General features: G+C 66.7%; 55 protein-coding genes and 2 tRNA genes (2 of these 57 cut by a window edge). 23 read left to right on the top strand and 34 right to left on the bottom strand.

The features are described 5' to 3' along the window. A protein-coding gene (locus AB0I14_RS24590; RefSeq protein ID WP_358027139.1) for a hypothetical protein crosses the window boundary here: on the top strand, window positions 1–955 show its 3' portion. Its footprint begins 131 nt before the window's first position; 955 of the gene's 1086 nt are visible here — the last part of the coding sequence; the start codon falls outside the window, past its left edge; its stop codon occupies window positions 953–955. Between the two features lie 9 nt (window positions 956–964). On the opposite strand, the gene pth is transcribed toward AB0I14_RS24590, so the two are convergent. The 8 genes from pth to AB0I14_RS24550 all read right to left on the bottom strand — a co-directional run bounded on the left by pth (window position 965) and on the right by AB0I14_RS24550 (window position 7029). After that, window positions 965–1540 (bottom strand): aminoacyl-tRNA hydrolase, encoded by a 576-nt coding sequence (pth, locus tag AB0I14_RS24585; protein ID WP_358027137.1) that lies wholly within the window; start codon window positions 1538–1540, stop codon window positions 965–967. Between the two features lie 12 nt (window positions 1541–1552). Then, the gene (locus AB0I14_RS24580; protein ID WP_358027134.1) at window positions 1553–2209 is read right to left on the bottom strand and encodes a 50S ribosomal protein L25/general stress protein Ctc; all 657 of its coding nucleotides are present in this window, start codon (window positions 2207–2209) and stop codon (window positions 1553–1555) included. A gap of 169 nt (window positions 2210–2378) precedes the next feature. Continuing rightward, window positions 2379–3251, bottom strand: coding sequence for an oxidoreductase (locus AB0I14_RS24575; protein WP_358027132.1), 873 nt, complete (start codon window positions 3249–3251; stop codon window positions 2379–2381). A gap of 27 nt (window positions 3252–3278) precedes the next feature. Next, window positions 3279–3923, bottom strand: coding sequence for an LpqN/LpqT family lipoprotein (locus AB0I14_RS24570; RefSeq protein ID WP_358027129.1), 645 nt, complete (start codon window positions 3921–3923; stop codon window positions 3279–3281). Beyond that, window positions 3920–4282, bottom strand: coding sequence for an arsenate reductase (glutaredoxin) (gene arsC, locus AB0I14_RS24565; protein ID WP_358027126.1), 363 nt, complete (start codon window positions 4280–4282; stop codon window positions 3920–3922). Before arsC ends, AB0I14_RS24570 begins: the two co-directional genes overlap by 4 nt. Further along, window positions 4283–5263, bottom strand: a complete 981-nt coding sequence (locus AB0I14_RS24560; protein ID WP_358027124.1) for a ribose-phosphate diphosphokinase — start codon at window positions 5261–5263, stop codon at window positions 4283–4285. A 101-nt stretch (window positions 5264–5364) separates the two neighbouring features. Further along, on the bottom strand, window positions 5365–6858 hold the full coding sequence (glmU, locus tag AB0I14_RS24555; RefSeq protein WP_358027121.1) for a bifunctional UDP-N-acetylglucosamine diphosphorylase/glucosamine-1-phosphate N-acetyltransferase GlmU: 1494 nt from the start codon (window positions 6856–6858) through the stop codon (window positions 5365–5367). Between the two features lie 99 nt (window positions 6859–6957). Next, a tRNA-Gln gene (locus tag AB0I14_RS24550) sits at window positions 6958–7029 on the bottom strand. 85 nt (window positions 7030–7114) lie between these two features. Here AB0I14_RS24550 and AB0I14_RS24545 point away from each other — a divergent pair. The 3 genes from AB0I14_RS24545 (at window position 7115) to AB0I14_RS24535 (ending at window position 8597) form a co-directional block, all read left to right on the top strand. Next, on the top strand, window positions 7115–7708 hold the full coding sequence (locus AB0I14_RS24545; protein WP_155915976.1) for a TetR/AcrR family transcriptional regulator: 594 nt from the start codon (window positions 7115–7117) through the stop codon (window positions 7706–7708). A 105-nt stretch (window positions 7709–7813) separates the two neighbouring features. Further along, complete coding sequence (locus tag AB0I14_RS24540) at window positions 7814–8263, top strand: SRPBCC domain-containing protein (protein ID WP_358027118.1); 450 nt, start codon at window positions 7814–7816, stop codon at window positions 8261–8263. Beyond that, a complete protein-coding gene (locus AB0I14_RS24535; protein WP_358027115.1) occupies window positions 8256–8597 on the top strand; it encodes a metalloregulator ArsR/SmtB family transcription factor in 342 nt (113 codons plus the stop codon). The genes AB0I14_RS24540 and AB0I14_RS24535 overlap by 8 nt, the downstream gene beginning before the upstream one ends. Here AB0I14_RS24535 and lysA read toward each other — a convergent pair. Then, entirely contained in the window at window positions 8577–9917 is a 1341-nt protein-coding gene (gene lysA / locus AB0I14_RS24530; RefSeq protein ID WP_358027112.1) for a diaminopimelate decarboxylase, read from the bottom strand. The genes AB0I14_RS24535 and lysA overlap by 21 nt on opposite strands. Window positions 9918–9998: 81 nt before the next feature. Further along, complete coding sequence (locus AB0I14_RS24525) at window positions 9999–10568, bottom strand: hypothetical protein (protein WP_358027110.1); 570 nt, start codon at window positions 10566–10568, stop codon at window positions 9999–10001. A gap of 68 nt (window positions 10569–10636) precedes the next feature. Here AB0I14_RS24525 and mfd point away from each other — a divergent pair, with 68 nt between their 5' ends. From mfd to AB0I14_RS24505, 4 genes are all read left to right on the top strand, one after another. Then, window positions 10637–14257 carry a transcription-repair coupling factor gene (mfd, locus tag AB0I14_RS24520; protein WP_358027107.1) on the top strand — a complete coding sequence of 1207 codons (3621 nt, stop codon included), beginning with the start codon at window positions 10637–10639 and terminating at the stop codon, window positions 14255–14257. Between the two features lie 255 nt (window positions 14258–14512). Next, window positions 14513–15121: a hypothetical protein gene (locus AB0I14_RS24515; protein WP_358027105.1), complete on the top strand. Its 609-nt coding sequence runs from the start codon at window positions 14513–14515 to the stop codon at window positions 15119–15121. Between the two features lie 182 nt (window positions 15122–15303). Beyond that, on the top strand, window positions 15304–16440 hold the full coding sequence (locus tag AB0I14_RS24510) for a nucleoside triphosphate pyrophosphohydrolase (protein WP_358027102.1): 1137 nt from the start codon (window positions 15304–15306) through the stop codon (window positions 16438–16440). Window positions 16441–16708: 268 nt separating this feature from the next. Beyond that, window positions 16709–17521: a tat pathway signal sequence gene (locus tag AB0I14_RS24505; protein WP_358027100.1), complete on the top strand. Its 813-nt coding sequence runs from the start codon at window positions 16709–16711 to the stop codon at window positions 17519–17521. A gap of 21 nt (window positions 17522–17542) precedes the next feature. Here AB0I14_RS24505 and AB0I14_RS24500 read toward each other — a convergent pair whose 3' ends face one another. Genes AB0I14_RS24500 through efeU form a run of 4 tightly spaced genes read right to left on the bottom strand, consistent with a single transcriptional unit; the run spans window position 17543 to window position 21637 of the window. After that, the gene (locus AB0I14_RS24500; protein ID WP_358027097.1) at window positions 17543–18193 is read right to left on the bottom strand and encodes a thioredoxin domain-containing protein; all 651 of its coding nucleotides are present in this window, start codon (window positions 18191–18193) and stop codon (window positions 17543–17545) included. Window positions 18194–18205: 12 nt separating this feature from the next. Beyond that, on the bottom strand, window positions 18206–19537 hold the full coding sequence (gene efeB, locus AB0I14_RS24495) for an iron uptake transporter deferrochelatase/peroxidase subunit (RefSeq protein ID WP_358027094.1): 1332 nt from the start codon (window positions 19535–19537) through the stop codon (window positions 18206–18208). After that, window positions 19518–20690 (bottom strand): iron uptake system protein EfeO, encoded by a 1173-nt coding sequence (efeO, locus tag AB0I14_RS24490; protein WP_358027092.1) that lies wholly within the window; start codon window positions 20688–20690, stop codon window positions 19518–19520. Before efeO ends, efeB begins: the two co-directional genes overlap by 20 nt. Continuing rightward, a complete protein-coding gene (efeU, locus tag AB0I14_RS24485) occupies window positions 20687–21637 on the bottom strand; it encodes an iron uptake transporter permease EfeU (RefSeq protein WP_358027088.1) in 951 nt (316 codons plus the stop codon). The genes efeO and efeU overlap by 4 nt, the downstream gene beginning before the upstream one ends. Window positions 21638–21845: 208 nt before the next feature. Between efeU and AB0I14_RS24480 the strand changes: the two genes are divergently transcribed. From AB0I14_RS24480 to AB0I14_RS24460, 5 genes are all read left to right on the top strand, one after another. Then, on the top strand, window positions 21846–22577 hold the full coding sequence (locus AB0I14_RS24480; protein ID WP_358027086.1) for a hypothetical protein: 732 nt from the start codon (window positions 21846–21848) through the stop codon (window positions 22575–22577). Window positions 22578–22661: 84 nt separating this feature from the next. Beyond that, window positions 22662–23945, top strand: a complete 1284-nt coding sequence (gene eno, locus AB0I14_RS24475; protein WP_358027085.1) for a phosphopyruvate hydratase — start codon at window positions 22662–22664, stop codon at window positions 23943–23945. Between the two features lie 27 nt (window positions 23946–23972). Beyond that, window positions 23973–24668 carry a septum formation initiator family protein gene (locus tag AB0I14_RS24470; protein ID WP_358027083.1) on the top strand — a complete coding sequence of 232 codons (696 nt, stop codon included), beginning with the start codon at window positions 23973–23975 and terminating at the stop codon, window positions 24666–24668. Beyond that, complete coding sequence (locus AB0I14_RS24465) at window positions 24661–25152, top strand: DUF501 domain-containing protein (protein ID WP_358027080.1); 492 nt, start codon at window positions 24661–24663, stop codon at window positions 25150–25152. The genes AB0I14_RS24470 and AB0I14_RS24465 overlap by 8 nt, the downstream gene beginning before the upstream one ends. Then, window positions 25143–26087, top strand: coding sequence for a Ppx/GppA phosphatase family protein (locus AB0I14_RS24460; protein WP_358027078.1), 945 nt, complete (start codon window positions 25143–25145; stop codon window positions 26085–26087). The genes AB0I14_RS24465 and AB0I14_RS24460 overlap by 10 nt, the downstream gene beginning before the upstream one ends. Before the next feature lie 125 nt (window positions 26088–26212). On the opposite strand, the gene AB0I14_RS24455 is transcribed toward AB0I14_RS24460, so the two are convergent. From AB0I14_RS24455 to AB0I14_RS24430, 6 genes are all read right to left on the bottom strand, one after another. Next, window positions 26213–27298, bottom strand: a complete 1086-nt coding sequence (locus AB0I14_RS24455; protein ID WP_358027075.1) for an MPT63 family protein — start codon at window positions 27296–27298, stop codon at window positions 26213–26215. 212 nt (window positions 27299–27510) lie between these two features. Then, on the bottom strand, window positions 27511–29070 hold the full coding sequence (locus tag AB0I14_RS24450) for a radical SAM protein (protein ID WP_358027317.1): 1560 nt from the start codon (window positions 29068–29070) through the stop codon (window positions 27511–27513). An 8-nt stretch (window positions 29071–29078) separates the two neighbouring features. Next, window positions 29079–29585 carry a hypothetical protein gene (locus AB0I14_RS24445; protein WP_358027072.1) on the bottom strand — a complete coding sequence of 169 codons (507 nt, stop codon included), beginning with the start codon at window positions 29583–29585 and terminating at the stop codon, window positions 29079–29081. Beyond that, window positions 29582–30367 carry a prolipoprotein diacylglyceryl transferase family protein gene (locus AB0I14_RS24440; protein ID WP_358027068.1) on the bottom strand — a complete coding sequence of 262 codons (786 nt, stop codon included), beginning with the start codon at window positions 30365–30367 and terminating at the stop codon, window positions 29582–29584. The genes AB0I14_RS24445 and AB0I14_RS24440 overlap by 4 nt, the downstream gene beginning before the upstream one ends. 25 nt (window positions 30368–30392) lie before the next feature. Further along, the gene (locus AB0I14_RS24435) at window positions 30393–31097 is read right to left on the bottom strand and encodes a hypothetical protein (protein WP_358027065.1); all 705 of its coding nucleotides are present in this window, start codon (window positions 31095–31097) and stop codon (window positions 30393–30395) included. Between the two features lie 506 nt (window positions 31098–31603). Further along, entirely contained in the window at window positions 31604–31957 is a 354-nt protein-coding gene (locus AB0I14_RS24430; protein ID WP_358027061.1) for a metalloregulator ArsR/SmtB family transcription factor, read from the bottom strand. A gap of 142 nt (window positions 31958–32099) precedes the next feature. Here AB0I14_RS24430 and AB0I14_RS24425 point away from each other — a divergent pair, with 142 nt between their 5' ends. Beyond that, window positions 32100–33980 carry a heavy metal translocating P-type ATPase gene (locus AB0I14_RS24425; RefSeq protein ID WP_358027314.1) on the top strand — a complete coding sequence of 627 codons (1881 nt, stop codon included), beginning with the start codon at window positions 32100–32102 and terminating at the stop codon, window positions 33978–33980. On the opposite strand, the gene AB0I14_RS24420 is transcribed toward AB0I14_RS24425, so the two are convergent. From AB0I14_RS24420 to AB0I14_RS24380, 9 genes are all read right to left on the bottom strand, one after another. Beyond that, window positions 33958–35838 (bottom strand): propionyl-CoA synthetase, encoded by a 1881-nt coding sequence (locus AB0I14_RS24420; RefSeq protein WP_358027058.1) that lies wholly within the window; start codon window positions 35836–35838, stop codon window positions 33958–33960. The genes AB0I14_RS24425 and AB0I14_RS24420 overlap by 23 nt on opposite strands. 98 nt (window positions 35839–35936) lie before the next feature. Beyond that, complete coding sequence (locus AB0I14_RS24415; protein WP_358027055.1) at window positions 35937–36152, bottom strand: hypothetical protein; 216 nt, start codon at window positions 36150–36152, stop codon at window positions 35937–35939. A gap of 31 nt (window positions 36153–36183) precedes the next feature. Continuing rightward, window positions 36184–36885: a response regulator gene (locus AB0I14_RS24410; RefSeq protein ID WP_358027052.1), complete on the bottom strand. Its 702-nt coding sequence runs from the start codon at window positions 36883–36885 to the stop codon at window positions 36184–36186. Further along, entirely contained in the window at window positions 36882–39419 is a 2538-nt protein-coding gene (locus tag AB0I14_RS24405) for a sensor histidine kinase KdpD (protein WP_358027049.1), read from the bottom strand. Before AB0I14_RS24405 ends, AB0I14_RS24410 begins: the two co-directional genes overlap by 4 nt. A gap of 19 nt (window positions 39420–39438) precedes the next feature. Beyond that, on the bottom strand, window positions 39439–40299 hold the full coding sequence (locus tag AB0I14_RS24400) for a potassium-transporting ATPase subunit C (RefSeq protein WP_358027046.1): 861 nt from the start codon (window positions 40297–40299) through the stop codon (window positions 39439–39441). A 1-nt stretch (window position 40300) separates the two neighbouring features. Beyond that, window positions 40301–42457, bottom strand: a complete 2157-nt coding sequence (kdpB, locus tag AB0I14_RS24395) for a potassium-transporting ATPase subunit KdpB (protein ID WP_358027043.1) — start codon at window positions 42455–42457, stop codon at window positions 40301–40303. Further along, a complete protein-coding gene (gene kdpA, locus AB0I14_RS24390; RefSeq protein WP_358027040.1) occupies window positions 42457–44127 on the bottom strand; it encodes a potassium-transporting ATPase subunit KdpA in 1671 nt (556 codons plus the stop codon). The genes kdpB and kdpA (AB0I14_RS24390) overlap by 1 nt, the downstream gene beginning before the upstream one ends. Next, the gene (locus tag AB0I14_RS24385; RefSeq protein WP_019347277.1) at window positions 44127–44216 is read right to left on the bottom strand and encodes a potassium-transporting ATPase subunit F; all 90 of its coding nucleotides are present in this window, start codon (window positions 44214–44216) and stop codon (window positions 44127–44129) included. Before AB0I14_RS24385 ends, kdpA (AB0I14_RS24390) begins: the two co-directional genes overlap by 1 nt. Next, window positions 44213–44308, bottom strand: a complete 96-nt coding sequence (locus AB0I14_RS24380) for a potassium-transporting ATPase (protein ID WP_229481739.1) — start codon at window positions 44306–44308, stop codon at window positions 44213–44215. Before AB0I14_RS24380 ends, AB0I14_RS24385 begins: the two co-directional genes overlap by 4 nt. A gap of 279 nt (window positions 44309–44587) precedes the next feature. Between AB0I14_RS24380 and kdpA (AB0I14_RS24375) the strand changes: the two genes are divergently transcribed. The 8 genes from kdpA (AB0I14_RS24375) (at window position 44588) to AB0I14_RS24340 (ending at window position 51978) form a co-directional block, all read left to right on the top strand. Beyond that, complete coding sequence (gene kdpA / locus AB0I14_RS24375) at window positions 44588–46258, top strand: potassium-transporting ATPase subunit KdpA (RefSeq protein WP_358027311.1); 1671 nt, start codon at window positions 44588–44590, stop codon at window positions 46256–46258. A gap of 137 nt (window positions 46259–46395) precedes the next feature. Continuing rightward, entirely contained in the window at window positions 46396–47253 is an 858-nt protein-coding gene (locus AB0I14_RS24370) for a hypothetical protein (RefSeq protein ID WP_358027036.1), read from the top strand. Continuing rightward, window positions 47250–47978, top strand: coding sequence for a hypothetical protein (locus AB0I14_RS24365; RefSeq protein ID WP_358027032.1), 729 nt, complete (start codon window positions 47250–47252; stop codon window positions 47976–47978). The genes AB0I14_RS24370 and AB0I14_RS24365 overlap by 4 nt, the downstream gene beginning before the upstream one ends. Before the next feature lie 117 nt (window positions 47979–48095). Beyond that, on the top strand, window positions 48096–48827 hold the full coding sequence (locus AB0I14_RS24360; RefSeq protein WP_358027029.1) for a LysA protein: 732 nt from the start codon (window positions 48096–48098) through the stop codon (window positions 48825–48827). 111 nt (window positions 48828–48938) lie between these two features. Further along, window positions 48939–50135 carry an NAD(P)/FAD-dependent oxidoreductase gene (locus AB0I14_RS24355; protein ID WP_358027308.1) on the top strand — a complete coding sequence of 399 codons (1197 nt, stop codon included), beginning with the start codon at window positions 48939–48941 and terminating at the stop codon, window positions 50133–50135. A 10-nt stretch (window positions 50136–50145) separates the two neighbouring features. Then, on the top strand, window positions 50146–50718 hold the full coding sequence (locus AB0I14_RS24350) for a DUF4389 domain-containing protein (protein ID WP_358027305.1): 573 nt from the start codon (window positions 50146–50148) through the stop codon (window positions 50716–50718). A gap of 222 nt (window positions 50719–50940) precedes the next feature. Next, window positions 50941–51339, top strand: a complete 399-nt coding sequence (locus tag AB0I14_RS24345) for a hypothetical protein (RefSeq protein WP_358027026.1) — start codon at window positions 50941–50943, stop codon at window positions 51337–51339. 15 nt (window positions 51340–51354) lie between these two features. Beyond that, window positions 51355–51978: a methyltransferase domain-containing protein gene (locus tag AB0I14_RS24340; protein ID WP_358027023.1), complete on the top strand. Its 624-nt coding sequence runs from the start codon at window positions 51355–51357 to the stop codon at window positions 51976–51978. On the opposite strand, the gene AB0I14_RS24335 is transcribed toward AB0I14_RS24340, so the two are convergent. From AB0I14_RS24335 to AB0I14_RS24325, 3 genes are all read right to left on the bottom strand, one after another. Next, window positions 51965–54364, bottom strand: coding sequence for an FtsX-like permease family protein (locus tag AB0I14_RS24335; protein WP_358027303.1), 2400 nt, complete (start codon window positions 54362–54364; stop codon window positions 51965–51967). The genes AB0I14_RS24340 and AB0I14_RS24335 overlap by 14 nt on opposite strands. A gap of 89 nt (window positions 54365–54453) precedes the next feature. Next, window positions 54454–55152, bottom strand: coding sequence for an ABC transporter ATP-binding protein (locus AB0I14_RS24330; protein WP_358027301.1), 699 nt, complete (start codon window positions 55150–55152; stop codon window positions 54454–54456). Between the two features lie 114 nt (window positions 55153–55266). Next, complete coding sequence (locus tag AB0I14_RS24325; RefSeq protein ID WP_358027020.1) at window positions 55267–55665, bottom strand: nitroreductase family deazaflavin-dependent oxidoreductase; 399 nt, start codon at window positions 55663–55665, stop codon at window positions 55267–55269. Between the two features lie 201 nt (window positions 55666–55866). Between AB0I14_RS24325 and AB0I14_RS24320 the strand changes: the two genes are divergently transcribed. Next, a tRNA-Leu gene (locus tag AB0I14_RS24320) sits at window positions 55867–55943 on the top strand. Between the two features lie 325 nt (window positions 55944–56268). Here the strand turns inward: AB0I14_RS24320 and AB0I14_RS24315 are convergent. Together AB0I14_RS24315 and AB0I14_RS24310 are read right to left on the bottom strand one after the other, a co-directional pair. Further along, window positions 56269–56955: an HNH endonuclease gene (locus AB0I14_RS24315; RefSeq protein ID WP_358027017.1), complete on the bottom strand. Its 687-nt coding sequence runs from the start codon at window positions 56953–56955 to the stop codon at window positions 56269–56271. Then, window positions 56955–57671, bottom strand: partial view of an AAA family ATPase gene (locus AB0I14_RS24310; RefSeq protein ID WP_358027013.1) — the 3' portion only. It continues 573 nt past the right edge of the window; only the last 717 of its 1290 coding nucleotides appear in the window; the start codon falls outside the window, past its right edge — the gene reads right to left on this strand; it ends in the stop codon at window positions 56955–56957. The genes AB0I14_RS24315 and AB0I14_RS24310 overlap by 1 nt, the downstream gene beginning before the upstream one ends.

Here is a 57671-nt window from a genome sequence, read left to right as displayed (position 1 = left end):
CCCGCCGTTCGACTGGGACATCGCCGTCGACGTCGGGGACATGTCCGGTGCGCATCACAGCCTGCCCGACGACGCCGAGGGTCAGGAGGTCCGCCGGCAACTCTCCGCGATGCGCAAGCACCGGCGTGAGGACGTGTACTCGGTGTGCGGAAATCACGATCGCAGTGGGCTCTCCGAACCTGATGCTTGGTGGTGGCAGAAGTGGATCGATCCGCTGGGCACGCACACCGCGCATTCCGGCGTCGACGCCGGGGCCCGGCGGTATCCGGTCACCGGGGCTTGGGAACGGTATTCGTTCCGGGTGGGCAACCTGCTCTTCCTGATGCTGAGCGACCGCAACGAACCGTCTCAGGCTGTTGGCCGGGGCACGCTCGGGGGCAACCCCGGTGGGGTGGTCTCCGCCGAGACATTTCAGTGGTGGGCGAACATGGTTGAGCAGAACCATGATTCGATCATCATCACGGTGCACCACTACGTGCTCAAGGACACCACGGTGGCGTCAGGGGAGTGGGAGGGGGTGCGCCGGGGTTCGGACGGGCAACTCTACGAGCACTACCATCGTCCCTTCCTGGAGGGGACCCCGCAGGGCGCGTCCTACCTGTACTGGGTTGGCGGCAAGCCGGACTCCGGGGCGTTCGAGCGGTATCTCACCGAACATCCGGGTGCGGTCGCGCTGTGGCTGGCCGGGCATACCCACACCAACCCCGACGATTCCCACGGCGGGAAGACCCATATCGAGCAAGCTTGGGGTGGAACCTATTTCATGAATGTGGCGTCACTGAGTCGCCATCACATGCCGATCACGACCCTGCCGATCAGCCGGCTGCTGACGTTTCAACCCGGCAGCCCGCAGGTGCGGGTGCAGTGCTATCTGCACACCGACCAGTACGCGCCGCAGGGCTGGTATGGCCAGGCGGAGCGCACGCTCACCCTCGACCGGCCGTTTCGCTGGTAAGGAGCGAAATCACCAGGCGTGGACGGTGTTCTGGGCCGGCTCCAGGCCCTGGGCGATCAACAGCTCGGTGGCGTCGGCGGCCTGCTCGCAGATCGTCGGGACCTCGGCGCGCTCGGCAGCGGTGAACGCCTCCAGGACGAATGCCGCCGGATCCTTACGACCCGGTGGGCGGCCCACCCCGATGCGGACCCGCTGAAAGTCCTTGCTGCCCAAGGCTGACGCGACCGAACGTAGCCCGTTGTGGCCGCCCTCGCCGCCGCCGATCTTGAGCCGGATCCGGCCGAAGTCGATGTCGAGCTCGTCGTGGATGACCACGAGCCGGCTCGGCGGCACCGAATAGAACTTGGCCAACGGTCCGACCTGGCGGCCGGACTCGTTCATGTAGCACCGAGGTTTGGCCAGTATCACCGGGGCTCCTGCGAGCCGGCCGGTGATCACCTCGGCGCCGGACTTCTTGTGCACCTTGAAGGCCGAGCCGATGCGGGCGGCCAGTACATCGGCCACCATGAACCCGACATTGTGCCGGGTCTTGGCGTAGGCGGGCCCGGGATTTCCCAGGCCCACCACCAGCAGCGGCTCGGCCATCAAATGGGGTGCTTACTCGGAGGCTTCGGCAGCAGCCTCGGCTGCAGGCTCCTCGGCCGGGGCCTCGGCAGTCTCGCCGGCACCCTCGGACTCGAGCGCCTCGGCGCTCGGGGCCTCGACGATGTTGACCACGAGCAGCTCGGGATCCGACACCAGCGAAACGCCGGCGGGCAGCTCGACCTGGCCGGCCAGGATCTGGGTGCCGGCCTCGACGCCCTCGATCGACACGGTCAGGTGCTCGGGGATCGACAGGGCCTCGGCCTCGATCTCGATGGTGTTGGTGTCCTGGGTCACCAGGGCGCCCGGGACGGCGTCACCCTCGATGACGACGGAGACCTCGACGTGGACCTTCTCGCCACGGCGCACGACGAGCAGGTCGGCGTGCTGGATGTTGCGGCGGATCGGGTGGATGTCCAGTGCCTTGGTCAGGGCCAGCTGTTCCTTGCCCTCGATGTCGAGGGTGAGCACGGCGTTGGTGCCCGCGTGGCGCAGCACCGCGGCGAACTCGCGGCCGTTGATCTCCAGGTGCTGGGGGTCGGTGCCGTGGCCGTAGAGCACGGTGGGCACCTGGCCGTCGCGGCGGGCCTGGCGCGAGGCGCCCTTGCCGGTGCGGGTACGCACGGTGGCGGTCAGCTTGTTGGGGACGTTCTTGGCTGCGGCCTTGGCCATGATGTTGCTCCTCTAGTTGCGGTACTGCGGTCAGATCGTCAGCACGGCAAGGGTCACAACACTTGAAGAAGTTCCCGCCGATAACGGTGGTCCAAAAGGTCCACCCTCGCCGTGACGCCAGGTCAGGGTAGCAAAGACAGGGGCGCCGCCAAAAATCGGAGCCGGAGACCTACAGCGGATACGTGGTCTTGGTGAGCTCTTCGGACAGCTCCCACAGCGCCTTCTGGGTGTCCGCCCGCCGGGCCAGCGGGCTGCGCCCGACGGGCTGGCTGGGGCCGAACTGGCCGAACCGCGGCCCGATGAAGGTGTCTCCTGGGATGTCCTGGGACACCGCGAACAGCGTCTGACGTGCGCCGAAGGACGGCTCGCTGGCGAAGACCCGGTTGGCGGTCGCCATCATCCGCTCGCCGAACTTGTTGCCGGTCTGGCCCTGCAGATTGGTGGCCGAATAGCCGGGGTGGGCGGCCAGGGCGCGCACCTGCGAGCCCGAGGCCGTCAGCCGGCGCTGCAACTCGGTGGTGAACATCAGGTTGGCGAGCTTGGACTGCCCGTACGCCAGCCACGCCGAATACGGCCGCGATTTCCAGTTCAGGTCCCGCTGGCTGATCTTCCCGATCCAATGAAACAACGAGGACACCGTCACCACCCGATCGGTGATCTTGGGTAGCAGCAGATTTGTCAGCGCGAAATGGCCCAGGTGATTGGTACCGATCTGACTCTCGAAACCGTCGACGGTCCGGCTCAGCGGCACGGCCATGATGCCGGCGTTGTTAACCAGCACGTCGACGCTCTCGACGGTGTCGGCGAACTCGTGCACCGAGGCCAGGTTCTGCAGGTCGAGCTTGCGTACCTCGACGATGCCGCCCGTCATCGTCTCGGCGGCTGCGGTGCCCTTCTCCAGGTTGCGCACCGCGACGGTGACCTTGGCGCCGACGCGGGCGAGCTCACGCGCGGTGACGAGCCCCAGCCCGCTGTTGGCGCCGGTGACGATCACCCTGCGGCCGGAGAACGAGGGCAGGTCGGCGCTGGTCCATCCACTCATGCTGACCACCCTACGGGTGGCTCTCGATCACTTCTTGGCGACGTTGAAGCCCGCGATGATCGCTTCGATGTCCGGGCCCTGTGCCGCAGCCTCGTCGGCGTAGGTCGTGACGGTCAGCTGGATGAGATAGCGCTGCGGGGGCTGCAGCCCGTCGTTCGCGATGATCACGCGGTTGTAGCTCTGCATGCGCTTCTCGTTGAGGTCGTAGCTGCCCTCGATCATCGCCGACGGGAAACCCTTCCAATCCGCGGTGGATGCGTTGAGCTGCTTGAAGTTCTGCGACAGCTGAGCGTCGGCGTAGCCGTGGTCCTTCAGGGCCTTGGGCACGTCGAAATCGCCGTGCAAGGCGAAGGCCAGCATCATCGCGGTGGGGTAGGTGTCACCCTTGGCGATCATCCGGGTGCCCGGGGCCAGGTTCGGATTGTTGTACTGATGCCATCCCGGTGGGCTCGGCATGGTCACCGTCAGATGCGGGATCTTCTCGGGCGCGATGGGCTCGCCGACGACACCGGAGTCCTCCAGGTACTGCCACAGCGGCACCGGCTGGTTGTCGGCGGCGGGGGCCGGAGTCGTCGAGCTCGTGGTCCAGATCGACTTGTAGTCAGGCGTTTCGGCGCCGCAACCGGTGACCAGCACCGCCAGCGTGCCGGCCGTGGCGAGCAGCCGCTTCACAGAATCTCGCGTACCGAATCGATCGGCCGGGCCAATCGGGTGCCGTTGTCGGTGACGACGAACGGGCGCTCGATCAGGATGGGATTCTCGGCCATCGCATCGAGCAGTTCGTCGTCGGAGGCATCGGCCAAACCCAGTTCGGCGTACAGGGATTCACGCTTGCGCACCGCGGTGCGCACATCGATGCCGGCGTCGGCGATCATCTTCTTCAACTCGGCGCGCGTCGGCGGCGTCTTCAGATACTGCACAATCTCAGGCTCGATCCCGTTCTCGCGCAACAGATCCAGCGTCTTGCGGGAGGTCGAGCATTTCGGGTTGTGGTAGATGATGGCGGCGGGCCGCCCATCCGATTCCGCCATCTAGGCCAACCCGTCGAACAGCCCGGTCACCGAACCGTTCTCGAACACCGCGCGGATGGTGCTGGCCAGCAGCGGCGCGATGGACAGGACGGTCAGCTGCGGGAACTTCTTGTCCTCGGTGATCGGTAGCGTGTTGGTGACGATCACCTCGCGGGCACCGCAGTCGGCCAGGCGCTGGGCGGCCGGATCGGACAGCACGCCGTGGGTGGCGGCGATCACCACGTCCTTGGCGCCGTCCTCACGCAGCAGCTTGACCGCGCCGGCGATGGTGCCGCCGGTGTCGATCATGTCGTCGGTCAGGATGCAGGTCTTGCCCTTGACGTCACCGACGACGCGGTTGGCCTTGACCTGGTTGGGCACCAGCGGGTCACGGGTCTTGTGGATGAAGGCCAGCGGAACGCCGCCAAGGGCGTCGGCCCATTTCTCGGCGACGCGGACGCGGCCCGAGTCCGGCGACACCACGACCGCGTCGGAGTCGCCGTATTTGTCGCCGATGTAGCCGCACAGCAGCGGCTGGGCCCGCATGTGGTCCACGGGCCCGTCGAAGAAGCCCTGGATCTGGTCGGTGTGCAGGTCCACCGAGACGATGCGGTCGGCGCCTGCGGTCTTGAGCAAGTCGGCGACGAGGCGAGCCGAGATGGGTTCGCGCCCGCGGTGCTTCTTGTCCTGGCGCGCATAGGGATAGAACGGCAGGATCGCGGTGATCCGCTTGGCGCTACCGCGCTTGAGCGCATCGATCATGATGAGCTGCTCCATGAGCCACTGGTTCAGTGGCGCCGGATGACTCTGCAGGACGAACGCGTCGCAGCCGCGCACGGACTCGTCGAACCGGACGAAGATCTCGCCGTTGGCAAAGTCACGGGCGGTCTGCGCCGTGACCTCGATGTCGAGTTCCTTGGCGACCTGCTCCGCCAGCTCGGGGTGCGCGCGCCCCGAGAACAGCATCAGGTTTTTTCGATTGTCGGTCCAGTCCGTGGCCACAGCGGCTGCCTTCGCGGTTGGGGATCGATACGGGGCAATCGTACGTAGCGTTTCTGGTGGTTCGTAGCCGGGTTACCAGATTGCCAACACGAAACGTCGGATCAGTCGTCCTTGCCGGCGGCGTCGTCGGCCGCTTCGGCCTGATTTGCCGCCGCCGGAGCCTGACCCGCGGCCGCTGCCGCAGCGGCCGCCGCCGAGCCCGGACGCTTGCGCTGCACCCAGCCCTCGATCGTGCGCTGGGCGTTGTCCGAGACCGCCAACGCGCCGGGCGGGACGTCGTCGCGCAGCACGGTGCCCGCGCCGGTGTAGGCACCGTCGCCGACGGTGACCGGGGCGATGAACATCGTGTCGGAGCCGGTTCGCACGTGGGAGCCGATGGTGGTCCGGTGCTTGGTCTCGCCGTCGTAGTTGACGAAGACGCTGGAGGCCCCGATGTTGCTGTGGTCGCCGATGTCGGCGTCGCCGACGTAGGTGAGGTGCGGCACCTTGGTAGCCGTGCCGATCGTGGAGTTCTTCGTCTCGACGAACGCGCCGAGCTTGGACTGGGCCCCGAGGATCGTGCCCGGGCGCAGATAGGTGAACGGGCCGACGGTCGCGCCCGCACCGATCACGGCGAGCTGACCGTGCGTGCGCACCACCGATGCGCCGTCACCCACCTCGACGTCGGTCAGGGTCGAGTCCGGACCGATCTCGCAGCCGGCGCCGATCTCGGTCGTGCCCAGAAGTTGGGTGCCGGGGCGGACGACGGTGTCGCGGCCGATGGTCACGTCGACGTCGATCCAGGTGGTGGCCGGGTCGACGATCGTGACGCCGGCCCGCTGGTGACGGGCCACGATGCGGCGGTTGAGTTCGGCGCCGAGATCGGCGAGCTGCACCCGGTCGTTGACGCCGGCGACCAGCGCGCTGTCGTCGACGTGCATGGCCCGCACGGTCCGGCCGTCCTGGCGCACGATCGCGATGACGTCGGTGAGGTACAGCTCCTGCTGCGCGTTGTTGGAGCTCAGCCGGCTCAACGCCGAGCGGAGGTCCGCGATGTCGAACGCGTACACCCCGGCGTTGACTTCACGGATGGCCCGCTGCGATTCGGTGGCGTCGGCCTGTTCGACGATGCCGATGACCTCGTTGTCCTGGGTGCGCAGGATGCGGCCGTACCCGGTGGGGTCGGGCACGGTGGTGGTGAGCACCGTGGCCGCGGCCGTCGCGGCGCTGTGGGTTTCGATGAGGCCGGCCAGGGTGTCCGTGTCGAGCAGCGGGACGTCACCGGAGGTCACCACGACCGTGCCGGCGAATTCGTCGGGCAGGGAGCTCAGGCCGCAGGCCACGGCGTGCCCGGTGCCGAGCTGCTGGTCCTGGATGGCGACGTCGATGGTGCGGCCCAGCTTGTCGGCCAGTTCGCCGACCGCGGGTGCGATCCGTTCGCGATCGTGGCCGAGGACAACCACCAGATGCTGGGCGGCGGCGTTGGCCACGGTGTGTAACGCGTGGCTGAGCATGCTGCGGCCCGCCAGCGTGTGAAGCACCTTCGGGGTGTCCGAGCGCATTCGGGTCCCGGCACCTGCTGCCAGTACGACGACTGCGGCCTCGGTGGTCGACACAGGTGCCTCTCTCTCCGCGTCCATTCCGCGAACGCGCGCGTCTGCTCGAGACACGCCGTCTCAAGCGCGCATTTTGCGCATGCTCGCCATATCCAATTGCTCCGTCGCCAGGACTCGAACCTGAACTATCTGAACCAAAATCAGAGGTGCTGCCGATTACACCACGACGGAATGTCCGGGAGAGACTCTAGTCGAACGGTCTAGCCTGATATACGTGGCAGCACCCGAGAAAGAAGTGCGGGCCCCCCGGGCCCGGATGACCGGCAACGAACGGCGACAACAGCTCATCGAGATCGCCAAGTCGCTGTTTGCCGAACGGGGCTATGAGGGGACCTCGATCGAGGAGATCGCCCAGCGCGCCAACGTCTCCAAACCCGTGGTTTACGAGCACTTCGGCGGCAAAGAGGGCCTGTACGCCGTCGTCGTCGATCGGGAGATGTCTGCCCTGCTGGACGGGATCACCTCGTCGCTGACCAACAACCGGTCGCGGGTGCGGGTCGAACGGGTGGCGCTGGCCCTGCTGACCTATGTCGAGGAACGCACCGACGGCTTTCGCATCCTGATCCGGGACTCGCCGGCCGCGATCACCTCGGGCACGTACTCGACGTTGCTCAACGATGCGGTCAATCAGGTGTCCTCGATACTGGCCGGGGACTTCTCCCGGCGCGGGCTCGACCCGGATCTGGCGCCGCTGTACGCCCAGGCGCTGGTCGGTTCGGTGTCGATGACCGCCCAGTGGTGGCTCGACGTCCGCGAGCCCAAGAAGGAAGTGGTGGCCGCCCATGTGGTCAACCTGATGTGGAACGGCCTGACCCACCTGGAGTCCGACCCGGTCCTGCACGAGGAGTAGGTCTGCGGGGTTCGCTCACCCCAACTGCAACCCGGGGGTTGCAGTGTCCGGCCTCATGTGCAACCCTTGGGTTGCAGCAATTCCGGTAGAGAGGACACCCCGACAATGACCACCGACTACGACCGCATCGAGCGCGAGATTGCCATCGACGCACCGGCGCAACGCGTCTGGGACCTGGTGAGCGAACCCGGTTGGTACATCAACGAAGAGCGGATCACCGAGCACCGCATCGATCGTGACGGCGATGTCGCCATCGTCACCGACCCCACGCACGGCAGGTTCGCGTTGCGAACCGTCACACTCGAGGAGCCGCGCTATGCGGCCTTCCGGTGGCACATCGACGCCGATGACCTCGACAGCTCATCCACCCTCGTCGAATTCTGGATCACCCCGGCCCCGTCCGGCGTGGTGCTGCGTGTCGTCGAGAGCGGGTTCGCCTCGCTCGACGAGTCTGAGGCCAACCGCCGCTCCCGGTTCGACGATCACAGTGGCGGCTGGCCGGTCGAGCTCGGCCTCGCGCAGAGGTATCTGGTGGGGGCCGCCGCGGATGCATGAGAGTGCCTCGCCGGTACAGGTTTTCGCTGCGCTTGCCGACGACAGCCGGTGGCAGGTTCTGGTTGCCCTCGGCCGTCGGCCCGCGTCCGCGTCGTCGCTGGCCGACGAACTCCCGATCAGCCGCCAGGCCATCGCCAAACATCTGAAAGTGCTCACTGACGTCGGCCTGGTGTCAGCTACCCGGGTCGGGCGAGAGATCAGGTACGAGGCGGTGGGGGCTCGGCTCAGCGAGGTGGCGCGGCGGCTCGACGGTATCGCGGCGGGTTGGGAACGCCGGCTCGCGAGGATCAAGGATGTTGTCGAGCGGGACGGTTCATCCCAGATCCCGCAATAGCAGGTCCGCCGTCGTCTCCCGACGCACCAACACCCGTGACGCGCCGTCGCGCACCGCCACCACGGGCGGGCGACCCACCATGTTGTAGGTCGAGGCCATGCTGTGTTGGTAAGCGCCGGTGCAGGCTACGGCCAGCAGGTCGCCGGCGTGGATGTCGGCGGGCAGTTCGACGTCATGCACGATCTCGTCGCCGGCCTCGCAATGCCTGCCCACCACCGTGGCCCGCATGGTCGGCCCCAGCGGGTGTCGATTTGCCAGGGCCACAGTGTATTTCGCACCGTAAAGGGAAACCCGGGGGTTGTCGCTCATGCCGCCGTCCACGGCTACGAAGGTGCGCCCGTCGGGCTGGGACTTCACCCCGTGTACCCGGTAAAGCGTCACGCCGGCCCGGGCGCTGATGGCCCGTCCGGGTTCGACGACCAGACGCGGCCGTGGAAACCGCTCGGCCGCACACGCTGTGGTCAGTGCGTCGTCGACGACGGCGGCGAGCGCGCCGGTATCGAGGGCCGTATCCCCGCGCACATACGGAACCCCATGGCCGCCACCGATGTTGAGCTCGGTCAGCAGTACGTCGTGTTCGGCGCGGATGTCGGCCATCGCGCCGATCAACCGGTGCACGGCCTCGCCATAGGGCGCGGGATCGGTGATCTGCGAACCGATATGGCAGTGCAGCCCAACCAGATCGAGGTTGGGGGTGGCCAGAATGCGGGCGGCGGCGCGGGCGGCCCGGCGGTCGGCCAGCGCGAAGCCGAACTTCTGGTCGGTCACGCCTGTGGTGACCGCTCGATGCCCGTGGATGTCGATGTCGGGGGTGACCCGGATCAGTACCTGTTGGGGCCGACGCACCAGGCCTGCCAGGTAGGTGATCTCCATCGGGGAGTCGATCACGATCCGGCCCACCCCGACATCGATCGCATCGCGCAGCTCGTCACACGATTTCGCGTTGCCGTGCAGCACGATGCGTTTCGGGTCGACGCCGCCGGCCAATGCCGTCGCCAGCTCGGCCGCCGAGCACACGTCCACCCCGAGGCCTTCCTCGGCGGCCCAGCGTGCGACGGCCGTGGTCAACAGTGACTTGCCCGCGTAGACCACCTCGGTGTGACCGAGGGCGGCCCGGTAGCGCCGGGCGCGGGTCCGGAAATCGGTTTCGTCCAGCACATAGGCCGGGGTGCGGTACTCGTCGGCGATGTCGGTGAGCGCCACCCGGCCGATGGTGATCCGGCCCAACTCGTCTACGCCGGTGGTCAGCGGCCAGATGTTCGGGTCCAGCCTTGGTCGGGTGGCGCCGCGAAGTGAAGGCAGGATGTCCAGCAGGGTCATGAGTCAACAGTCGGCCTTGCCGGCGGCCGCGTCAGCGGGCTTGACGATCCCTTGACGCAGGCGGGCTCAATCTTGACGTGTTCAGGTCCTACCGAAGGACGTCGTCTCCGTGGCGGTGGCGATGAACCCGTTGCCCTTCTTCGGATCGGCCATCCGGCACGCCAGCAGGATGTCGTCGGTGTGGATGCAGTTGACGTTGCCCGCCTCGAAGCGTTGACCGGCCGGGAGCATCGGAGCTTCGTCCTCGGTGAGTCCGTCGACCGGACTGAGGGGCACTTCGGTGTGGGTGAAGCTCATCGGAATCGCGCCGTTGGTCGTGCCGTAGCTGAACAGATGCGCCAGATTGGCATCGTTGGGCGCCCCGACGAACGGCCCGCGGCAGTCCAGGGCATACATCGCGCGGTGCTGGGTGGTCATGCAGACGAAGCCGTCGGGGGTACGAAACCCCTGGACCGGAAATCCCTGGCCTTCGCGCAGGACGTACCGCGCCGGATCGACGGCGGGGTAGGCGGCGAAGTCGGGTACGCCGTCGGGTCCGAGGTGCGTCGGTACCGCCTCGTGTGCGGGCTTCGACGACTCCCGGCCGGTCAGCCAGATGATTGCGAGCGCCACCGTCAGCACCACCGCGAGCGCCGCCGCCCAACGCTTCATCGGTACATGATCGCCCCGCGGAGATCGGGGCGGAGCCGAATTCCCGGCCCCGTAGAATGAGCCTCATCATGACCGCACCGGGGCACAACCATGTTCAGACCCCGATTGCGGGTCTCGTCGAGCTGGCATTAACCGATCCGTCCCTGCAGGACGTCCTTCGCCGCGCCGCTGACCGGCCCGCCGATCTCGCGCTCGTCGGGCCGGCCAGTGCCCGCGTGCTGGTGGCTGCCGGGCTGGCCCAGCAGGGCCCGTTGCTGGTGGTCGCGGCCACCGGACGCGAGGCCGACGATCTGACCGCCGAGCTGCGCGGCGTGGTCGGCGATGCCGTCGCGCTGTTCCCGTCCTGGGAGACGCTGCCGCATGAGCGGTTGTCCCCGGGCGTGGAGACGGTCGCTGCCCGGTTGTTGCTGTTGCGCAGGCTGGCTCGTCCCGACGACGAGCTGCTGGGCCCGCCGCTGCGGGTGGTGGTCACCACCACGCGTTCGCTGCTGCAGCCGATGGCCCCCGATGTCGTGAGTACCGAGCCGGTCACCCTCACAGTCGGTGCGGAGGCCGAGTTCGAGGCCGTCGTCGTGCGCCTGGTCGACCTGGCCTACACCCGCGTCGACATGGTCGGCAAACGCGGGGAGTTCGCCGTGCGCGGAGGCATCCTCGACATCTTCCCGCCCACCGCCGAGCATCCGGTTCGCGTCGAGTTCTGGGGTGACGAGATCTCCGAGATGCGGATGTTCTCGATCGCCGACCAGCGTTCGATCCCCGAGATCCCGGTGCAGAACGTTGTTGCCGTGCCGTGCCGCGAACTGTTGATGACCCCCGATGTGCGCGAGCGTGCCGCGGTGCTCGCCCAGGAACACCCCACGCACGAGAACAGCGTGCCGGGCAGCGTGCCCGACATGCTGGCCAAACTCGCCGAGGGCATTCCCGTCGACGGGATGGAGGCGCTGCTGCCGCTGCTGCATCCGGTTCAGCCCACGACGCTGACTCACCACCTGCCCGAGGGCGCCCCGGTGCTGCTGTGCGACCCCGAGAAGGTGCGGACCCGGGCCGCTGATCTGATCAAGACCGGGCGGGAGTTCCTGGAGGCCTCGTGGTCGACGGCCGCGGTCGGCGGGGATGCCCCCATCGACCTCGAGGCGCTGGGCGCATCCGGATTCGTCCCGTTCGAGCAGGCACGGGAGGACGCCGTCGCCGGCGGTCACCCGTGGTGGACGCTGAGCCAGCTGCCCGACGGCAAGGCCACCGAGCTCGATCTGCGGCAGTCTCCGTCGGCCCGCAGTCAGCAGAGTCTCGACGAGATCTTCGCGATGCTGCGCGCCCACGTGGCCACCGGCGGGTATGCCGCAGTGGTCACCCCGGGTACCGGTACCGCCCACCGCGTGGTGGAGCAGCTCGGCGAATCCGATACGCCCGCAGCGATGTTGGAGCCCGGAGCGGAACCCAAGGCCGGTGTGGTCGGGGTGCTGAAAGGCCCGCTGCACGACGGCGTGATCCTGCCCGGGGCCAACCTCGTGATCATCACCGAAACCGATCTGACCGGCAACCGGGTGACCGCCTCGGAAGGCAAAAGGCTTGCGGCCAAACGTCGCAACGTCGTCGATCCGCTGGCGCTGGCGGCCGGGGATCTGGTGGTCCACGATCAGCACGGCATCGGCAAGTTCGTCGAGATGACCGAGCGGGTGGTCGGCGGCGCCCGCCGCGAATACCTGGTGCTGGAGTACGCCTCGTCAAAGCGGGGTGGCGGATCGGACCGGTTGTACGTACCGATGGATTCGCTGGATCAGCTGTCGCGCTATGTCGGCGGTGAGGCGCCATCGCTGTCGAAGCTCGGCGGCAGTGACTGGGCCAACACGAAAACCAAGGCGCGCAAGGCGGTTCGTGAGATCGCCAGTGAGCTGGTCGCCCTGTACGCCAAGCGGCAGTCGGCTCCGGGGCACGCGTTCGGGCCCGACACTCCGTGGCAGAACGAGATGGAGGATGCGTTCGGCTTTACCGAGACCATCGACCAGATGACCGCCATCACCGAGGTCAAATCCGATATGGAGAAGCCGGTTCCGATGGACCGGGTGATCTGTGGCGACGTGGGTTACGGCAAGACCGAGATCGCGGTGCGGGCGGCGTTCAAGGCGGTGCAGGACGGCAAGCAGGTCGCGGTGCTGGTGCCGACGACGCTGCTGGCCGATCAGCATCTGCAGACCTTCACCAACCGGATGGCGGGTTTCCCGGTGACGGTCAAGGGGTTGTCGCGGTTCACCGATCCGGCTGAGTCGCGGGCCACGATGGAGGGGATGGCCGACGGGTCGGTCGACGTGGTGATCGGGACGCACCGGTTGTTGCAGACGGGCGTGACGTGGAAAGACTTGGGCCTCATCATCGTTGACGAGGAACAGCGGTTCGGTGTCGAGCACAAAGAACACATCAAGTCGATGCGCACCCACGTGGACGTGCTCACCATGAGCGCCACCCCGATCCCGCGCACCTTGGAGATGAGCCTGGCCGGCATCCGCGAGATGTCGACGATCCTTACTCCGCCCGAAGAGCGCTACCCGGTGCTGACCTACGTCGGCCCGCATGACGACAAGCAGGTGGCCGCGGCGTTGCGTCGTGAGCTGCTGCGTGACGGGCAGGTCTTCTACATCCACAACCGGGTACGCACCATCGACCAGGCCGCGGCGCGGATTCGTCAAATGGTCCCCGAAGCCAGGGTCGTCGTCGCCCACGGGCAGATGAACGAGGAGACGCTGGAGAAGACCGTCGAGGGCTTCTGGAACCGTGAATACGACATCCTGGTGTGCACCACGATCGTCGAGACCGGCCTGGACATTTCGAACGCCAACACGCTGATCGTCGAGCGGGCCGACACCTTCGGCCTGTCACAGTTGCATCAGTTGCGTGGCCGCGTGGGCCGCAGCCGCGAACGCGGATACGCCTACATGCTCTATCCGCCCAATTCGCCGCTGACCGAGACTGCCTACGACCGGTTGGCCACCATCGCCCAGAACAATGAGCTGGGTGCGGGTATGGCCGTGGCCATGAAGGACCTGGAGATCCGCGGCGCGGGCAATGTACTGGGCGCCGAGCAGTCCGGTCACGTCGCCGGAGTGGGTTTCGATCTCTATGTGCGGCTGGTGGGGGAGGCCGTCGAGGCGTACCGCGCCGCCGCCGACGGGAAAACCGTTGCCACAGCAGAGGAACCGAAAGAGGTGCGGGTCGATCTGCCGGTCGACGCTCACCTGCCGCCGGAATACATCGGCAGTGACCGGCTGCGGCTGGAGGGCTACCGGCGGCTGGCCGCGGCGTCGGACGAGGACGCGGTGAAGGCCGTCGTGGACGAACTGGTCGACCGCTATGGGCCGTTGCCCGAGCCCGCGCGGCGTCTGGTCGCGGTGGCACGGCTGCGGTTGCTGTGCCGGGAGTACGGGATCACCGAGATCGGTGCGGTGTCGGCGTCGACGATCAAGCTGTCGCCGCTGGTGCTGCCCGATTCCGCGCAGTTGCGGCTCAAGCGGATGTACCCGGGTGCGCACTATCGGGCCACCACCTCGGTGGTTCAGGTGCCGATCCCGCGTGAGAGCGACGGAATCGGCTCACCGCGGATCCGTGACCTCGACATTGTCCGAATGGTGGCCGGTCTGGTGCTGGTGCTCAACGGACAGACCGAGGGCAGCGTCGACATCACCGCCGACCTGTAATTTTTTCTTCGGCCTGATCGCCTGGTGGCACCGCCTTTTTGGACGCCCGTATCGTCTGAATCGCCGAACTGCTGTTAACGCCTCGGTGCGCAGACCCGACATATATGCCGGGGGGTCAAGGTATTGCGTAGTCGTCTGTAGCAGAGGCGGCAAGATCGTCGGCCATACGGCGGTCATGCAATTTCCCAAACCGAACATCACGCGACTGCCGTCTATCGGCGATTCGTCGGGGTGACGCAAGGCGAAGGAGTGACCATGAACTTGAAGAAGTTCGCAGTAAAAACAACGATGGCCGGTGCACTGGGATTGGGCTCGTTAGGCCTGGGTACAGGCCTCGCGCAGGCCGTTCCGAATGTGCCCCCGCCGCCTCCGGTTCCCGGTCCGGCGGTACCCAACATGGGTATGCCGAGCGTGAACGTGCCGGGTGTGAATGTTCCTGATGTGAACGTTCCGAGTGTGAATGTTCCTGATGCGAATGTGCCGGGTGTAAATGTTCCTGATGTGAACGTGCCGAGTGTGAACGTTCCTGATGTGAACGTGCCGAGCGTGAACGTTCCTGATGTGAACGTGCCGAGCGTGAACGTTCCGGACGTCAACGTGCCGAGCGTGAACGTTCCCAACGTGAATGTGCCTTCCGTCAGGTTTCCTGAGGTAGATAATTTCTTCCGGCAGACGAATGGAAGCATTGCGCCCGGTCAGCTGATGAATTCGCCGACCATCAACGGTGTTGGGAATCCGTTCTTCGGAATCCCGCCTGGCCAGCTCAAGACGCTGCCAACGGTGAATGGCGTCGCCAACCCGTTTTTCGACGAGAGCCCGGGTCACTGGGTGATCCCGGAGGGCCAGTTCCCGCCGGAGTCGTAAACCACGGCCTGTGACATGATGGCCGCCTTGCCTTCGGGCAGGGCGGCCATCCCGTGTGGGGACGGCCCGATGCCGGCGAATCGCAGCGTTGGCCGTGCTCACCAGGCGTGTCGAGGTCCGGCAACGTGTTGGTATGACCGAGACTAGGGGTCTCGTCGAAATCCGTGAGGGGGTGTCGCTCGATGACCGTCGTATTGGTGGACCCCCGCCGCCCGTCCCTGATCCCCGTCGAAGCAATCGATCTTCTCACCGGTGATGTGCAGTACACCGAGGAGATGCCGGTGAAGGTGCCGTGGTCGCTGCCCGCGGCGCGGCCCGCATATGACGGTGAGGATGCTCCCGTTCTGCTGTCCTCGGACCCGGAGCATCCGGCGGTCAAGGCCCGTTTGGCGGCCGGGGACCGCTTGATCGCGGCCCCGCGGGCACAGGCTGGGGAGCGGCTCGTGGACGCCGTGGCGATGATGGACAAGCTGCGCAGCGACGGGCCGTGGGAGAGCGAGCAGACTCACGATTCGCTGCGCCGCTATCTGCTGGAGGAGACCTACGAGCTGTTCGACGCGGTACGCGGCGGCAACGCCGACGAACTGCGCGAAGAACTCGGCGATGTGCTGCTGCAGGTGCTTTTTCATGCCCGCATCGCCGAGGATGCGCCCGTCCACCCGTTCAACATCGACGATGTCGCCGATTCGTTGGTGCGCAAGCTAGGTAACCGCGTGCCGGCAGTGCTTGCCGGAGAATCGATTTCACTGGACGAGCAGTTGGCCCAGTGGGAGGAACGCAAGGCCCAGGAGCAGAAGGTGAAGGCCCGCGGATCGTCGATGGATGACGTGCCGACCGGTCAGCCGGCTCTGGCGCTGGCGCAGAAGGTGCTGGCTCGGGTGGCGCAGGCCGGGTTGCCGGCCGATCTGGTGCCGGCTGCGCTGACCTCGGTGATGGTCTCGGCGGATGTCGATGCCGAGAATGATTTGCGCAGCGCGGTTTTGGAGTTCATGGACACCGTGCGGGTGGTGGAATCCGATGTGGCCGCCGGCCGCCGTGGCGAGGACGTTCCCGAGGAACTCGACGTGACGCCGTTGGGGTCGATCACCGAGGACGAGTGGCGGGAGTACTGGCCGGGCGCGGTTGTCGAACCCGTGGTCATCGATGGTTTGGATGACGAGGGTGCATTCGACGCCGAGGGGGAGCCCGAACGCGAGGCTGAGGCCGAGGACGCGGCCGACGACGCAGAGGATGCCGACGCGGCCGATGACGCGGCTGAAGAGGACGATTCGGACTCCGAGGGCGACGAGGGCGACGAGGGCGATCACCCTGGCGATTGATGCCGGCCGCCGCCGTCCGCGTTTGTAGCGCCACGGCGATTCCTGGCCGGTTTCTCCGCCACCACGCTACAAACGCGAGTCACGGCGGAGCATTCTGGGCCGATTCAACGGAGGTTCGGCCACTGCGAAGTTCGCTTAGCCGGGTTTGACCTTCGCCGTGGCATACCGAACAGCATGGAGTAGAACGCGATTTGGACGCGCGGACACGGCGTACGTCCTGACGGCGTGCCAACAGCTTGCCACCTCAGGGCCCCGTTACCGTGGGGCAATGAGGATGCTGCGGATCGCCACCACCGTCCTCACGCTCGTCCTGGGCATGGTGGCTGCACCGCTGGCCATTGCGGACTGCGCAGCCACGGGATGTGACCTGCGCTCGCGGATCGCGGCTGCGGATTCCTACCTGGCATCGCGGCCCGGCACCGTCGGCTACGTGTTGCGCGATCGCGTCGCGGGCACGCGGTACGCCAACCCCAATGCGGATCAGATGATCTGGACGGCCTCCACCATCAAGCTGGCGATGGTGGTCGACCTGCTGACCCGGGAACGCGCCGGGGCACTGCGGATGTCGGGCAATGACCGGCAGCTCATGGTGAACATGCTGCGGAACTCCGACAACGATGCGGCCGACTCGCTGTGGACCCGTTACGGCGGGGCCGACCACAAGGCGTTCAACGCCGGCTTCCCGCGTTACGGCATGACCGACCTACGGCCGCAACCGGGATTCGGTGACATGTTCCCGTACTGGGGTTTCCAGAAATCGACCACCAATGATCTCGACCGGTTGATGAATTACACGCTGACCCAACTGAATCCGCCCGATGCGGCTGCGGTCGTGGCCGAGATGCAACGGGTTGGCGGGGAGCAACAGTGGGGTGTGTGGGGTGCGGGGCCGTCGATGAGCCCCGGCAACAAGAACGGGTGGTCGCAGGAGCAGGGCGGCTGGGTCATCAACTCGGTCGGCTTCGCCGGACCGAACCAGCGCTACACGCTGGCGATCATGAACGGGCTCAACGGGCAGGGCGGCTACGACGACGGCGTCGCGACCACCACCCGGCTCAGTCAGATCCTGCTCGGTGCGTGACTGCGCCGCGCGGCCGCTTTACTAGGCCAGCGCCTGGTCGAAGGCCGCGGCCAGGTCTTCATAGCTGTGCGGCTGGATGCGCTGGCCGTTGAGAAAGAACGTCGGCGTTCCCTGCACGCCCAGGGCGCGCCCGTCGGCTACATCGAGTTGGACTCGGGCGGCGGTTGCAGGGTCGCTGTAGGCCTTGTCGAATGCCGTCATGTCGAGGCCGAGTTCTCCTGCGAAGCCTCGGAATACCTCGTCCGCCGGTTCCTGCTTCTCGCCCCACTGGTCCTGGGCGTCGTACATCTTCTTGTACATCGCCTCGAGCTTGCCCTGTTGGGCGGCAGCCTCGACGGCGCGTGCCGCTCGTTCGGCGTTGTAGTGCGCACCGAGGGGAAAGTAGCGGATGACGAAGTTGACCCTGTTGCCGTACTCGGACCGCAATTGCTCGATGGAGGGATACACCGCACGACAACCCTCGCACTCGAAGTCGAGGAACTCCACGAATGTCACGTCACTGCCGGGAACGGAGTTCAGCCGCTGACTGCTCTCGCGTACCACCTGGCCGGCCTCGATGGGAGGAGCCGGTGGCGGCCCGCCACGGTCACGAACAGACTGGTACACGAAAACGCCGATGGCCAGCGCTGCGATGGCCAATGCGGTGAGCAGTATTCGAGTGTTGCGCGTCATCGGGTCATTGCCTCACTCGAACAGCGTCGAACCCCAGTAGCCCGAGGTGTCACCGTCACGCAGCCCGGGCGGGCAGGCGAAGATGGCGGTTCCGGTGTGGGTGATGTATTCGTTGAGCAGATCCTTGCGGGACAGCTCCCGCTGCATCGGCATGAACTGCTTTTCGGGGCTGCGCACGAATGCGATGAAGAACAGGCCGGCGTCCAGATGGCCGAATCCGTCCGAACCGTCGGTGAAGTTGTAACCGCGGCGCAGGATCTCGATGCCGCCCAGGTGGTCGGCCGAGGCCAGCCGCACGTGAGCGTCCTTGTCGATCTTCGGATCGCCGCGGCCGTCCGTGATTTCGAAATCGAGCTCGTCGAATTCCTGCTGCAATCCGTTGGGGGCGCCGCTGCCCTTCTGCCGGCCGATCACCCGCTCCTGCTCCAGAAGCGTGGTGCGATCCCAGTTCTCGATGCGCATGCGGATCCGTCGGGTGATCAGGTAGCTGCCGCCGGTGAGCCAGGCCGCTCCGTCACCCTCGGCCACCCAGACGTTTTTGTCGAGCAGGTCGGTCTGATCGGACTTGAGGTTGTTCGTTCCATCCTTGAAGCCGAACAGGTTTCGCGGGGTGGCCTGACCGCGGGTGGTCGATGAGGTCCGGCCGAACCCCAGCTGCGAGTACCGTACGGCGACCGTGCCGAACCCGACACGGGCCAGGTTGCGGATCGCGTGCACGGCAACCTGCGGATCGTTCGCGCACGCCTGCACACAGATATCGCCCCCACAGCGGGCCGGGTCCATGGTCTCGTTGGGGAACTTCGGCAGGTCCTTGAGCTCGGCGGGCTGCTTGTCGGCGATGCCGAAGCGGTCCTTGCCATCCTTGCGGAAGAAGGACGGCCCGAACCCGATCGTCAGGGTGAGCTGTGAGGCCGGCAGGCCCAGCGCCTCACCGGTATCCGACGGCGGCGCATACGGATTGCCGTCCACGGCGCCGCCGTCTTCGGTCTCCTCGCCGCGCGTCATCCGCTCGGCCATCTTCGTCCACTGCTTGAGCAGCGCGATGACGTCGTCGCGGTTGTCGGAGGTGACATCGAAGGAGCAGAAATGCATCCGGTCCTGCGCCTCGGTGATGATCCCTGCCTGCCGGTCGCCACGAAACGGGACCGGCCCCTGCAGGGCGCCGTGCGGGACGCCGGCCGCGGAGGCGCGGCCGGCCAGCGCACCCGCGCTGGCCGCACCGACTACCGCAGCGGTGACCCCGGCGGCGCCGAACAGCCTGCGCCGGGAGAAGCCGGCGGACTGCTCGGAATCCGTTGCGGGGGTGACTGAATCGGCTACTGGATCACTGCTTGGCGATGACACCTTGCACCTGGCTCACTTCTTTGCTCAGCGCGTCGATGGCGCGCGACAGTTCCTGGCGTTGCGGCTCGGTCACCTTGTCGTAGGACACGAAGCCGTCGCCGTCACGGTACTTCTCCAGCAACTTCTCGACGTCGGCGAAGCGCTGGTCCACCCGCTTGCCCAGCTCGGCGTCACGCTCGTCGAGGATCGGCCGCACCGAGGCCACCGCGGTCTGCGACCCTTCGACGTTGGCCCGGAAGTCCCACAGATCGGTGTGGCTGAAGATGTCCTCTTCGCCGCTGATCTTGCTCATAGCGATCTCGTCGAGCAGACCCTGTGCGCCACCGGCGATCTGGGTGGAGTCGATGGTCCAGTCCGGCGCCTTGACCCCGGCGTGCAACTCCTTGACGTCGGCGATCAACTGGTCGCCGAGCGCACTGGCGTCCGGTTGGAGGCCGGTGACCCACAGTTGCTTCTCAAGAGCGTGGAAGCCGGTCCACTTCTGCCCGGGCTCGAGGTCGGCCTCGCGCAGGTCGACTCGCGGGTCGAGATCGTTGGGGAAGGACTCGGCGACCGGCTCGACGCGCTCCCAGTAGACGCGCGAGGTCGGGTAGAGCAACTTCGCCTTGGCGACGTCCTTGGCCTTGACGGCGGCGACGAACTCTTCGACGGCCGGTACCAGGGCGTCGACCTGGCTGTTCACGTACCGCTTGTAGTTGTCGGCGGCTTCCTTGAACTTGCCCTCGGTGTCGACTTTGACGGACTCGCCGGTCACCACGAAGTTGCCGCGGATGCCCTCACCGACCATGCCGGGGCGGCACGAGGTCTGGTATGTGCCGGGTTGGGTGAGCTGAACGATGAGTTGGCGCTTGAGCCCGGGGGAGATGTTCTCCACCTCGCCCATGACTCGCTCGCCCTCGTCGTAGACGTAGAACTCGGTGACCTTGTCGCCGGTGTTGGTGACCTCGAAGGTGCTGGCGCCCGTCGTCGCGGTGGTCCCGGACAGCTTGCATTCGGTGTCGGAGGCATCGACGGTGATCTGGGCTGACTTGGCCCCGTCGCCACTTGCGCTGCCGCCGTCGGCCTCCTTGGCCTGGCAGGCGCTCATCGAAATGCCGGCCAGCACCGCGGCAGTCGCCGCGAATCCGGTCTTGACGACAGGGGTCAGCTTCACTTGGTCGACCTTTCGGGTGCGGTGGAGGTCTCCGGCTCGACGGTCGGCTCGGAGGAAGGCTCGGAGGTGGTTGAGGCGGGCGACGCGGCGCCGGTGGCACGCATCGGCTTCAGGAACAGCGCCAGCACTACGACGATGTAGGCCACCCACGCACCGAACTGCAGCACGGTCGGTGTGGGGTCGATATTGAAGACACCCTGGATGATCTCGCCGTACCAGGCCGACCAGTCGAATGCGCCGCTCATGTCGAACGCCTTGACGCTAAGCCCGGGGATCCAGCCCACGGTCTGCAGCGCCTTGATGCCGTAGGCGAGGATTCCGGCCGCCACCACGATCAGGAAGATGCCGGTGTACTTGAAGAACTTGGCCAGGTTGATCCGGACGGCGCCGGCGTACATGCCGTAGGCGATCGCCGCGGCGATCAGCACGCCGATGATCAGGCCGGTCAGCGGCCACAGCGTCTCGGCTTCGGCGTAGCCGACCATGAACAGCGCGGTCTCCACGCCTTCACGCCCCACCGCCAGGAAGGCCAACAGCGCCACCGCGAGGCCGCCCGTCTCCAAAGCCTGCGACATCCCACCGCGCAGCTCGCCGGACATCGAGGCCGACGCCCTTTTCATCCACAGCACCATGGTGGTGACGATGACGACGGCGATCAGTGAGGCGATGCCGGCGATGGCTTCGGCGCCCAGTCCGCTGATGGTGTTCTCGCCGAACTGGATGACCAGAAAGACGGTGACGGTCATGGCGATCGCGGCGCCGACACCCAGCCACACCCATTTGAGCGCGTCGCGGCGTTCGGATTTGACCAGAAATGCGACCAGGATCGACACCACGATGGCGGCTTCGAGGCCTTCCCGCAAACCGATCAGCCCACTGCCGAATACCTGCGATGTGACGTTGGACGCCGCCAGCGTGCTGGTCGGAACGTCCGAGATGACAGTCATCAAAGCGTCCTCGTTCGACCGGGGTGAAAGCACCGTGAAAAATGTAGCCTTGCCTTGCCATAGCAAGGCGTGGCTCACCTTAGCAGGGGGGTCTGTGGGACCGGCCGAGTTCACCTGCCGTTCCTCCGGCACGGGCCCGTCGCCCGACGCGTCCACAGTCGCGCATGCGACGATGGCGAATCAGATCGAGCGGGGTTGAGGGAGTCTGGTGTCGCCAGTGCGTTGGCTGCGGGCTGTCGCCGTAATTGCTGCGACAGCGCTGCTGTTGGCATCCAGCTGTTCGTGGCATCTGGGGACCCCAATTCCCGAGGGCGTGCCGCCGCCGGCCGGGGATGCGGTGCCGGCAATCGACACCTATGCCAAGGGCAGACCGGCCGATCAGCTGCACGAATGGGCGTCGCAACGAGCGCCCGCCATGGGCATGCCCGTCAACGCCCTGGAGGCCTACGCCTACGCTGCGCGCGTTGCCCAGGTGGAGAACCCCAACTGCAAGGTGGCCTGGACGACCCTGGCCGGCATCGGCATGGTCGAGAGCCACCACGGCACTTACCGCGGCGCGATGATCGCGCGCAACGGCGACGTCACCCCGCCGATCCGTGGGGTGCAGTTGGACGGGACCTCGGGCAATCTGCGCATCCCTGACACTGACAAGGGCAAGCTCGACGGGGATCCGCTGATGGACCGTGCCATGGGGCCGATGCAGTTCATCCCGGAGACGTGGGGTCATTTCGGGGTCGATGCCAACAACGACGGGGTCGTGAGCCCGGACAACTTCGACGACGCCGCGCTCTCGGCTGCCGGTCTGCTGTGCTGGTACGGCAAGGACCTGTCCACCCCGCGGGGCTGGATGAAGGCGCTCAAGGCCTACAACAACTCCGACCAGTACGCCCGGATGGTCCGTGACTGGGCGACGGCCTATGCCGGTGGCCACGGCTTGTGACCCGTGTGACAAGCCCAAACACGCCGTTGCGCCGACCACGATCTAGTCTCATCCCTACACGCCGGACTCAATAAGGAGAAGCCAGTGCCCATCATCGAGCAGGTTGGAGCCCGCGAGATCCTCGACTCCCGTGGTAACCCGACGGTCGAGGTCGAGGTGGCCCTGACTGACGGCACGTTCGCCCGGGCAGCGGTGCCCTCGGGCGCGTCGACCGGCGAGCACGAAGCGGTGGAGCTGCGCGACGGCGGCTCCCGCTACGGCGGCAAGGGTGTCGAGAAGGCCGTCGAGGCCGTCCTCGACGAGATCGCCCCGGCGATCATCGGCCTGGCCGCTGACGATCAGCGTCTCGTCGACCAGGCGCTGCTGGATCTCGACGGCACGCCGGACAAGTCCCGGCTCGGCGCCAATGCGATCCTCGGTGTCTCACTCGCTGTGGCCAAGGCCGCGGCCGACAGCGCCGCGCTGCCACTGTTCCGCTACCTCGGTGGCCCGAACGCTCACATCCTTCCGGTGCCGATGATGAACATCCTCAACGGCGGCGCCCACGCCGACACCGGAGTGGACGTCCAGGAGTTCATGGTCGCCCCGATCGGCGCTCCCTCGTTCAAGGAGTCGCTGCGCTGGGGTACCGAGGTCTACCACTCGCTCAAGTCCGTGCTCAAGAAGCAGGGGCTGTCCACGGGCCTCGGCGATGAGGGCGGCTTCGCCCCCGACGTCGCGGGCACCAAGGCCGCACTGGACCTGATCGCCACCGCCATCGAAGCCACCGGCTTCAAGCTCGGCAGCGATGTGGCACTGGCGCTGGACGTCGCGGCCACCGAGTTCTACACGGAGGGTTCGGGCTACGCCTTCGAGAAGGAGACCCGCACCGCCGACCAGATGGCCGAGTTCTACGCCGGCCTGATCGACGCCTACCCGCTCGTCTCGATCGAGGACCCGCTGTCCGAGGACGACTGGGACGGCTGGGTGGCGCTGACCTCGGCGATCGGTGACCGGATCCAATTGGTCGGCGACGATCTGTTCGTCACCAACCCGGAACGTCTCGAGGACGGCATCGAGCGTGGCGCCGCCAACGCGCTGCTGGTGAAGGTCAACCAGATCGGCACGCTCACCGAAACCCTGGATGCCGTTGCGCTGGCGCACAACAGCGGTTACCGCACCATGATGAGCCACCGCTCCGGTGAGACCGAGGACACCACCATCGCCGACCTCGCGGTCGCGGTGGGCAGCGGTCAGATCAAGACCGGTGCCCCGGCCCGCAGCGAGCGGGTGGCCAAGTACAACCAGCTGCTGCGCATCGAGGAGGCACTGGGCGACGCCGCGCGTTACGCGGGCGATCTCGCGTTCCCTCGGTTCGAGGCCAAGTAACGCAGGCGTCTGCGCACCCTTACGTCGATGTCCGAAGCGAAGCGGCCCGATCCGAAGCGACGGTCCCCGGCCTCCCGACCCGGGAAGCCGGGTAAGGCCGGGGAGTCGAATCGGCCGCGCGCTTCGCAGCCCAAGCGCCGGGCGGCCGAGTCCCGACCGGCGCAGGCCGCGCCGGTCGCCGACGAGGCGGTCACCAAAGCCATTGCGGTGCAAGCTCAGCAGCAGGCCGAGCTGCAGTCCGAACAGCGGTTCGGGTCGACTGCGCGCCGGGCGGCGATTCTGGCCGCGGTGGTGTGCGTGCTGACCCTGACCATCGCCGGGCCGGTCCGCACCTACTTCGCCCAACGCACCGAGATGAAACAACTCAAGGCCAGCGAGGAGCAGTTGCGGGCCAAGATCGCCGACCTGGAGCAGCAGAAGGTCAAACTGGCCGACCCGGTGTACGTCGCGGCCCAGGCCAGGGAGCGGCTCGGTTTCGTCATGCCCGGCGACACCCCGTATCAGGTGCAACTGCCGCCCGGGGCCATGGAGTCGGGCGAGCCGGGGGCGCCCGTGCTGCCGGGGTCCGCGGTGCCCGCGGGCCAGCCCTGGTACACCTCGCTGTGGCACACGATTGCCGATGAACCGCACGGGGTTTCGCCCACCATCGGCGGGCCCCCGCCGGCGCCGGGCGGGCCGCCTGTCCCACCGCCACCGCCCGAGCCCAGAGGTCCCCATGGTTGATCCCGCCGACATCGAGGCCGTGGAGCGGCAATTGGGCCGTGAACCGCGCGGTGTCCTCGAGATCGCGTACCGCTGCCCGAACGGCGAGCCCGGGGTGGTGAAGACTACCCCGAGATTGCCTGATGGCACGCCGTTCCCGACGCTGTTCTACCTGACGCACCCGGCGCTCACCGTGGCCGCCAGCCGGCTGGAGTCTTCCGGGTTGATGCGGGAGATGACCGAGCGCCTGCAACAGGATGAGGAGCTTGCCGCCGCGTATCGGCGGGCACATGAGTCGTATCTGGCCGAGCGCGACGCGATCGAATCGCTGGGTACCACTTTCACCGGCGGCGGCATGCCAGACCGGGTCAAATGCCTGCACGTGATGATGGCCCACTCGTTGGCAAAAGGCCCGGGCGTCAACCCCTTTGGTGACGAAGCGCTCGCGGTGTTGGCGGTCGAGCCCGCGATGGCGGGAATCCTGGATCGAGAGGTATGGGTTTGAACCGGGTCGGCGCAATCGACTGTGGCACCAACTCGATTCGACTGTTGATCGCCGACGTGGTGGACGGAAAGCTGCGGGACGTGCACCGCGAGATGCGGGTCGTGCGGCTGGGTCAGGGCGTCGACGCCACCGGTCAGTTCGCTCCGGAAGCATTGGCGCGCACCGAATCCGCGCTGGCCGACTATACGGCGCTGATGGCCGAGCATTCGGTGACCGCGGTGCGGATGGTCGCCACCTCGGCCGCGCGGGATGCCGGCAACCGCGACGAGTTCTTCGCGATGACCGCGCGCCTGCTGGGCAAAGTGGCTCCGGGCTCGGTGGCTGAGGTGATCACCGGTACCGAGGAGGCCGAGCTGTCGTTCCGCGGTGCGGTCGGTGAACTCGACCCTGACGCAGGCCCGTTCGTCGTGGTCGATCTGGGTGGCGGCTCAACCGAACTGGTGCTCGGGGAGACGGCCGTGCAGGCGAGCTTCTCCGCCGACATCGGGTGCGTCCGGCTCACCGAACGGTGCCTGCACTCCGATCCGCCCACCGCAGACGAGGTAGAGCAGGCGCGGGTGGTGGCTCGTGACGGCCTGGCCGAGGCGCTCAAGGTGGTGCCGGTCGAAGGTGCGCGCACGTGGGTGGGTGTGGCCGGGACGATGACCACGCTGTCTGCGCTGGCGCAGCGGATGACCGAATACGATCCCGACGCAATTCACCTGTCCCGCATCGGCTTCGACGACCTGCTCGGAGTGTGTGAGCAGCTGATCGGAATGACCAAGGCCGAACGCCTGGCGCTGGGCCCCATGCATGCCGGCCGTGCCGATGTGATCGGCGGCGGTGCGATCATCGTCGAGGAGTTGGCGGCTGTCCTCGGGCGCCGGGCCGGTATCGGCGAGCTGGTGGTCAGCGAGCACGACATTCTCGACGGCATTGCGCTGTCGATAGCCTGACCCGCTCTCGAAAACGCTTCTCGCCTTGCCGTTTACGTGTCTCCGCCGGGCAGCGCGGGACCCCACACATAAAACAACGGCCGAACGCGGTTACCCGCGTTCGGCCGTTGCCTTGACTACCTAGATCAGGACACGGTCCCGTGGTTGCTCGCCGGCGCGACCGCGGGGGCCGGGGCGGGCGTGGTGACGACCGGCTGGGTGCCGGCGGGAACCAGCGCGGGCTCGGTGGCCGGAGCGGCCGGGGCACCCGGTGCCGGAGCAGCCGGAGCGGCGGGAGCGCCCGGAGCAGCGGCGGGCACACCCTCGGCGGGCACGCCCTCGGCCGGCGAGATCGCGGTGGCGGCGTTGCCCGCACCGGTGGCGGCCGGTGCCGGTGCACCCTCGGAGACCGGCGTGCCGTGTGCGACCGGGGTCGACTCGGCGCCCGGTGCCGGAGCGGCCGGAACCGCTTCGGTGCCGGCTGGGGTTGCGGCCGGAGCGCCCGGAGCGGCGGGGGTTGCGGCAGGAGCGCCCGGAGCCGCGGGGGTGGCGGCAGGCAGGTCCGTCGCGCGGCTACCTGCGCCGGTGCCGGCCGGTGCAGCCGGGACGGCGGCGGGCGCGGGTGCCGGGGAGACGGCGGCCGGAGCAGCAGCGGGAGCGCCGGCGGCCGGTGCGGCAGCAGGTGCGGGGGCGGCAGCCGGAGCCGCGGCGGGGGCCGGACGCTTCGGTGCGCCGGCAGCCGGGGCTGCGGCGGGCGCAGCGGTCTTGTCCCACGCCAGCACGTCATGGCCGCCGGCGTTGTAGACGACGGAGGTCGGCTGGTCGCCGGTCACGTCGAAGTAGATCTTGCCGCTGGTCTTCTGGCCCTGGGCCAGGGTGGCCGGGTTGACGCCCTGCGTGCTGGGCACCTGGAACAGCGCACGGTAGTTCTGGCCGTCAGCGGCGCGGATGTTGAAGTTGGAGACGATCGGCGTCACCGAGCCCTCGAGGGCCTCGTTGGTCGCGGTGACCTCCCACAGGGTGCCGCGAGGCGTGTAGTTGATGGTGTCAGTGCTCGGCTTGAGGTCGTTGATCGTCCAGCTCTGGGTGCCGCCGTCCAGCTTGCCCTGGCCGCCGAGCGCAGTGGTGGTGACGGCACTGTCGTCGGCGTCGGCCAGCGCCATCGGGGCCGCGGCGACGATCGCCGCGGCGGCGACGGCCGCTCCGGCAAAGGCCGTACTGATATTCGTCATCTTCAAGGCGTTCACTCCTGACTGGTCCAAAAAGAAAGGCAGGCCCCCGGCAGTGGGACACCCACTTCATGCGAAGTTATCAGCTTAAGAGGACGGTTAGGAACAGTAGTTCGCAGTTTCTGCCATCGGCGCCTGGCAGAAAGCGACGTTGACCTGGTCTCCGAGGCTGCAGGTCGGGCCCGAATGCGACCATGACCAGCCCGTTCGCCACCTCATCGAATCTCGATGAGCGGTAATGCCTGCCCTACCGACAGGGACAGCCGTTGACGCCCCAGCGCGGGCCAGGCCTGTACGGCGCAGAACGGCGCGCACTGATGCTGTGCCGAGTCCGACTGCCCGGAGCGGGTGCCGACGTGCACACAGCACTGGGTCAGCCGCTCCTCGATCATCGTGGACATGTCCATGAACGGCTTGACGGTCAGGCGCACGACGCGCTCGCCCAGCAATTTGCGGATCTTGCGGCGACGGCCCGGCAAAGCCGAGGACGCCAGCGTCAGCAGTGTCCCCATTCCCAGGTCGCAGCTCTCACAGATGGCGCGCCAGACGTCGCCGATCTGAGGATGCGAGAGCGACGACTGCTCGGAGAGCAGCCCGAGCAGTGACTCCTGCACCGCCACGCGCAGTTGGCGGGGGATCTCGGTGTCGGCGATCCGGTTGGAGACCAGGCCCAGCTTGTCCTTGAGGCTTTCGGTGCCGATCAGCGATACCAGCGAGCGCCACTGGTCGCTGTCGTCACGGACCAGGTAGCCGACCGAACAGCAGTGCGGGTGCGAGCAGGGCAGCGCGGTCAGGTCGCGCCAGGTGACGGCGCCGCCCGTCTGCGGGCCCAGTCGCTTGAGCACCCCGGTGTGGGTGAGCCGGTTCATCGGGTCGATCGCGCCCGAGCGTCCGGAGCCGAACTGCGGTTGGATGGTCAGCCCGCCGACATACGGAGTCTCCAGGGCCAGCCGAACCATGTCGCCGATCTCGTCGTCGTTGACGCCCAGTGCGGTCGTCATCACCAGGGTGGTGAAGATCTCCCGCTCGGAGAGCCTCTGTAGGGCATGGCTTTTGATTCGCCGAAGATCGCCGCCGCGGTGATGGCGGTGGGCCTGCTCGGACAAACCGTCGTATTGCAGGTACACCTCGACGCGTTCGCGGTGCGTGGTGAGCAGATCAAGCAGGGCGTCGTCGCCCGCGATGCGGACCCCGTTGCTGTTGACCAGGATCCGGGTGATCGGCCGGGCCACCAGCTCATCGAGCAGGTCGGCCAGGTTCGGGTGCAGGGTGGGTTCGCCACCACTGAGCATCAGAACGTCGATGCGGCCGTTCTCCCGGGCCAACCGCTGATCGACGTTGGCCAGAACGTCAGCCGTGGGCACCACATGCCGGAGGTCGGGCGAGCTGTCGGTGAAGCAGGTGGGGCAGCGCAGGTTGCAGGTCTCGGCGATGTCCTGCAGCAGGATGCAGGTGTGCTGGGTCTGCATCTCGGGCAGGCCGCGCAGGTAGGCCGAGGGAATGGGGTCGAAGTTCCCGGCGACATCGGGGATGTGGGCCTTGGTCGGGGCGGTCCACTCCTCCAGGTACGACAGGATCTCGGGATCCTCGTCGTACAGGGTGCGCACCAGTCCGTGTGTGCGGCAGCCGCGTTCGAGCCAGATGTGCCCGTCGCGCTCGACCAGGATGCCGGCCAGGCGCGCGACGTCGGCCAACGGACGCTCGGGCGCCTCGCTATGGCAGTGCGGGCAGAACGCGGTGACGTAGCGGTGCAGACGGTCGCCGCGCAACCCCATTCCGGTGCTCACAGGGCGTACAGATCGGGGTTGATGCCGGTGCAGAATCCGGCGGTGAACAGCGAGACCAGGGCCCAGCCGACCATCAGTCCGATACCGAGGCCCTTGGCCGTCGGGTTCTTGGACAACAGCATCGCCGTGCCGCCGCCGAATGCGATGACGGCCAGCAGAACCGCGGTGCCGCCCAGGACGAGGTTGGTGCTGCCGCCCGCGCTGTCGGCGGCGCCGGCACCCATGAAGCCGGCGAACCCGATCACCAGGTTGAGTGCGGCATAGAGGAACGGGCCGAGGATCACCATGGCGACGGAGATGCGCCGCTCGGGTTGCGGCGGGCCGTACGAATAGCCGGGCGGGTACGGATATCCGGCATAGCCCGGGGGTGGCGGCGGGGGTGGAGCCGGTTCGCCGTGATAGGCCGGCGGGATCCCTTGTGGCTCAAAGCTTTGCGGTCCGAACGCCGGAGGCTGGAAGCCGTCTGGAGGCGTGTCGTCAGGTGGGCCGGGCGGTGTCGTCATGCGGGCACCTCCTGAGTGTGGGCTGGGTTGCGATAGTACCCGCGGCGGTAGCCGTACCACAGCCGAAACCCCAGGATCAGCAGCGATGGCAGCAGGAACCATTGCGGGCGGGTCAGATCCAGCCACACGGTCTCGTTGGCCCGGACGAACTCGACGAGGAAGCGGAACACCGCATAGCCGGCGACGTAGAGCACGAACAGCTCACCGGGCCTGCCGATCCGGGGGCGCAGCCACAGCAGTACGGCGAATGCGGTGAGCTGGAAGGCGATCTCGTACAGAAATGACGGGTGCATGGCGACTCCGGCCAGGCATCCAGGACATTCGGGGGTGTCGGCCGGGGCGTGGATTCCCCACGGCAGGGTGGTGGGCCGTCCGGGGGCTTCGGTGAGTTGGCAGCCGATGCGGCCGATCGCCATGCCGAGTGCGACCGCGGGCGCGAACAGGTCGCCGGTCTTTCCGCGATAACCGCCCAGTCGCTTGGCGATCAGCACGCCGAGATAGGCGCCGAGCAACCCGCCGAGGATGCTGCGCGAGCCGAACTGCCAGGCTTGCGCCAGGCTCGGATTGGCGCTGAAGTCAAGGTGATGTAACCACCCGGTCAGCCTCATGCCGACGGCGCCACCGATCAGCGCCCCGGCCGCGGCGACCACGGACTGCTCGTTGACCGCGCCGCGCCGGCGGGCCTCGGCGACGAACACGAGCAGGGCGGCGAACACCCCGAGGGCGACGAACAGGTTGTGCACCCCGACGGTGACGGGCCCCAGGTGCCACTGCGCAGTCACCTGCCGAACCTAACCCGCGGCCGGTTCACCCAGCCAGCGACAGGCCCGCGGCGACGGCAAATCCCAGCACGGCCGCGAGTCCGGCGTTCTCTCGGGCTTTCTCGGTGGCCTCCGGGATCATCGAGCCGACCAACATGACCAGCAGCGCGCCGGCGGCGAACCCGTTGATCCCGCCCTGGAATTGGGCTCCGGCGACATTCTGCAGCTGATAGCCGCCGGCCGTGGCCAGCGCACACAGTGCGGCGATCACGGCCCAGCCGCCCACAATCCGGCGGGTCGGCTCACCGGCCGTTCGCATGTCGCTTGCCGATCCGATGGCTTCGGGGAGGTTGGACACGAAGATGGACACCACGAGGGCGAGGCTGACGCCGGCTCCGGTCGCGATGCCGATGCCGAGCGCGGCCTGTTCGGGAATGCCGTCGAGCAGGGCGCCCAGTAGCAGCGGCAGCCCGGCGGTCTGGGTTCCCTTGCGGCCCATTCGATCTACTGCCTTGTCCGCAAGATAGAACACCACGGCCCCGAGGGCCAGGCCGAGTGCCACGGCCCAGGCGCCACTGGCCCGGAATCCTTCCTCGGCGAGTTCGAAGGAGATGCTGGAGATGAGCGCGCCGGCGCCGAAACCGAGGACGAGGCCGACGAGGCGTTGATTCCAGTCCCGGATTACACCGGCGATCGCGCCGATCAGCAATGAGGATGCGGCGACCAGGCCCCAGACCAGCGCGGTGAGCACAGGCCGCAGCATAAGCCAGCAGAGAGGGAGATCGCGGGAGGCGGCGGGAGCGGGAAGCGAGCGAGAAAGCGCGTGATCGCACGACCGATCGGTGCGATCGATGGGTTATGGCCTCATGTTCAGGCGGTGTGGCGGGTTCGGGTGGTGACCTGTCGCCGGTTGCCCGGGCGACAGGTCACCGACGGCGTCAGCGCCGCGCGTTGCAGTTCGGGGGGTTTCCGCAGTGGTGGCCACCGTCGCAGGCATTACAGCGACAGGTGCAGGATCCCTTGGTTGCCATGCGCATCGTCGTTCAACTCCTCACTGTTCGGGTGCTGCCGGTGAGCCGACAGCAAACTCCCGAGTTGGGGCGGATATCAACATATAACGATTTCACAATAGTTCGGGCCACCGCGAAAATAAAGGATTCCGGCAATGGCGCGCGTTTTTGCCACGAGTCTCGTTCCGGAGGCGCACGCTCCGGTGAACAGTGTGTGAAACTCTTTGGCTGCGACCGTTTTAGGGGCTCAGGCGATGGTGTCGCGGGCGCCGAGCCGGAGGTGCTCGATGTGGTAGATGGCTTCATCGAGCAGCTGCGCCACATGGCTGTCGTAGAGCCGGTACACGATATTGCGGCCAGACCTGTCACCGGTCACCAGGCCCAGCGCCCGCAATAGCCGGAGCTGATTGGAGACCGCGGGCTGCTCCATGCCGACTGCCGCGGACAGTTCGGTGACCGAGCACGGCGATTCCCGCAGCCGGGTCAGGATCAGCAATCGGTTGGGGGAGGCCAGGGCCTGCAGAGTCTCGGCGACTTTGGCCGCTGAGGCGGCGTCGAGGGACGCTGCCGGTGTCGCGCGCCCCTCAACTCCGTGGCCCATGCCTTTCATTCAAGCACGCGGGCCCGAATGTCATTGATACATTTCAATCTCTACATGTATAAAGGTATTTGTTGTTGCATCCGACGGGAGACGCTCCATGACCGCTCTGGCACCCGCGCCGGTGCTTGGCCGCCCTGTGCCGATGCCAGGTCGTTCGATCGGCTGGCTGTGGTCGGTGGCTTCGGTGCGGTGGGCTGTCGCAGCACTCGCACTGTTCCTGGCCGGGGTGGCCGCGCAATTCTCGGGCGCTCCCGAGCCGGTGTGGTGGACGCTGTATCTGGCCTGCTACCTCACCGGCGGCTGGGAACCTGCGTGGGCGGGCCTTCAGGCTCTGCGCGACCGCACGCTCGACGTCGACCTGCTGATGATCGTGGCGGCGATCGGTGCGGCGGCCATCGGGCAGGTGTTCGACGGCGCGCTGTTGATCGTCATCTTCGCGACGTCGGGCGCGTTGGAGGAGGTGGCCACCGCGCGCACCGAACGTTCGGTGCGCGGTCTGCTCGACCTGGCCCCGGCCGATGCCACCCTGCTCGACGCCGACGGCGCCCACCACATCGTCGCCGCAGAGTCGTTGCGGCCCGGCGACCAGATCCTCATCCGGCCGGGGGAACGGATCTCGGCCGACGGCACCGTGATCGGTGGATCCTCGGACGTCGACCAGTCGTCGATCACCGGTGAACCGCTGCCGGTCGCCAAACAAAAGGGCAACGACGTCTTCGCCGGAACACTCAACACCATTGGGGCGCTGCAGGTCACGGTCACGCGGGACCCTTCGAGCACGGTGGTGGCCCGCATCGTCGCGATGGTTGCCGAGGCGTCGGCCACCAAGGCCAAGACCCAGTTGTTCATCGAGAAGGTCGAACAGCGCTATTCGGTACTCGTGGTGGTCGCCACCCTGGCGCTGTTCGCGGTGCCGCTGGCCCTGGGTGCCGATGTGCGCTCAACTCTGTTGCGGGCCATGACGTTCATGATCGTGGCCTCGCCGTGTGCGATCGTGCTCGCCACGATGCCGCCCTTGTTGTGCGCGATAGCCAACGCCAGCCGTCGCGGCGTGTTGGTGAAATCCGCGGTCGCCATGGAGCGACTGGCCGACACGGGCGTCGTTGTGCTCGACAAGACCGGAACACTGACCACAGGCGCTCCCCAGGTGTCGCAACTGGTGACGTTGGGCCGTGCCGGTGAGGTGGATGTGCTCACAACCGCCGCTGCCGCAGAACAATTCAGTGAGCACCCGATCGGGCGCGCCATCGTCGCCGCGGCGGCATCGCGTGCCATCGCGGTGCCTGATGCCACCGGCTTCACGGCCCGGACAGGCCGCGGGGTAGCCGCGGTCGTCGACGGACGCCCGGTCGAGGTGCTCAGCCCCGCAGCGTATGCGGGCCCGGCGATCCCGGCCGTGGCCGAGATCGAAGCCACCGGGGTTACCGCCGTCATCGTGACCGTCGACGGCCAGGCGATCGGGGTACTGGGGCTGCATGACCAGGTCCGTCCAGGGGCGGTTGCTGCTGTGGGGGCACTGCGTGCCCTCACCGGATGCTCGCCGGTGCTGCTCACCGGTGACAACCACGCGGCGGCGGCGCGGCTGGCCGGGCAGTTGGGCATCGAGGACGTGCGAGCCGGACTGCTGCCCGAAGACAAGGCCGCCGCCGTCCGGGAGCTGGAATCCGCCGGGCGGCGCGTACTGATGGTGGGCGACGGGGTCAACGACGCGCCGGCCATGGCCTCCGCGCATTCCTCGACGGCGATGGGGCACAGCGGTGCCGATCTCACGGTCGACACCGCCGACGTCGTCACCGTCGGGGATGACCTCTCGGCGATCGCCGCGGTGATCGCATTGTCGCGGCGGGCCCGGCGACTGGTGATCGCCAATCTGGTCATCGCCGCCACGGTCATCACCGTCCTGGTGGCCTGGGACCTGTTCGGACACTTGCCGTTACCGCTCGGAGTGGCCGGTCACGAGGGGTCGACGATCCTGGTCGCCCTCAACGGGCTGCGGCTGCTCAGGGGCGCAGGACGTCCTTGAGTGCGTCGAGCACCGCGGGATCCTCGATGGTCGAGGGCACGGGCTCGTCGAGCCCGTCGGCGATACCGCGCATGGTCTTGCGCAGGATCTTGCCCGAGCGGGTCTTCGGCAACGCCGCCACCACGTCGACCTTCTTGAAAACCGCTACCGCGCCGATGTTTTCCCGCACCCGGTCGACCAGTTCCTGGGTGATCCCGTCGGTCGTGGCCCCGGTCTTGAGCACCACGAAGCCGCGCGGCACCTGACCCTTGAGTTCGTCGGCGACGCCGATCACCGCGCATTCGGCCACTGAGGGATGGTCGGCCAGTACGGCCTCGATCGACCCGGTCGACAACCGGTGTCCGGCGACGTTGATCACGTCGTCGGTGCGGCCCATCACGAACAGGTAGCCGTCGGAGTCCAGGTACCCGCCGTCGCCGGTGAGGTAATACCCGGTGAACGCAGACAGATACGACGCGACGTAGCGATGGTCGTCGCCCCACAACGTGGGGAGCGTGCCCGGCGGCAACGGCAGCTTGATGCAGATGGCGCCTTCCTCACCGGCCTCGCACCGGGTGCCGTCCGAACGCAGGATCTGTACGTCGTAGCCGGGCATCGGCACGGTGGCCGAACCGGCCTTGATCGGCAGGGGTTCGACGCCCATCGGGTCGGCGGCGATCGCCCATCCGGTTTCGGTCTGCCACCAGTGGTCGACCACCGGGATGCCGAGTTTGTCGGCGGCCCAGTGGTAGGTGTCGGGGTCGAGGCGCTCGCCGGCCTGGAACAGATACTTGAGCCCGGACAGGTCGTAATCGGCCACCCGGGTGGCGTCGGGATCTTCCTTCTTGATCGCGCGGATCGCGGTCGGGGCGGTGAACAGCGCCTTGACGCCGTACTCGGCGGCCACCCGCCAGAACGCGCCGGCATCGGGGGTGCCGATCGGTTTGCCTTCGTAGAGAACGGTTGTCGCTCCCAAGAGCAGTGGCGCGTACACGATGTAGGAGTGTCCGACCACCCAACCAACGTCGGAGGCTGCCCAGAACACGTCGCCGGGTGCCACGTCATAGATGTGGCGCATGCTCCACAGCAGGGCCACCGCGTGCCCGCCGTTGTCACGGACGATGCCCTTGGGTTTGCCGGTGGTGCCCGACGTGTACAGCACGTACAGCGGGTCGGTGGCGGCCACCGGCACCGGATCGGCCGGTTTGGCGGTGGCCATCAGCTGCTGCCAGTCGTGATCGCGTCCGTCGACCAGCTCGCAGGGGCTCTGCTCGCGCTGCAGGATGACGCAGGCCCTGGGCTTGTGCTCGGCGATGTTCAGCGCCGCGTCCAGCATCGGCTTGTACTCGATGACGCGCGTCGGCTCGATCCCGCAGGACGCACTCACCACCACCGTCGGACGGGCGTCGTCGATGCGGGTGGCCAGCTCGTGTGCGGCGAACCCGCCGAACACCACCGAGTGCACCGCACCGAGGCGGGCGCAGGCCAGCATCGCGATGACGGCCTCGGGGACCATCGGCATGTAGATCACCACGAGATCGCCCTTGTTCACCCCGAGCCCACGCAGGGTCCCGGCGAACTGGGCTGTGGCATCGCACAACTCGCGGTAGGTGTACGTCGCCTTGGTGCCGGTGACGGGGGAGTCGTAGATCAGTGCGGTCTGATCGCCGCGTTCGGCGACGTGGCGGTCCAGGGCGTTCGCGCAGGTGTTGAGCTCCCCGTCGGGGAACCACCGGTAGAACGGCGGGTGGGTGTCGTCGAGTACGCGCTGCGGCTCGGACGTCCAGGTCACCGCCTTGGCGGCGTCGGCCCAGAACGTGGCCGGGTCGTCGAGGCTGGCTTCGAAGAGCGCACGGTAAAGGGCAGCATCACCTGACATACCGGCACCGTAGCGTGCCCGCCTGGCCGAGGTCGGTGATTGTCGCTGGTCGGTGGCCGGTCCGCGCCCGAAGGTCGTTAACCCGCGGTGATCGGTCGTCAGGCCTGATCTGAGGCCGGGGACGGCCCGGCCGGCTGGGCGACCGACCGGCCCGCACCGCCCTTCTTCGTCTTGGGCGCCACGGGTACCGGCTCGATCCCGAGCGGGGTCGCCGGCCGTACCGCCGCCTGGCACATCTCGATCGCCTTGTCGGTGTACACGCGGTAGCCGTAATCGGGGTTGTATCCGTGGATTTCGGGTGTGTCGAGGTCCACCAGCGAACGGCGGCCTGTGCGTCCGCTGGGTTCACTCCTGGAAGCGGTAACCCATCCCCGCCTCGGTCAGCAGGTGGACCGGATGTGACGGATCGTCCTCGAGTTTGCGGCGCAGTTGCGCCAGGTACACCCGCAGATAGTGGGTCTCCTTGGCGTAGGCCGGTCCCCACACCTCACGCAACAGCTCTTCGCGGCCCACCAACTTGCCGCGATTGCGCACCAGCATCTCCAGCATGCCCCACTCGGTGGGGGTCAGGTGCACCTCGTTGTTGTTCTTGGTCACCTTCTTGGCGGCGAGATCAACGGTGAACGAGGAGGTTTCGATGACGGGCTCGTCGGTTTCGGAAGCTGCCGCGCCGCGGCGCACGGCCGCCCGCAGCCGGGCCAGGAACTCGTCCATGCCAAAGGGTTTGGTGACGTAGTCGTCGGCCCCGGCGTCGAGCGCCTCGACCTTGTCCGACGAGTCGGTGCGGGCCGAGAGCACGATCACCGGTGCCGAGAGCCAACCCCGCAGGCCGGCCAATACCTCGATGCCCGACATGTCGGGCAGCCCGAGGTCGAGCACGATCACGTCCGGCCGGTGGTCGGCGGCAGCGCGCAGTCCCTGCCCGCCGTCGGTAGCGGTGTCGACCTCGTAGCCGCGCACCGACAGGTTGATTCGCAGCGCGCGAAGGATCTGGGGTTCGTCGTCGATCACCAGGACGCGGGTTTTGGCGGAGGTGGTGGGTGTCATGCCGGTTCGTCCTTTGGCGGTGCAGCAAGGTCGATTTCGACGGTGAGGCCACCGCCGGGGGTGTCGGTCGCCGAGATGGTCCCGCCCATGGCTTCGACGAAGCCGCGCGCAACGGACAGTCCCAGCCCGACGCCGATGGTGGTGTCCTGGTCGCCGAGCCGCTGGAACGGTGCGAAGAGTTGTTCCTCGGCCCCGCGCGGCATTCCGGGTCCTTCGTCGATCACCGCGATCAGTACCCGGTCGGCCACCTGCCCGGCGCTGACCCGGATGGGGCCGTCGGGTGCATACCGCAGCGCGTTGTCGATCAGGTTGGCCAGGACCCGCTCGAGCAACCCGGCGTCAGCCATCGCGACGGCGTCGCCGACCTCGACCTTCACCCGGTCCAGGCCTTCCCGGGTGAATCCGGTGGCGCCCCTGCTGATTCCCAGCAGCGCGCGCTGCACTGTCTCCTCCAGATAGACCCGGCGCAGCTCAGGGCGAACCACCCCGGCTGACAGCCGTGACGAGTCCAGCAGGTTGCCGACGAGCGCGGTGAGCGCGTCGACGGATTCCTCGATGGTGGCCAGCAATTCGGCGGTGTCCTCGGCCGAGAAGTCGATGTCCTCGCTGCGCAGGCTCGACGCCGCCGCCTTGGCCGCGGCCAGCGGAGTGCGCAGGTCGTGGCTGACCGCCGAGAGCAGTGACCGGCGCAGTTCATCGGCCTGTGCGATGGCTGCCGCTTTGCCGGCCTCCTCGGTAAGCTCGCGTTGTTTGACCAGGCCCGCAGCTTGTTTGGCGACGGCGCTCAGCACGCGGCGGTCGCGCGCTGCCAGTTTGCGTCCGGCCATCAGCAGCCAGAATTCGTCGTCCCCGACTTCGATTGCGGTGTCGGCGGTGTCCACCTCGGCACACGGCTTTGTGCCGACGCACGCCACGATCTCGGCGGTGCCCGCGTGTTCCCGCAGCAGGCTCACCGCCCGTTGGGAGTAGGTCTCCCGCAGGCGTTCCAGCAGGGTGGTCAGGTCGGCGCCGCGGAGCACCGACCCGGCGAACAGCGTCAGTAGTTCCGCCTCCTGCGAGGCTTTCCTGGCTTCGCGCGCCCGGCTCGCGGCGCCGTCGACCAGTGCCGCGACCGCGACGGCGACCAACAGCAGCACGACGACGGTTACCGCACTGTCGGGTTCGGCGATGGTGAACGTGTGGCGCGGGTCGACGAGGAAGTAGTTCAGCAACAGCCCGGACAGCAGGGCGGACAGCCCCGCGGGAGCGACGCCGCCGAGCAGCGCGACGATCAGCACGCCGATGAAGAACAGGGCGCTTTCGCCGCTGACTCCGAGGTACGGGTCCAGCAGGGTGACGATCGCCAGACAGATCGCGGACGGAACCACCAGGGCCGCAAGCCAGGACATGATGTGGCGCTGGCGGGGTGTGGCGGTCGAGAGGCCGAACCCGCGACGGGCCTGGTCATGGGTCACCATGTGCACGTCGATCTTGCCGGACTGCTGCACCACCGCCGCCCCGATGCCCTCGTCGAACATCCGGGCCCAGCGGGACCGCCTCGACGTGCCGAGCACCAACTGGGTGGCGTTGCGTTCGCGCGCGAAATCCATCAGCGCCGTGGGCACGTCATCGCCGACGACGGTATGCAGAGTGGCGCCCAGGCTGTTGGCCAGCTCGCGCACCTTGCCCATCTGGGGCGCCGCGATACCCGAGAGTCCGTCCCCGCGGACGACGTGCACGACCATCAGCTCGGCGCTGGATTTCGACGCGATGCGGGATGCCCTGCGTACCAAAGTTTCCGACTCGGAGCCGCCGGTGACGGCGACCACGACGCGTTCGCGGGCTTCCCACGTGTCGGTGATCTTGTTGTCGGCGCGGTACTTGGCCAGCGCGGCATCGACCTGATCGGCGAGCCACAGCAGGGCCAATTCGCGCAGTGCGGTGAGGTTTCCGCGCCGAAAGTAGTTGGACATGGCGGCATCGATGCGTTCCGGTGCGTACACATTGCCGTGGGACAACCTGCGGCGCAGCGCCTCCGGGGTGATGTCGACAAGCTCGATCTGGTCGGCTGCCCGGACGATCTCGTCGGGAACCTTCTCCTGCTGCTCGATTCCGGTGATCTGGGTGACCACATCGTTGAGGCTCTCCAGATGCTGGACGTTGACCGTCGAGATCACGGTGATCCCGGCGTCGAGCAGTTCCTCGACGTCCTGCCAGCGCTTGGGGTTCTTGCTGCCCGGGGTGTTGGTGTGGGCGAGTTCGTCGACCAACACCACCTGCGGGTTGCGGGCCAGCACCGCAGCTACGTCGAGTTCGGGGAAGCGGCCTCCCCGGTACTCGACGTAGCGCGGCGGGATGGCCTCGATGCCGTCGAGCAGATCGGCGGTTTTCTTGCGCCCGTGCGTTTCGACCACGGCGGCAACCAGGTCCGTGCCCCGTTCGAGCCGGCGGTGGGCCTCGCCGAGCATCGCGTAGGTCTTACCCACGCCGGGAGCTGCACCCAGATATATACGCAGCTCACCGCGTTTGGTGGGGCCCGACGACGGCGTATTCACAAGTCCATCATCCTCGTGCCTACAGCGCGTCGAGGGCGATGTTGAGTTCGAGCACGTTGACCCGCGGTTCGCCGAAGAAGCCGAGGGTGCGCCCGTCGGTGTGCTGGGCCACCATGGCGCGCACCAGCTCGGGGTTGAGACCCCGGGCCTTGGCCACCCGGTTCACCTGTAGATCGGCGTAGGCCAAGGAGATGTGCGGGTCCAGGCCGCTTCCGCTGGCGGTCACCGCATCGGCCGGCACCGCGGGCTCGGCGGGCGCGCTGCCGCGGATCGGCACGATCAGGCCGAGGCTGTAGTCCTCGCCCGCCTTCGCGCATTCCACCCGAACGCCCTCATAGGTGTTGAGGAACGGCGTCTTCGTCGTATCGCATGGCTCGTTGACGCTGACCACCTTCGTAGGGTGAATGACGTTTCCGCGGGCGTCGCGCGTTCCGATCACCGACAACACCGCTCCGACACCGCCGCCGGTGCAGAACGGGCGGGCGCCGTCGACACCGTCGAGCTTGCCGATCGCTGCGCTGCGTGAGCACACCATGGTGAGCAGGCTGGGCTTGTCGGGCCCGTCGACGGTGCTTTCCGGGCCCAGGTTGCTCGCGCTGGTGGCCATCGGGTCGTAGCCGTCACCGGCCATCGACGGCCGGCTCTGGAAGTACCGGGGCAGCGGGTTGCCGTCGGTGTCGGTGAACGACTGACCGATCAGGCTGCTGCCGACCGGCTTTCCGTTCGCCTCGATCAGCGATCCGTCGGCCTTGTCGCTCAGGCCGGGGACTTGAGCCACCAGCCAGATGAAGACCGGGTAGCCGATGCCCAGGATCACGGTGAGTACCAGCAGGGCCCGCAGGGCCGCTGCGTGTTGACGTATCAGGTTGGAGAATTTCATGTCACATTCCCGGGAAGAGTTGGACGACGAGGTCGATCAGCTTGATGCCGATGAACGGTGCGATGATGCCGCCGAGGCCGTAGACGTACAGGTTGCGGCTCAACAGCTTGGACGCGCTGCTGGGGGTGTACCGGACACCCTTGAGTGCCAACGGGATCAGCGCCACGATGATGATCGCGTTGAAGATCACCGCGGACAGGATCGCCGATTGCGGGCTGTGCAGCCGCATGATGTTCAGCAGGTCCAGGCCGGGGAACAGCGCCACGAACAACGCCGGGATGATCGCGAAGTACTTCGCGATGTCGTTGGCGATCGAGAACGTGGTCAGTGCCCCACGGGTGATCAGCAGTTGCTTGCCGATCTCGACGATCTCGATGAGCTTGGTCGGGTCGGAGTCGAGATCGACCATGTTGCCGGCCTCTTTGGCCGCCGAGGTCCCGCTGTTCATCGCGACGCCGACGTCGGCCTGGGCCAGGGCGGGGGCGTCGTTGGTGCCGTCACCGGTCATCGCGACGAGCTTGCCGCCGGCCTGCTCCTTCTTGATCAGTGCCATCTTGTCCTCGGGCGTGGCTTCCGCGAGGAAGTCGTCCACACCCGCTTCGTCTGCGATGGCTTTGGCGGTCAAGGGATTGTCGCCGGTGATCATCACGGTGCGGATGCCCATGCGGCGCATCTCGTCGAAGCGTTCCCGCATGCCCTGCTTGACGACGTCCTTGAGATGGATGACGCCCAGCACCTCGGCGTTGCCGTTGATGACGTGCCCGACCACCAACGGCGTACCGCCGGCAGCCGAGATTCCGTCCACGATGTCGCCGAGTTCGGTTGGTACCAGGCCACCTTCGGAACGCACCCACTCGGCGACCGCGCCCGCCGCGCCCTTGCGCAGCCGGTGATCGCCGGACAGGTCGACGCCCGACATCCGGGTGTTGGCACTGAACTCCACCCAGTGGGCCTTGTCGAGTTCGCCGGGTGTGCGTGCCCGCAGGCCGTATTCCTGCTTGGCGAACACCACGATCGAGCGACCCTCAGGGGTCTCGTCGGCCAGGCTGGAAAGCTGGGCCGCATCGGCGAGTTGCTCGGGCGTGACACTGGACAGCGGCACGAATGCCGCGGCCTGCCGGTTGCCGAGGGTGATGGTGCCGGTCTTGTCGAGCAGCAGGGTGTTGACGTCACCGGCGGCCTCGACGGCGCGACCGGACATGGCTAGCACGTTGCGCTGCACCAACCGGTCCATGCCGGCGATGCCGATCGCCGAGAGCAGGGCGCCGATAGTGGTGGGGATCAGGCACACCAGGAGCGACACCATGACGATGCCCGAGATGCCGTTTCCGTTGAGCGCCAGGGTGTCTGCGACGCCCGGGTTGTTGGCCTTGGAGAAGATGGCCAGCGGCTGCAGGGTCGCGACGGCGAAGACGAAGATGATCGTCAACGAGGCCAGCAGGATGTTGAGTGCGACCTCGTTCGGGGTCTTCTGCCGGTTGGCGCCCTCGACGAGGTTGATCATCCGGTCGATGAAGCTCTCGCCCGGCTTCTGGGTGATCTGGACGACGATGCGGTCGGACAGCACCGTGGTGCCGCCGGTGACGGCGCTTCGGTCGCCGCCGGATTCCCGGATGACGGGTGCGGATTCACCGGTGATCGCCGATTCATCCACCGAGGCAATGCCTTCCACGACATCGCCGTCGCCGGGGATGGCCTGCCCGGCCTCGACCACGACGATGTCACCCTGACACAAAAGGGGCGCCGCCACATCTTCTTCTTGGGCCTCGCGGTCCAGTGCGCCCGGGGACCAGCCGGTGAGCCGGCGGGCCATGGTCGAGGTCTTGGTCTTACGGAGCGACTCGGCCTGGGCCTTGCCACGTCCCTCGGCCACGGCCTCGGCCAGGTTGGCGAAGATCACCGTCAGCCAGAGCCAGATGACGATCAGCCAGGAGAACCAGGATGGGTTGAGGACGGCCAGGATGGTGCTCCAGACCGCGCCGATCTCGACGATGAACATGACGGGGTTGCGCCACAGCGTGCGCGGGTCGAGCTTGCGCAGCGCGTCGGGCGTCGATTTCCAGAGCATCTTCGGGTCCAGCAGGCCGCCCTGAAGTCGCGTGGAGCTACCGGGTTTGGGCTTCGTGGACGACGGTGAGTCGAGGGTGGGTATTGACATCAGTGAATTCCTTCAGCAAGGGGCCCGAGCGCAAGCATGGGCAAGAAGGTGAGGGCGACCAGGATCAGCGTGACGCCGGCGACCATGCCGACGAACTGGGGTCGATGGGTGGGCAGGGTGCCGACTGAATCAGGGGTCTTACCTTGGCGGGCAAGGGATCCGGCGAGCGCCAGCACGAAGATGATCGGCAGGAACCGGCCGAACACCATGGCGAGGCCGAGGGCGGTGTTGTACCACTCGGTGTTGACGCTGATGCCGGCGAACGCGGAACCGTTGTTGTTGGCAGCCGAGGTGAAGGCGTATAGCACCTCCGACAATCCGTGCGGTCCGGAGTTGAGCATGCCCGCCCGTTGGCCCGGCATGGCCATGGCCACCGCGGTGCCGGTCAGCACGATCAACGGTGTCACGAGGAAATACGTTGCGGCGAGCTTGATCTCCCGCGGGGTGATCTTCTTGCCCAGGTATTCCGGGGTGCGGCCCACCATCAGGCCGGCGATGAACACCGTGATGATCGCCAGGACCAACATGCCGTACAGACCGGACCCGACGCCGCCGGGAGCCACCTCACCCAGCTGCATGTTGAACATCGTGATCATGCCGCCGAGGCTGGTGTAGGAGTCGTGGAAGGAGTCCACCGCACCCGTCGACGTCAGTGTCGTCGCGTCCGCGAACACCGCCGAGTTGGCGACGCCGAACCGCTGCTCGACACCTTCCATCGCGGAACCGGCGGCGGTGGGGACGGTGCCGTGGGCCTGCAACTGGAACAGCATGATCAGGCTGACGCTGATCGTGGCGATGACGGCCATTGCCGAGGCGATCGCCAGGCCCTGCTTGGGGCTGCCGACCATGCGGCCGAACGTCCGCGGCAGCGAGAACGGGATCATCAGGATCAGGAAGATCTCCACCCAGTTGGTCCACGTGGTGGGGTTCTCGAACGGGTGCGCGGAGTTGGCGTTGAAGAAGCCGCCGCCGTTGGTGCCGAGCAGTTTGATGACTTCCTGGCTGGCGACGGGGCCGCCCGGGATGGTCTGCGTCCCACCGACGAGGGTGTTGATCGCCTGGGTGTGCAGTTCGAAGTTCTGGATGACGCCGCCGGCAGTCAGGACGATCGCGCCGATGATCGAAATCGGCAGCAGGATACGGAGACTGCCGCGCACCAGATCCACCCAGAAATTGCCGAGATCGCCGGTGCTGCGGCGAACCAGGCCCCGTACCAAGGCCACGGCCACCGCCATGCCGACTGCCGCCGATACGAAGTTCTGCACGGCAAGGCCGGCCATCTGCACCAGGTGCCCCTGGGTGGATTCACCCGAATAGGCCTGCCAGTTCGTGTTCGTGACGAAGCTGATGGCGGTATTCCAGGCCAGCGCCGGTGTCATGGGCGTGCCTGGATCGTTCAGGTGCAGCGGCAGCTTGCCCTGTACCAGCTGCAAGATGAACAGGAACAGCACGCTGATCGCGGAGAAGGCCAGCACGCTGCGGGCATAGGCGCCCCAGGTCTGCTCGGCCTTCGGATCGGCTCCGATCAGCCGGTAGATGACGCGTTCCGCGCGCGAATGCTTCTCCGACGTGTAGACGCGGTACATGTAGTCGCCGAGTGGCACGTGGACCGCCACCACCGCGATGATGAGAACGGCGAGGAAGACGATCCCCGCGGTTGTAGTAGTCACTAGAACCTCTCCGGAAACAACAGCGCCGCGAAGAGAAACAGCGCGATGAGGATCGCCAGGCCCAGGCCGACGACGTTTTCGTAGCTCACAGCCCCTCGACCAACTTCTGCACCAGGCCGAGCAGCGCAAAAATAGCCACTGTCAGCACGATGAACACCACTACGGACATGGGTTCTCCCACACGTATACGGGCGCCGTATCTCGGCGACCTGCTCAAGAATCCGCCCGACCGGAGCGCCCGGCCACGATCTTTATGTCTTCTTTACGCTCGGCTGCCAGACCTTTACGGGATTCCTCACCGCGGCCTACTGCGCGCCGGTCCGGGGCGGATGAGCTGTCGTCAAGATGGTGTCAAAGTGCCCCACACCGGGCGTAGGAATTACGTAATCAGCGGGTAATTCGCGGCCCTCCCTTCTTTAACGTGCATGAGAAATGTCGGCGCGTATGAGGAGCAGGAGCCATCGACGGTCAATCGCCATGGGGGCCGACGTCGTGGGCGCAGCTGTGCGCCATCGTCGCCTTTGTCGTATTTCTGCACGTCCCGCTCGGTAACTACATGGCCCGCGTGTACAGCGCTGACGGCACCTGGGCGGTTGAGCGGGTGATCTATCGCATCGTCGGGGTGGCGCCGGGCGAGCAGCAACGTTGGACCAAATACCTCAGTGCGGTGTTGGCCTTTTCGGCGGTCGGCGTGCTGTTTCTATTTGGATTGTTGCTTTTGCAGACCTATTTGCCGGAACCGTGGGGCCATAAAGGAATGACGCCGGCATTGGCGTTCAATACCGCAATTTCATTTACGACCAATACCAGCTGGCAGAACTACCCCGGCGAAGCGACCCTCGGCCACGTCGGACTGGTGGCCGGTCTCGGCGTGCAGGCGTTCGCGAGCCTCGCTGTCGGCATGTGCGTCGCTGTGGCATTGATCCGCGGGCTGGGACAGTATCAGAACTCCGAGATCGGCAATTTCTGGGTGGACCTGGTGCGCACCGTGGTGCGCATCCTGTTGCCGCTGTCGGTGATCGTGACCGTGATCCTGCTGGCTCTCGGTGTCGTCAACAACTTCCATGGCGCCCAGGAGGTTTCGACGCTCGCCGGGGGCGGACAGACACTGCTGGGCGGTCCGGTCGCTACGTGGGAGTCGATCAAGCTGATGTCGGGAGACGGCGGAGGGGCGTTCAACGTCAACAGCGCCCATCCCTTCGAGAACCCGACGCCGTTGACCAATGCGGTCGAGATCGTCGCGATGCTGCTGATCCCGGTGGCATTCCTGCGGACTTTCGGGGTGATGGTGGGCGACCGCAAGCAGGGCTGGGCCATGTTCGCCGTTGTCGCATCGCTTTTCGTCCTGGCAACGGTGGCAGTGGTCGCGGCCACCTCGATGCCCCACGGAACCGTGGTACATGCGGTGGGCGGGCCGGTGGAAGGTACCGAGATCCGGTTCGGCGTACCCGGCAGCGCGCTGTTCGGCCAGGTGGCAACTGCCACCGGAGACGGCGCCGCGAACGCGTCGTACGACAGTTTCGCCAGTCTCGGGGGCGCGGTGTTGATGCTGAACATGATGCTCGGCGAGGTCACCCCCGGTGGCGCCGGCAGCGGTCTGTACGGCCTGGTGATGATGGTGCTGCTGGCGGTCTTCCTCGGCCTGATGGTGGGGACGACGCCGGAGTACCTCAAACAACGACTGCAGGCCAGGCACATGAAGCTGGTCAGCCTCTACCTCCTCGCCCTGCCGACCGCGGTCCTGGTGGGAACGGCCCTGGCGATGGCGATGCCCGGTCAGCGCGCGGCGATGCTCAATTCGGGGCCGCACGGGCTCTCCGAGGTGCTGTACGCCTTCACCAGTTCGGCAGCCAACAACGGCAGCGGCTTCGCAGGGCTGAGCGGCAACACCACCTGGTACAACGTCGCGCTGGCGATCGCCATGGTGATCGGGCGGTTCCTGCCGATCATCGCGGTCCTCGGCCTCGCCGGCACCTTCGCCGCGCAACGACCGGGTGTCGTCACCGCAGGCACGCTGCGGACGCATTCACCGACCTTCATCGTGCTGACCCTGGCTGCCACGCTGCTGCTCATCGGCCTCGAGTACCTACCCGCGCTGGTCGTCGGTCCGATCGCCGATGCGTTGCAGTGATCAACGCAGCGTCAAGTTCGGACCACAAGGCGTCAAGAGACCGCTAAGACCCTGGTGGTCGGCGCACCGGTTGCGGGATCGTCGGAGAGTGGCCACTGGCAGTGGGCCAGGGCTCGACGAGGAAGAACAAGCTCCCGGTGACGCTCTCCGATTTCCTGATGCACATGTTGTCCGCACCTGTGCCGCGCGCCCGCGTGGCCGTCGGCGGAAGCGATGCCCGGCGAAGTCCGACAGATGACGCCGGGTGTGAGGACCTGGCGCGCTACCAGGACTACCGCAGACTGTTCCGGGCCGCCGAGGTGCCGTTGCCCGCTGAGGTTCTCGGCAATCGCACGGCGGCCAAGTGGGCCAGGGACCAGCACGTGAGCATCGATGTGCGCTCCGGGGCAGACATCGCCGGTGTGGTCGCGGCCAGCATTCCGCTGTCGCGTGTCACGGTTTTCGCCGATGTGTTGCGGGAGGCAGAGTTGCGTGCGGCGGCGGGCCTCGGATTCGGCCGTATCGTGGCCGGAACGGTTCAGCAGATCGAGATCCTGAGATCGGCTGTCGTGAACCAGCAGGACGTCGTCATCCGAATGTCCGATTCGAGCGCGAGCGTACGTATGTTGACGTCCGCTGCACCGTGCGGCTTCCGATTCGACAGCAACGAGTCGGATGCCGCGATGGCCGCGGTCGTCGGTCATGACAAGCTGAACCTGGTTGGGCTGCACTGCGAGATCGGTGCCGGTGACGAAGATTTCATCAGCTACCCGGCTGCCATCGGGCAGGTGATCGCGGAAATGGCCCAGGTTCGTCACGATCACGGCGTTCTCCTCACCCGGCTCGGGCTCGGCTGCGGGCGGATGATCCCGCCCGCGACTTGGGCGGCTGAATTGCACCGGCTCGCTGCGGAGATCGACGAGTCGCTCGACGATGCCTGCGGAACGCTGAGATTCCCTCGACCGCTGGTGGTTCTGTCGGCCTCGGCGGCCATTGGGGGACAGACCGCGGCATGACGACGTATTACGTTGAGCAGCCGCAGGATCTTCTCGACGATACAGTTGCACTGAGACGTTGTGCACTGTGGCGCAATGCGTTCCGGGATTTCGCGGTGAGCTATCCGGCTGAGCTGCTTGGCTTCGAAGCCGCCGCTGGATGGATGCGACGCCACCGGGTCACGGTCGATGTCGCGACCGCCGCTGAGTTCAACCTGGCGCTGGCGTCGGGAGTCCGACCGGCGCAGCTCGTGATGCACCCGCGTAACGGAGCCGCGATAACTCGCGGTCTCATGGGGCAGAGCGCGAGATTCGTCATCGACTCCGACCAGCAGGCCCGGGTCCTTGCCCGCGGAGCTCAGCGGATCGCGCATGTGTTCGTGCCCGGGGGCGCGGGGACGCATTCGATCGTCGCCGAGGTACTCGGGCATCGTCGGCTCGACCTCGTCGGGCTGCACAGCACCGCTGATCCGTCCGACGATCCGGTCGGGTTTGGTGCACTCCGGTCGGCGGTCGCCGAGATGGCCGCCATCAGGCGGAGGTATTCAGTGGTACTGAGCCGGGTCAGCCTGGCGGGATTGGATGGTGGCCGCTTATGCCTGCAGCCGTGGGCGTTGCGCCGCGTCGCCGAGGCGCTCGGTGAGGTACTCGAAGAGCAGTGCGCGCATTACCGCTACCCCCGCCCGGCATTGACTGTCGCACCATCTTTTTCGGCGTTGATGCCACGAAATGTCAATGTTGCGTGAATGTTTCATCCGGTCGTGTCAAGAGACCGCAAGGATGCTGGCCGAGTGGTCAGGACAGCGGAAAACTCGGAGCAGCGCAGACGGCATCCGGCCGCGCGCAGTGAAGAAGAGGTTCCGGTGACACTCACGGCAGGGTTGTGGTCCACATCTTCGGCGGCGTCGCAGCTGTCGCCCGAGCGGGAAGCCATGCGGCGGTGCGCGGCGTACTGTCGCTCCCTCGATCCCGTCGAGCTCGCACTGCCTGCCCGCGCACTTCGGGACAACAATGTGTCCAAGTGGGTGCGCGATCATGGCTCGATCGTCGCCGTCCGGGGCAGCGGAGACCTCGCCGCGGCGATCGGGGCGGGCATTCATCCGATGCGCCTGGTGGTGCACGCCGACGGGTTCACCGGTGACGAACTGGTGTTCTGCAGTGCCAACCTCGGGGTGGGGCGGGTGGTGGTGACCGACATCGCTCAGATTCATCTCCTGACCTCGTGCGCGGTGCGGCACCGCCGGCAGCGGGTGGTACTGGGAGCTACGGATGCCGACGCGGTGACCGCTGTGCTCAACGGACGCCGGCTGGATCTGGTCGGTCTCCACCGCGAAATCGATTCGAGGCAGGACTATTTCACCGCATATCCGGCAGCGGTCGGTGACCTGATCGAGGTGATGGCTGACGTTCGCCGGGCACATGGCACGGTACTCACCCGGGTGCTGGTCGGCGGTGGGTTCGACTTGGACACGGGGCCCGAGAATCTGTCCGCGTTCGCGCACGCGATCGAGATGACCCTCGACGACGCCTGTGCCACGTTGCGCTTCCCTAGGCCCGTGGTCGTCGTCTGTGCCGGGCTGGCTGTCCCGGCGTAGGGCCTGCCCGGGGCAGACCTGTACAGCGGACCTGCATCGGACATAAATTGAGCCGTGGGCCCAAAACGGCCAGAGGGCCGGCACCACGATCAGTCAGCGCCGAAAGCGTCGCTGAGGATTCTCGTTGTCGGTGCCGGGGTGGGTGGTATCTCCATCGCCCGGGGATTGCTGCGGGACGGCCATGACGTCACGGTGTTCGAACAGCGTCCCGAGGTCCGGGCCGGCGGTGGGGCCGTCACCATCTGGTCTAACGGCGAAACCGTGCTGGCGCAACTGGGTGTCGGCATGACGGGTGCCGGCCAGGAGCTGTCCACCGTGCGGGTCATGACATCGACCGGCCGTCCGCTGACTACGTTGGACGTGACCACGATCGTGAACCGGATGGGTGCGCCGGTCCGGATGGTCCCGCGCCGGGTTCTGCTCGAACGTCTGCTGGAAGGTTTTCCCGCTGAACGGATTCGGTGCAACGCGCAGGTGGTCGGGGTCGTGAACGGCACCCGTGGGGTTCGCATTGATTTCGCCGACGGCAGTTGTGCGGACGGGGATCTCGTAATCGGTGCGGACGGCCTGCACTCCACGGTCCGTGAGATCGTCGGCGCACCGCACGCGGAGCCGACAGGTTGGTGCAGCTGGCAAGGGCTGGCCGCGCTTCCGGACGGGGCCGATCGGCACGTCGCCTTCGTCATCGTCGGCGAGCAGGGGAACCTCGGTCTCTGGCCGGCCGGAGACACCGAGGTGCAGTGGTGGTTCGATCTGCCGTGGTCGCCGGACTTTGTCAGGCCAGAACGCCCGATCGAGGTGATCCGCGCCAATTTCACCGGATGGTCCGAGCTGGTCGATCGAGTACTCGCGACGTTGACCGACGATGATCTGGCGCGTTCGCCCTATCCGCATTTCCGCCATCCGATTCCCGGGCCGGGGCATGGTGCGTTGACGTTGTTGGGCGATGCGGCCCACACGATGCCACCAACCCTCGCGCAAGGGACCAACCAGGCGCTGCTCGACACGATGGTGTTGTGCAAGGCGATTTCGGATGTCCATCACGGAGCCAACGGCGATCTGCCCAGCGCGTTGCGCTGGTACGAGAACACCCGCCGCCGCCGGGTCGCAGCGGTGTCCCGGGTGGCCTCGCTGCAGGTGTCGCACGGTGAGGCCGTGCTGCGGCCGGCTGCGGTGGTCCCGGACCGGCTGATGACCTGGGTGCTGGCGACGTTCCTACGGGTGGTGAGCCACCGCCGGATGGCCGCGGGAATCAGCCGGGACCTGACCGGCGCAACCGCGGCAGGCAGCGATGAACATGCCCGCTGATGCCGTACGGGTGCGCGGCGCCATCGACGCGCCATCGAGCCGGCTGTGGCTCGTCAAATGGTGCGTGCTGGCCGTGCCGCACTATCCGATATTGATCGGTCTCTACCTCGTGTATCCGCTGGTGACCGTCGCCGCGGGTATCGCGATTCTGTTCACCGGCCGGTATCCACGGCCCCTGTTCGATTTCAACGTCGGGGTCCTGCGCTGGTCGTGGCGAGTGATGAACTACCGGTTCCCGATGAACACCACCGACCAATACCCGCCATTTACCCTCAAACCCAGCCCCGACTATCCGGGCGATCTCGAGGTCGACTATCCCGAACACCTGGTCAACTGGGCTGTACTGGTCAAGTGGTGGCTGCTGGCGCTGCCACAGATCATCATGTGCTGGGCGATGGAACCGCTGCTGCAAGTGCTTTGCGTCATCTCCGCGGTGCGGTTGCTGGCCCGGGGGACGGTCTCACAAGACATGTTCGACCTCCTGATGGGACTTGTCCGGTGGCGCTACCGCGTCGCGGTCTATGTGTCGCTGATGAGCGATGAATATCCGCCTTTCCGACTGGATCTGGGCAGCCGGGATTGAACCGAGGACTGCCCGGCCCCGTGGACAGGGAGGGTGCGGCCCGTATCCGGGAAGGGTGGGACTCGCATGACAACTTCAGCCAGATTCATCAGCGTGTGCGCCGGCGCTCCGATTGCGGCGCTCTGTTTCGGGGTGGGAACGGCGTGGGCCACCCCATCTAGCCCTTCCGCGACACACCAGGTGAATACCGGCGGGGTGGTGGTTTCGGCAGGCGGTCACAACGTGGTGCAGGTCGGCAGCAGCAACGCCTCGACGAGCGGACGCAGCGTCGCCGTCGCGTTCGACCTGCCGGGGCAGAAGGCGAGCACCGCAACCGCCAACGGGGACCGCAACTTTGTCCTCGCGGTCAACGGCAGCACCGCGCGGGCTGACGGGGATCGAAATTTCGTGTTCGCGGGTGACGACAGCACGTCCACCGCGACCGGCAACGGCAATGACGTGCGCGCCGCCTTCGGCAGTACGAATCACGTGATGGGCAATGACAACACCTCCTACGCGATCCCGAACAGTCATTCCCAGATAACCGGGAACAACAACTTCGCAGCGTCGCTGTGCGGGGGTAACGTCAGTGTGTCGGGGCAGGGGCAACGCGTCACGAGCGCACCCTGTGTCGGCCACTGACCTGAGCCGAGGTTCATGAAGCACCGCAACCCGTTGTTCCCCTATGTGTATCGGCTCGGCATGCCGGTATTCGACAGGCTGTTCTACCGCCGATATCGGCGGTCGGCGATGAGCCATGCGACGGGGCGGTTGCTGTTGGTCGGGCTGGGGCCGGGAACCGATCTGCTGTTCCTGCCGGGCGCGGTGACGTCTGTCGCCGCGGTGGAACCGGAGGCGGCGATGCGGCGAATGGCACGCGCCCTGGCCCGGCGCCACGGTGTCGAGGTCGATGTCGTCGACGGGGTGGGGGAGTCGATTCCGTTTCCGGACAACAGTTTCGATTCGGTCCATGTCGGGCTGGTGCTGTGTTCGGTCGACGATGTGCCGGCCACGCTCGGCGAGATCCGGCGGGTATTGGAGCCCGATGGTCGACTGGTCGTTCTCGAGCACGTCCGCGGCGAAGGCTTGATGGGGCGGTTCCAGGACCTGATCGCGAGGCCGTGGGCGTGGTTGTCGTCGGGGTGCGAGCCGAACCGCCGCACCGTCGACGCCATCGCCGCAGCAGGATTCGACACCAGCGGGCTGCACAGCAGCCGCCGGACGTTGGTGCCGCCGCCGTGCACACCGCATCTGCAGGGCGTGGCGACTATTCGACGCTGACGGCCTCGATGATGTTGAGCCGCGCGGCCCGTCGAGCCGGTGGAAGCGAGCCCAGCAGGCTGATCGCGAGTGCGCCGAGCGTGAACACCAGCGCCATGGGACTGGGTCGGAACGTGACGTCGAAATTCATGATGTCCCCACTGACGAGGCTGAACAGCCACTGATCGACCAGCCCGATCAGCAACCCGAGGATGCCGCCCACGATGCCGATGGCCGCCGCCTCGGCGAGCACCATGGCCAGCGTGTAGCGGCGGCTGGATCCCATCGCCCGCAGTACCCCGATCTCGCGGCGTCGCTCCAGCACCGACAGCGTCAACGTGTTGAGCAGCGCGACCGCCGCGACGAACACCACGATGATCCACACCGCGTTGGCGATCAGCATGCTCTGGTGCAGCGGGGCTTCGAGACCGGCCAGTGCGGTGGCGCCGTTGTAGGTGTGGTTCGGCGCCGGGACGACGTGACGGATGTTGGCCAGCAGGCGATTGGGATCGGTTCCCTTGACGGCGGTGACCTGCAGCGTCGTCGACCCCGGTCGGTCGAACCAGGCGCGCATCTGATCGAGGCCCATGCCGACGGTGCCGATCACCGTCGAGAAGTAGGGGACCAGCGCCAGCACCTTCGTCCGTTGGGGGCCGTGCGGCGTCTGCAATTGGAGGTCGTCGCCGACGCGGACGTTGAGGGTCTTGCCCAGATTCTGCGAGAGCACCACGCCGCGGCCGGCCAGCACGTCGCTGCGGGTCTGGTCGTCGAGGGCGTGGAAGAGGGCGTCGTGGCTGCCGGGGGCGAAGCCGTCGAGCATGACGCGGGTGCCGCCGACGACGGCGAAGCCCTGGGCGCCTTCGGTGACGTTCGCGACTCCGGGCACCTCGGTGATGCTCTCGGTAAGACCTTGGGGCAGAAGGCCGGTGGGGTACTGGTCGGGTGAGTTGGCGCTCACCCAGACGTCGGCATCGGCGACCGGGGCGAACACGTCTCGCGCAGAGCGGATCATGTCGTTGTTCGTGCCCGTGATCACCACGGTGGTGACGACGGCGATCAACACCGTCATCACCGTCGCCCACACCCGCCGTGGGGCCCGCTCGACCGTCGCCGCGCCCAGCGCCCCGGCCGATCCGAACAGGCGCGCCACCGCGGCGGTGGCCTTGACGATGGGTCCGGCCAGCGCGAAACCGAGCGCGATCTGCGCGGTGAACAGGGCCGCGATGGCCACGAACGCCATGGAACCCGGTTGGTAGAACACGATCAGGATCGCCGCGGCCAGCACCGCCACGGCCGCGATCCCGGTGACGATGCGCAGCCAGCGCGGCACGTTGTCCGCCGCCGACACCCCGACCGGGGCCAGCGCCTCGATCGGCGACACCTTGTACACCTGTCGGGCCGCCATCGCCGACGCCGCCACACTGGTCAACGCGGTCGCCGCGATGGCGACCGGGAGCGCATAGTCGGGTAGCCAGTACTCGATACGGGCTTCGAGGCCTTGCGTGATCGTCGGTGGCAGCCGGCCGATTGCCAGGCGGCCCAGCACTATTCCGAGCAGTGAGCCGATGGTGCCGCCGATCAGACCCAGGATTGTCGCCTCGGCGAGCATGTCGCGGACGATGGTGGCGCGTCGGCCGCCGATGGCGCGCAGCATCGAGATGACCGGGCGGCGTTGGGCGATCGCCATCGTCATCGTCGTGTAGATCAGGAACGCGCCGACCACCAGGGCGACCGCGGCGCCCATCAAGGCCATGTAGTTCATCAGCTTGACGCCGTCACCGGCGCGGGCCGCCCGCGAGCTCGGGGCGGCGACCAGGGCCCGGCCGTTCACCGCCGCGGTGACCTGCTCGCGCACGGTGTTGAGGTCGGCGCCGGGGGTGGTGGTGATCAGGATCGAGTCGAGCTGTCCTTGTCTTCCGGTGACGTTCTGCGCCAACGGGAGTGGCGCCAGCACATAGTGGCCGCCGTTGAGATCGGCGAGCTGTTTGCCCTCAAGTACCTCGGAGACGGTGACCGACCCCGAGCCGAGTTGGAACGTCTCGCCTTTCGCGTGACCGACAGTGGGGCCGACGCGGACACCCTCGGCTGACGCGGACGGCGCGTCGACCTTTACCCCGACCGCGTCCTTCAGAGCGCCTTCCAAGGCGCGGCTACGGTCGTCGGCGCCGAACAGCAGCACCGGTTCGGTCGCGGTGGGCGCGGACATCCGGATCATCGGGGCGGCGGTCGCGACGCCGGGGACCTTGGCGACGTCGGCTGCTACCGACTCGGGGAACCCCGCGTCGGTGACTCCCGAGACCTCAAGGGCGGCGATGCCGGCGACTCCGTCCGCGAGCCGGTTGACCGATCCCGTGATCGACCCGAAGATGCCGAGGATTGCGACGAGATACATTGCCGACACGGCCATTACAGCGATCGAGGCGATCGTCCGCCGCCGGTGCACGGTGAGTTCGCGCAGGCTGAACACTCGTAGCCGGCTTGCCGCGGCTGTGAGTTTCACCCCGGCACCACCGACATCTCGTCGGAGCCGAGCCGGCCGTCCTGCAGGGTGATCACCCGGTCGGTGGCCGCGGCGGCCTCGGCATTGTGGGTCACCATCACCACCAGCCGGCCGAGGCCCTCCTCGTGGGCAACCTGGCCCAGCAGGGTCAAGATCGCCGCGCCCGTCGTGGAATCGAGGTTGCCGGTGGGTTCGTCGGCGAGGATCAGCGGCGGGTCCATCATCATGGCCCGGGCCACCGCGACCCGTTGCATCTGGCCGCCGGACAGCTCGGACGGGCGGTGTTCGGTCCGGTTGCCGAGGCCGACGCGGTCCAACAGTTCCACGGCCTGCGGTTTGACCTTGCCCAGCCGGACCCCGTCGAGCAGCTTGGGGACGGCCACGTTCTCCCAGGCCGACAGGGTCGGCAACAGATTGAAGAACTGGAAGACGAAGCCCACCCGATGGTGACGGAACGCCGATTGCTGCTCGTCGCCGAGCCGCCCGATCTCCTCGCCGTCGAAGGTGATCGAGCCCGAGTCGGGGGAGTCCAGCGCGCCGAGCAGATGCAGCAGCGTGCTCTTACCCGCGCCGGAGGGGCCGATGACCGACACGAACTGCCCGCCGTTGAGCTGGAGGCCGATCTCATCCAGGGCGCGCACTGTCTGACCGCCGACCTTGTACTCGCGCACCACGTCGCGCAGTTCGATGGCCAGTTCGGGCATCGCAGCCTCCCGGGAGTCGGGATATGCGCAGCCTACGCCGGGTGCCCTCGCCGAACGTTGGCTTATGTGCGAGTTCTTGGCCGAACTTCGCACACAAGCCAACACTCACGGTGCGGTCAGTGTGGCGACCAACCGTGCCTTCTGGTCGGTGGCCGGGATGATGCGTGGCTCGGTGAGCTGGTAGCGCCGGCCACGATGCACCACCCCAGCCGAGCCTGCGGCCCGAACATTGCGCACCCAATCCGAGTGCTCGCCGTAGTTCAGCACCACCGAGACCGACTTGTTGTCGACGAATGCCATGACCGGGGTCCGGTACGGCTTGCCCGACTTGCGGCCGGTGTGCTCGATGACGGCCATGTATGGCAGCCATGGCGCCCAGAGGCGCTGCAGCGGGTTGGTCACGTACTTGTTGAACTGGGCGATCACCCGCATCGCTCGTAGCCCGAGGATCGACGCGATCCGTTCGGCCACTACGGCAATCGAATTCGCGATACTGCTCGGCATATGCGGCCCCCGTCGCTGTCCAGCCCCTGGGCTCATTCAACCAAGTACACGCCCGTTTCGCGCAACCCACATCTGCCCCTCATTTGCGCGAGGGTGCGCGTCTGTTTGCCCCGACACGGCCTGGGGGCATTCGGTGCACGCTCGCGGGCCGTGGGCTGGCAGTCTCCGGCCACCCGGCTGCCAGGTACGGTGCTACCGATCGCCCCCATAGCCCAATTGGCAGAGGCAGCGGACTTAAAATCCGCACAGTGTCGGTTCGAGTCCGACTGGGGGCACCATAAAAGACTTGGTAGATGCGTTTTGCGGCGCACGGATCGGCTCGAAAGGCCTTCTCGTCGCGGCGAGAGCGCGGCGGCCATGTCGGCGCACTAGCTAACACCGTCAACCGGGCCCTCATGTCTGAGCGGTTCGCCGCCCAGGCGCTGGCGGCGGAATGCCCGTCGATGACTTCAAGCAAGGCCGATGCCAGCCGATCCGTCACGTGGGCTCGGCGTGGCCCAGCGCCAGCTGTCGGCGGACCCTGCGACGATGAGCGGGTGGAAAAGCGATACCACGCCTTCGTGAGTTCGACGTACAAGGACTTGACTGATGAGCGAGCGGCAGTCATTCAAGCGGTACTCGGTCTCCCGCAAGCCGGTTCGCCTGGCCAACCCCGAGCCCAATCGGAAAACCGATATCGTTCAGGTATTGAATGACGGAGGCACTGAATTCGCCCTCGTCCGCGTCAATGCGGATCGCCTCAGCGAGGACGTCCTTTCGGGCTCCATCCGCCTCATACCATCGCTCGACCATTTCGCGGAGCTTGCTTAGCCGTTCGGCCCGCGCGTAAACCAAATCCGGTCGATTTAGCTTCAATTTTTTGATTGTTATCTCTCCGCGGCTTGCGCCAAAATGTTGGCTTACAAAACAACCAGTAAACATGATGTGGTTGTCCGGGTCGTCTGCGTACGGATTAAGCACGGCGTATTGCTCGTCGTAGTATTCGCGCTTGTTTCCATTGCAGACCGGGCATGCCCACGTCAGATTATGCCAGCGGTGAGCTAGTTCAGGGCGTGGGCTCTTGGGAATTATATGTTCGACATGGGGGTAGCTCACATCGGAAACCAGAGCTTCACAGTAAGCGCACTTTCCGGACGTCTCGGCATGCAGGCCGTCTTTGATCTCGGGGTGGCGCCAGTGCTCATGTTTTTTAGGGTCGTCAGTTGCTACAGCGTGTAGGTATTCCTGCGTCCACGCGTCCTCGTTTGCAACCAAGACAGCAGGTTTATCGCCCTTTGTCAGTTGCCGCATTAAGGAGTCCTGAAAGGATTGTCAGCCGTCGCTTCGATAACAGCATCCGGAAAACCACTCGCTAAGCCGTGCGTCCGCAATTCGTTTCTCAGCTCACGAAGTCGGGTCTCGTCGAGGGGCTGGCTAGCATAGCGATCGACTATTCCTTCGAACACTTGTTCTGCCCACTTCGGAACAGTGCTTGGCACACCAAGGACATTACGAAGCGTCTCGTCGGCGCTCGCGGCTTTATTGGCGTAGTCCAGCGCCCTTGATGCCACCCGCTGAGAATTAGTCTTTTCAAGTGCGTACACAGCCGATTCGGAGGTCGACGTAACGACGAACGGGCTATGTGTTGCAACAATAAATTGAACGTCTGGAAATGCTCTAAGAAGGCTTGGCATGATTTCGCGTTGAAGACTCGGATGTAGATGATTCTCGGGTTCGTCGATTAAGACGGTGAAGCGATCTTCTACTCGCGATCGCAAAAATATCTGCCAGGCGACTTCCATTATTGCTGATAGGCCGCCCGATGCCTCATCGAGTATAAAATCGTCTGTCTGCGTTTCGATGATAACGTCAGGCATTCGAACTCGAATGCTCCTGAAGTCGATCGCTGAAGGCATAACTTGACGAAGGATGGATAGATACCCTAACCAAATGTCGCGCGCTATAGGATTAATCTCAATATATTCACTCTCGGAACTTCCGAAAAATGCAGCGGACATTAATGCCTT

The organism is Mycobacterium sp. NPDC050441 (genome assembly GCF_040655355.1).
Classification (GTDB): domain Bacteria; phylum Actinomycetota; class Actinomycetes; order Mycobacteriales; family Mycobacteriaceae; genus Mycobacterium.
Note: the sequence above shows the minus strand (reverse complement) of the source record. Positions and strands in the feature narration are given on the sequence as shown.

Bases quoted from the DNA above. Each gene is read 5' to 3' on its own strand.
- efeU (WP_358027088.1), bottom strand. From the start codon at position 21,637: ATGACTGTCATCTCGGACGTTCCGACCAGCACGCTGGCGGCGTCCAAC.
- AB0I14_RS24315 (WP_358027017.1), bottom strand. From the start codon at position 56,955: ATGCGGCAACTGACAAAGGGCGATAAACCTGCTGTCTTGGTTGCAAAC.
- AB0I14_RS24575 (WP_358027132.1), bottom strand. From the start codon at position 3,251: ATGAGTGGATGGACCAGCGCCGACCTGCCCTCGTTCTCCGGCCGCAGG.
- AB0I14_RS24460 (WP_358027078.1), top strand. From the start codon at position 25,143: ATGGGTTTGAACCGGGTCGGCGCAATCGACTGTGGCACCAACTCGATT.
- AB0I14_RS24545 (WP_155915976.1), top strand. From the start codon at position 7,115: ATGACCGGCAACGAACGGCGACAACAGCTCATCGAGATCGCCAAGTCG.
- AB0I14_RS24455 (WP_358027075.1), bottom strand. From the start codon at position 27,298: ATGACGAATATCAGTACGGCCTTTGCCGGAGCGGCCGTCGCCGCCGCG.
- AB0I14_RS24425 (WP_358027314.1), top strand. From the start codon at position 32,100: ATGCCAGGTCGTTCGATCGGCTGGCTGTGGTCGGTGGCTTCGGTGCGG.
- AB0I14_RS24500 (WP_358027097.1), bottom strand. From the start codon at position 18,193: ATGACGCGCAACACTCGAATACTGCTCACCGCATTGGCCATCGCAGCG.
- AB0I14_RS24365 (WP_358027032.1), top strand. From the start codon at position 47,250: ATGACGACGTATTACGTTGAGCAGCCGCAGGATCTTCTCGACGATACA.
- AB0I14_RS24410 (WP_358027052.1), bottom strand. From the start codon at position 36,885: ATGACACCCACCACCTCCGCCAAAACCCGCGTCCTGGTGATCGACGAC.
- AB0I14_RS24430 (WP_358027061.1), bottom strand. From the start codon at position 31,957: ATGGGCCACGGAGTTGAGGGGCGCGCGACACCGGCAGCGTCCCTCGAC.
- AB0I14_RS24445 (WP_358027072.1), bottom strand. From the start codon at position 29,585: ATGACGACACCGCCCGGCCCACCTGACGACACGCCTCCAGACGGCTTC.
- AB0I14_RS24325 (WP_358027020.1), bottom strand. From the start codon at position 55,665: ATGCCGAGCAGTATCGCGAATTCGATTGCCGTAGTGGCCGAACGGATC.
- kdpB (WP_358027043.1), bottom strand. From the start codon at position 42,457: ATGTCAATACCCACCCTCGACTCACCGTCGTCCACGAAGCCCAAACCC.
- AB0I14_RS24535 (WP_358027115.1), top strand. From the start codon at position 8,256: ATGCATGAGAGTGCCTCGCCGGTACAGGTTTTCGCTGCGCTTGCCGAC.
- pth (WP_358027137.1), bottom strand. From the start codon at position 1,540: ATGGCCGAGCCGCTGCTGGTGGTGGGCCTGGGAAATCCCGGGCCCGCC.
- AB0I14_RS24505 (WP_358027100.1), top strand. From the start codon at position 16,709: ATGAGGATGCTGCGGATCGCCACCACCGTCCTCACGCTCGTCCTGGGC.
- AB0I14_RS24540 (WP_358027118.1), top strand. From the start codon at position 7,814: ATGACCACCGACTACGACCGCATCGAGCGCGAGATTGCCATCGACGCA.
- AB0I14_RS24420 (WP_358027058.1), bottom strand. From the start codon at position 35,838: ATGTCAGGTGATGCTGCCCTTTACCGTGCGCTCTTCGAAGCCAGCCTC.
- AB0I14_RS24465 (WP_358027080.1), top strand. From the start codon at position 24,661: ATGGTTGATCCCGCCGACATCGAGGCCGTGGAGCGGCAATTGGGCCGT.
- AB0I14_RS24400 (WP_358027046.1), bottom strand. From the start codon at position 40,299: ATGAAATTCTCCAACCTGATACGTCAACACGCAGCGGCCCTGCGGGCC.
- AB0I14_RS24580 (WP_358027134.1), bottom strand. From the start codon at position 2,209: ATGGCCAAGGCCGCAGCCAAGAACGTCCCCAACAAGCTGACCGCCACC.
- AB0I14_RS24525 (WP_358027110.1), bottom strand. From the start codon at position 10,568: ATGAAGCGTTGGGCGGCGGCGCTCGCGGTGGTGCTGACGGTGGCGCTC.
- mfd (WP_358027107.1), top strand. From the start codon at position 10,637: ATGACCGCACCGGGGCACAACCATGTTCAGACCCCGATTGCGGGTCTC.
- lysA (WP_358027112.1), bottom strand. From the start codon at position 9,917: ATGACCCTGCTGGACATCCTGCCTTCACTTCGCGGCGCCACCCGACCA.
- AB0I14_RS24450 (WP_358027317.1), bottom strand. From the start codon at position 29,070: ATGGGGTTGCGCGGCGACCGTCTGCACCGCTACGTCACCGCGTTCTGC.
- arsC (WP_358027126.1), bottom strand. From the start codon at position 4,282: ATGGCGGAATCGGATGGGCGGCCCGCCGCCATCATCTACCACAACCCG.
- AB0I14_RS24340 (WP_358027023.1), top strand. From the start codon at position 51,355: ATGAAGCACCGCAACCCGTTGTTCCCCTATGTGTATCGGCTCGGCATG.
- AB0I14_RS24470 (WP_358027083.1), top strand. From the start codon at position 23,973: ATGTCCGAAGCGAAGCGGCCCGATCCGAAGCGACGGTCCCCGGCCTCC.
- AB0I14_RS24335 (WP_358027303.1), bottom strand. From the start codon at position 54,364: ATGGCCGTGTCGGCAATGTATCTCGTCGCAATCCTCGGCATCTTCGGG.
- AB0I14_RS24510 (WP_358027102.1), top strand. From the start codon at position 15,304: ATGACCGTCGTATTGGTGGACCCCCGCCGCCCGTCCCTGATCCCCGTC.
- AB0I14_RS24515 (WP_358027105.1), top strand. From the start codon at position 14,513: ATGAACTTGAAGAAGTTCGCAGTAAAAACAACGATGGCCGGTGCACTG.